The organism is Plantactinospora sp. WMMB334, from assembly GCF_049179095.1.
Taxonomy (GTDB): Bacteria; Actinomycetota; Actinomycetes; order Mycobacteriales; family Micromonosporaceae; genus Plantactinospora.
In genome coordinates, this window is record NZ_JBMHME010000002.1 from 7,302,587 (window position 1) to 7,358,471 (window position 55,885).

The 55,885-nt window shown below is 72.0% G+C and carries 55 protein-coding genes, 2 tRNA genes, 3 pseudogenes and 1 riboswitch (2 of these 61 cut by a window edge); of the genes and pseudogenes, 35 read left to right on the forward strand and 25 right to left on the reverse strand.

Annotation, left to right across the window (positions count from 1 at the left end; all coding sequences use genetic code 11):
- The 3 genes from ACN27G_RS31685 to ACN27G_RS31695 all read left to right on the forward strand — a co-directional run.
- Positions 1-411 carry the final stretch of a (Fe-S)-binding protein gene (locus ACN27G_RS31685; RefSeq protein ID WP_421496339.1) on the forward strand. 1,782 nt of this gene lie to the left of the window's left edge, so only the last 411 of its 2,193 coding nucleotides appear in the window; its start codon lies beyond the left edge, outside the window; it ends in the stop codon at positions 409-411.
- 225 nt (positions 412-636) lie between these two features.
- Positions 637-1,845 (forward strand): sensor histidine kinase, encoded by a 1,209-nt coding sequence (locus ACN27G_RS31690; protein ID WP_421496340.1) that lies wholly within the window; start codon positions 637-639, stop codon positions 1,843-1,845.
- Positions 1,836-2,480, forward strand: coding sequence for a response regulator (locus ACN27G_RS31695; RefSeq protein ID WP_421496341.1), 645 nt, complete (start codon positions 1,836-1,838; stop codon positions 2,478-2,480). The genes ACN27G_RS31690 and ACN27G_RS31695 overlap by 10 nt, the downstream gene beginning before the upstream one ends.
- Before the next feature lie 64 nt (positions 2,481-2,544).
- Here the strand turns inward: ACN27G_RS31695 and ACN27G_RS31700 are convergent, their stop codons facing one another.
- A complete protein-coding gene (locus ACN27G_RS31700) occupies positions 2,545-3,249 on the reverse strand; it encodes a DedA family protein (protein ID WP_421496342.1) in 705 nt (234 codons plus the stop codon).
- A gap of 201 nt (positions 3,250-3,450) precedes the next feature.
- On the opposite strand from ACN27G_RS31700, the gene ACN27G_RS31705 reads away from it, so the two are divergent.
- From ACN27G_RS31705 to ACN27G_RS31715, 3 genes and pseudogenes are all read left to right on the forward strand, one after another.
- Entirely contained in the window at positions 3,451-4,200 is a 750-nt protein-coding gene (locus ACN27G_RS31705; RefSeq protein WP_421496343.1) for a hypothetical protein, read from the forward strand.
- A gap of 387 nt (positions 4,201-4,587) precedes the next feature.
- Positions 4,588-6,003: a hemolysin family protein gene (locus ACN27G_RS31710; protein ID WP_421496344.1), complete on the forward strand. Its 1,416-nt coding sequence runs from the start codon at positions 4,588-4,590 to the stop codon at positions 6,001-6,003.
- A pseudogene (locus ACN27G_RS31715) lies at positions 6,000-7,022 on the forward strand (hemolysin family protein); the annotation flags it as partial. The gene ACN27G_RS31710 and the pseudogene ACN27G_RS31715, both read left to right, overlap by 4 nt.
- 224 nt (positions 7,023-7,246) lie before the next feature.
- Here ACN27G_RS31715 and ACN27G_RS31720 read toward each other — a convergent pair.
- Positions 7,247-9,256 carry an N-acetylmuramoyl-L-alanine amidase gene (locus tag ACN27G_RS31720; RefSeq protein ID WP_421496345.1) on the reverse strand — a complete coding sequence of 670 codons (2,010 nt, stop codon included), beginning with the start codon at positions 9,254-9,256 and terminating at the stop codon, positions 7,247-7,249.
- Between the two features lie 267 nt (positions 9,257-9,523).
- Positions 9,524-9,664: riboswitch (cyclic di-AMP (ydaO/yuaA leader) on the forward strand.
- Positions 9,665-9,787: 123 nt separating this feature from the next.
- On the opposite strand from ACN27G_RS31720, the gene ACN27G_RS31725 reads away from it, so the two are divergent.
- Positions 9,788-10,720, forward strand: coding sequence for an NlpC/P60 family protein (locus ACN27G_RS31725; RefSeq protein ID WP_421496346.1), 933 nt, complete (start codon positions 9,788-9,790; stop codon positions 10,718-10,720).
- 101 nt (positions 10,721-10,821) lie between these two features.
- Here the strand turns inward: ACN27G_RS31725 and dcd are convergent, their stop codons facing one another.
- Positions 10,822-11,400: a dCTP deaminase gene (gene dcd, locus ACN27G_RS31730; protein WP_421496347.1), complete on the reverse strand. Its 579-nt coding sequence runs from the start codon at positions 11,398-11,400 to the stop codon at positions 10,822-10,824.
- A gap of 133 nt (positions 11,401-11,533) precedes the next feature.
- On the opposite strand from dcd, the gene ACN27G_RS31735 reads away from it, so the two are divergent.
- A complete protein-coding gene (locus ACN27G_RS31735) occupies positions 11,534-12,106 on the forward strand; it encodes a pyridoxamine 5'-phosphate oxidase family protein (protein ID WP_421496348.1) in 573 nt (190 codons plus the stop codon).
- An 18-nt stretch (positions 12,107-12,124) separates the two neighbouring features.
- Here ACN27G_RS31735 and ACN27G_RS31740 read toward each other — a convergent pair whose 3' ends face one another.
- Complete coding sequence (locus ACN27G_RS31740) at positions 12,125-13,117, reverse strand: zinc metalloprotease (protein ID WP_421496349.1); 993 nt, start codon at positions 13,115-13,117, stop codon at positions 12,125-12,127.
- Positions 13,118-13,329: 212 nt separating this feature from the next.
- On the opposite strand from ACN27G_RS31740, the gene ACN27G_RS31745 reads away from it, so the two are divergent.
- From ACN27G_RS31745 to ACN27G_RS31755, 3 genes are all read left to right on the forward strand, one after another.
- Positions 13,330-13,403: transfer RNA gene (locus ACN27G_RS31745), tRNA-Gly, on the forward strand.
- A 213-nt stretch (positions 13,404-13,616) separates the two neighbouring features.
- Positions 13,617-13,844 carry a DUF433 domain-containing protein gene (locus tag ACN27G_RS31750; RefSeq protein ID WP_421496350.1) on the forward strand — a complete coding sequence of 76 codons (228 nt, stop codon included), beginning with the start codon at positions 13,617-13,619 and terminating at the stop codon, positions 13,842-13,844.
- Complete coding sequence (locus tag ACN27G_RS31755; RefSeq protein WP_421496351.1) at positions 13,841-14,206, forward strand: DUF5615 family PIN-like protein; 366 nt, start codon at positions 13,841-13,843, stop codon at positions 14,204-14,206. The genes ACN27G_RS31750 and ACN27G_RS31755 overlap by 4 nt, the downstream gene beginning before the upstream one ends.
- A gap of 302 nt (positions 14,207-14,508) precedes the next feature.
- Here ACN27G_RS31755 and ACN27G_RS31760 read toward each other — a convergent pair whose 3' ends face one another.
- The 4 genes from ACN27G_RS31760 to ACN27G_RS31775 form a co-directional block, all read right to left on the reverse strand.
- On the reverse strand, positions 14,509-15,105 hold the full coding sequence (locus ACN27G_RS31760; protein WP_421496352.1) for a hypothetical protein: 597 nt from the start codon (positions 15,103-15,105) through the stop codon (positions 14,509-14,511).
- Between the two features lie 85 nt (positions 15,106-15,190).
- Positions 15,191-15,331, reverse strand: a complete 141-nt coding sequence (locus tag ACN27G_RS31765; RefSeq protein WP_421496353.1) for a hypothetical protein — start codon at positions 15,329-15,331, stop codon at positions 15,191-15,193.
- 85 nt (positions 15,332-15,416) lie between these two features.
- Positions 15,417-16,127, reverse strand: coding sequence for a VOC family protein (locus tag ACN27G_RS31770; protein ID WP_421496354.1), 711 nt, complete (start codon positions 16,125-16,127; stop codon positions 15,417-15,419).
- A gap of 401 nt (positions 16,128-16,528) precedes the next feature.
- Positions 16,529-17,128 (reverse strand): TetR/AcrR family transcriptional regulator, encoded by a 600-nt coding sequence (locus ACN27G_RS31775; protein WP_421496355.1) that lies wholly within the window; start codon positions 17,126-17,128, stop codon positions 16,529-16,531.
- A gap of 65 nt (positions 17,129-17,193) precedes the next feature.
- Here ACN27G_RS31775 and ACN27G_RS31780 point away from each other — a divergent pair, with 65 nt between their 5' ends.
- From ACN27G_RS31780 to ACN27G_RS31795, 4 genes are all read left to right on the forward strand, one after another.
- Positions 17,194-18,090 carry an oxidoreductase gene (locus tag ACN27G_RS31780; protein WP_421496356.1) on the forward strand — a complete coding sequence of 299 codons (897 nt, stop codon included), beginning with the start codon at positions 17,194-17,196 and terminating at the stop codon, positions 18,088-18,090.
- Between the two features lie 312 nt (positions 18,091-18,402).
- Positions 18,403-20,331 (forward strand): ABC transporter ATP-binding protein, encoded by a 1,929-nt coding sequence (locus tag ACN27G_RS31785; protein ID WP_421497533.1) that lies wholly within the window; start codon positions 18,403-18,405, stop codon positions 20,329-20,331.
- A 64-nt stretch (positions 20,332-20,395) separates the two neighbouring features.
- The gene (locus ACN27G_RS31790; protein WP_421496357.1) at positions 20,396-20,800 is read left to right on the forward strand and encodes a helix-turn-helix domain-containing protein; all 405 of its coding nucleotides are present in this window, start codon (positions 20,396-20,398) and stop codon (positions 20,798-20,800) included.
- 74 nt (positions 20,801-20,874) lie between these two features.
- A complete protein-coding gene (locus ACN27G_RS31795; RefSeq protein ID WP_421496358.1) occupies positions 20,875-21,285 on the forward strand; it encodes a VOC family protein in 411 nt (136 codons plus the stop codon).
- A 23-nt stretch (positions 21,286-21,308) separates the two neighbouring features.
- On the opposite strand, the gene ACN27G_RS31800 is transcribed toward ACN27G_RS31795, so the two are convergent.
- From ACN27G_RS31800 to ACN27G_RS31815, 4 genes are all read right to left on the reverse strand, one after another.
- Positions 21,309-22,064: a LytR/AlgR family response regulator transcription factor gene (locus ACN27G_RS31800; RefSeq protein ID WP_421496359.1), complete on the reverse strand. Its 756-nt coding sequence runs from the start codon at positions 22,062-22,064 to the stop codon at positions 21,309-21,311.
- A 10-nt stretch (positions 22,065-22,074) separates the two neighbouring features.
- The gene (locus tag ACN27G_RS31805; RefSeq protein WP_421497534.1) at positions 22,075-23,253 is read right to left on the reverse strand and encodes a sensor histidine kinase; all 1,179 of its coding nucleotides are present in this window, start codon (positions 23,251-23,253) and stop codon (positions 22,075-22,077) included.
- Between the two features lie 131 nt (positions 23,254-23,384).
- Positions 23,385-24,953, reverse strand: coding sequence for a sugar transferase (locus tag ACN27G_RS31810; protein ID WP_421496360.1), 1,569 nt, complete (start codon positions 24,951-24,953; stop codon positions 23,385-23,387).
- A gap of 390 nt (positions 24,954-25,343) precedes the next feature.
- Positions 25,344-26,204, reverse strand: coding sequence for an Fpg/Nei family DNA glycosylase (locus ACN27G_RS31815; protein ID WP_421496361.1), 861 nt, complete (start codon positions 26,202-26,204; stop codon positions 25,344-25,346).
- A gap of 86 nt (positions 26,205-26,290) precedes the next feature.
- On the opposite strand from ACN27G_RS31815, the gene ACN27G_RS31820 reads away from it, so the two are divergent.
- Positions 26,291-27,499 (forward strand): glycosyltransferase family 4 protein, encoded by a 1,209-nt coding sequence (locus ACN27G_RS31820; protein ID WP_421496362.1) that lies wholly within the window; start codon positions 26,291-26,293, stop codon positions 27,497-27,499.
- Positions 27,500-27,520: 21 nt separating this feature from the next.
- Here ACN27G_RS31820 and ACN27G_RS31825 read toward each other — a convergent pair whose 3' ends face one another.
- The 4 genes from ACN27G_RS31825 to ACN27G_RS31840 form a co-directional block, all read right to left on the reverse strand.
- Positions 27,521-28,249 carry a CDP-alcohol phosphatidyltransferase family protein gene (locus tag ACN27G_RS31825; protein ID WP_421496363.1) on the reverse strand — a complete coding sequence of 243 codons (729 nt, stop codon included), beginning with the start codon at positions 28,247-28,249 and terminating at the stop codon, positions 27,521-27,523.
- Positions 28,224-29,291 (reverse strand): iron-containing alcohol dehydrogenase family protein, encoded by a 1,068-nt coding sequence (locus tag ACN27G_RS31830; RefSeq protein ID WP_421496364.1) that lies wholly within the window; start codon positions 29,289-29,291, stop codon positions 28,224-28,226. Before ACN27G_RS31830 ends, ACN27G_RS31825 begins: the two co-directional genes overlap by 26 nt.
- Positions 29,279-30,010, reverse strand: a complete 732-nt coding sequence (locus ACN27G_RS31835) for a sugar phosphate nucleotidyltransferase (protein ID WP_421496365.1) — start codon at positions 30,008-30,010, stop codon at positions 29,279-29,281. The genes ACN27G_RS31830 and ACN27G_RS31835 overlap by 13 nt, the downstream gene beginning before the upstream one ends.
- Before the next feature lie 191 nt (positions 30,011-30,201).
- Entirely contained in the window at positions 30,202-30,651 is a 450-nt protein-coding gene (locus ACN27G_RS31840; RefSeq protein WP_421496366.1) for an NUDIX hydrolase, read from the reverse strand.
- Between the two features lie 132 nt (positions 30,652-30,783).
- Here ACN27G_RS31840 and ACN27G_RS31845 point away from each other — a divergent pair, with 132 nt between their 5' ends.
- From ACN27G_RS31845 to corA, 3 genes are all read left to right on the forward strand, one after another.
- Positions 30,784-31,176: a cyclic nucleotide-binding/CBS domain-containing protein gene (locus ACN27G_RS31845; protein ID WP_421497535.1), complete on the forward strand. Its 393-nt coding sequence runs from the start codon at positions 30,784-30,786 to the stop codon at positions 31,174-31,176.
- Between the two features lie 164 nt (positions 31,177-31,340).
- Positions 31,341-32,435 (forward strand): PLP-dependent aminotransferase family protein, encoded by a 1,095-nt coding sequence (locus tag ACN27G_RS31850; RefSeq protein WP_421496367.1) that lies wholly within the window; start codon positions 31,341-31,343, stop codon positions 32,433-32,435.
- A 464-nt stretch (positions 32,436-32,899) separates the two neighbouring features.
- Positions 32,900-34,051: a magnesium/cobalt transporter CorA gene (corA, locus tag ACN27G_RS31855; protein ID WP_421496368.1), complete on the forward strand. Its 1,152-nt coding sequence runs from the start codon at positions 32,900-32,902 to the stop codon at positions 34,049-34,051.
- A 135-nt stretch (positions 34,052-34,186) separates the two neighbouring features.
- Here the strand turns inward: corA and ACN27G_RS31860 are convergent, their stop codons facing one another.
- A complete protein-coding gene (locus ACN27G_RS31860; protein WP_421496369.1) occupies positions 34,187-34,879 on the reverse strand; it encodes a hypothetical protein in 693 nt (230 codons plus the stop codon).
- 190 nt (positions 34,880-35,069) lie between these two features.
- Here ACN27G_RS31860 and ACN27G_RS31865 point away from each other — a divergent pair, with 190 nt between their 5' ends.
- Entirely contained in the window at positions 35,070-35,600 is a 531-nt protein-coding gene (locus tag ACN27G_RS31865) for a peptidylprolyl isomerase (RefSeq protein WP_421496370.1), read from the forward strand.
- A 79-nt stretch (positions 35,601-35,679) separates the two neighbouring features.
- Positions 35,680-36,591 carry a rhomboid family intramembrane serine protease gene (locus ACN27G_RS31870; RefSeq protein ID WP_421496371.1) on the forward strand — a complete coding sequence of 304 codons (912 nt, stop codon included), beginning with the start codon at positions 35,680-35,682 and terminating at the stop codon, positions 36,589-36,591.
- Between the two features lie 75 nt (positions 36,592-36,666).
- On the opposite strand, the gene ACN27G_RS31875 is transcribed toward ACN27G_RS31870, so the two are convergent.
- Entirely contained in the window at positions 36,667-37,131 is a 465-nt protein-coding gene (locus tag ACN27G_RS31875; protein ID WP_421496372.1) for a PH domain-containing protein, read from the reverse strand.
- A gap of 130 nt (positions 37,132-37,261) precedes the next feature.
- Here ACN27G_RS31875 and ACN27G_RS31880 point away from each other — a divergent pair, with 130 nt between their 5' ends.
- The 5 genes from ACN27G_RS31880 (at position 37,262) to ACN27G_RS31900 (ending at position 42,199) form a co-directional block, all read left to right on the forward strand.
- Entirely contained in the window at positions 37,262-38,461 is a 1,200-nt protein-coding gene (locus tag ACN27G_RS31880) for a thiolase family protein (RefSeq protein WP_421496373.1), read from the forward strand.
- A gap of 59 nt (positions 38,462-38,520) precedes the next feature.
- A complete protein-coding gene (locus tag ACN27G_RS31885; protein WP_421496374.1) occupies positions 38,521-39,108 on the forward strand; it encodes a hypothetical protein in 588 nt (195 codons plus the stop codon).
- Between the two features lie 154 nt (positions 39,109-39,262).
- Positions 39,263-39,976 (forward strand): response regulator, encoded by a 714-nt coding sequence (locus ACN27G_RS31890; RefSeq protein WP_421496375.1) that lies wholly within the window; start codon positions 39,263-39,265, stop codon positions 39,974-39,976.
- Entirely contained in the window at positions 39,945-41,402 is a 1,458-nt protein-coding gene (locus ACN27G_RS31895) for a histidine kinase dimerization/phospho-acceptor domain-containing protein (protein ID WP_421497536.1), read from the forward strand. The genes ACN27G_RS31890 and ACN27G_RS31895 overlap by 32 nt, the downstream gene beginning before the upstream one ends.
- Before the next feature lie 92 nt (positions 41,403-41,494).
- Entirely contained in the window at positions 41,495-42,199 is a 705-nt protein-coding gene (locus tag ACN27G_RS31900) for a glycosyltransferase family 2 protein (protein WP_421497537.1), read from the forward strand.
- Positions 42,200-42,219: 20 nt separating this feature from the next.
- Here the strand turns inward: ACN27G_RS31900 and ACN27G_RS31905 are convergent, their stop codons facing one another.
- Positions 42,220-43,806 (reverse strand): hypothetical protein, encoded by a 1,587-nt coding sequence (locus tag ACN27G_RS31905; RefSeq protein WP_421496376.1) that lies wholly within the window; start codon positions 43,804-43,806, stop codon positions 42,220-42,222.
- 386 nt (positions 43,807-44,192) lie between these two features.
- On the opposite strand from ACN27G_RS31905, the gene ACN27G_RS31910 reads away from it, so the two are divergent.
- Positions 44,193-44,366: a hypothetical protein gene (locus tag ACN27G_RS31910; RefSeq protein WP_421497631.1), complete on the forward strand. Its 174-nt coding sequence runs from the start codon at positions 44,193-44,195 to the stop codon at positions 44,364-44,366.
- Between the two features lie 38 nt (positions 44,367-44,404).
- Here the strand turns inward: ACN27G_RS31910 and ACN27G_RS31915 are convergent.
- Positions 44,405-44,500 (reverse strand): annotated as a pseudogene (locus tag ACN27G_RS31915) (transketolase); the annotation flags it as partial.
- 48 nt (positions 44,501-44,548) lie between these two features.
- On the opposite strand from ACN27G_RS31915, the pseudogene ACN27G_RS31920 reads away from it, so the two are divergent.
- Positions 44,549-44,824 (forward strand): annotated as a pseudogene (locus tag ACN27G_RS31920) (MerR family DNA-binding protein); the annotation flags it as partial.
- A 9-nt stretch (positions 44,825-44,833) separates the two neighbouring features.
- Here the strand turns inward: ACN27G_RS31920 and ACN27G_RS31925 are convergent.
- Positions 44,834-45,814: an NAD(P)H-quinone oxidoreductase gene (locus tag ACN27G_RS31925; protein ID WP_421496377.1), complete on the reverse strand. Its 981-nt coding sequence runs from the start codon at positions 45,812-45,814 to the stop codon at positions 44,834-44,836.
- 159 nt (positions 45,815-45,973) lie between these two features.
- Here ACN27G_RS31925 and ACN27G_RS31930 point away from each other — a divergent pair.
- Positions 45,974-46,062 (forward strand) — tRNA-Ser (locus tag ACN27G_RS31930).
- A gap of 120 nt (positions 46,063-46,182) precedes the next feature.
- Here ACN27G_RS31930 and ACN27G_RS31935 read toward each other — a convergent pair.
- Complete coding sequence (locus ACN27G_RS31935; protein WP_421496378.1) at positions 46,183-46,368, reverse strand: helix-turn-helix transcriptional regulator; 186 nt, start codon at positions 46,366-46,368, stop codon at positions 46,183-46,185.
- 188 nt (positions 46,369-46,556) lie between these two features.
- Here ACN27G_RS31935 and ACN27G_RS31940 point away from each other — a divergent pair, with 188 nt between their 5' ends.
- From ACN27G_RS31940 to ACN27G_RS31960, 5 genes are all read left to right on the forward strand, one after another.
- The gene (locus ACN27G_RS31940) at positions 46,557-46,739 is read left to right on the forward strand and encodes a hypothetical protein (RefSeq protein WP_421496379.1); all 183 of its coding nucleotides are present in this window, start codon (positions 46,557-46,559) and stop codon (positions 46,737-46,739) included.
- A 471-nt stretch (positions 46,740-47,210) separates the two neighbouring features.
- Positions 47,211-48,794 (forward strand): right-handed parallel beta-helix repeat-containing protein, encoded by a 1,584-nt coding sequence (locus tag ACN27G_RS31945; protein ID WP_421496380.1) that lies wholly within the window; start codon positions 47,211-47,213, stop codon positions 48,792-48,794.
- Between the two features lie 89 nt (positions 48,795-48,883).
- On the forward strand, positions 48,884-50,491 hold the full coding sequence (locus ACN27G_RS31950) for a carbohydrate-binding protein (RefSeq protein ID WP_421496381.1): 1,608 nt from the start codon (positions 48,884-48,886) through the stop codon (positions 50,489-50,491).
- Between the two features lie 285 nt (positions 50,492-50,776).
- On the forward strand, positions 50,777-51,037 hold the full coding sequence (locus tag ACN27G_RS31955) for a hypothetical protein (RefSeq protein ID WP_421496382.1): 261 nt from the start codon (positions 50,777-50,779) through the stop codon (positions 51,035-51,037).
- Between the two features lie 60 nt (positions 51,038-51,097).
- Positions 51,098-51,640 (forward strand): YbhB/YbcL family Raf kinase inhibitor-like protein, encoded by a 543-nt coding sequence (locus ACN27G_RS31960; RefSeq protein WP_421496383.1) that lies wholly within the window; start codon positions 51,098-51,100, stop codon positions 51,638-51,640.
- Between the two features lie 58 nt (positions 51,641-51,698).
- Here the strand turns inward: ACN27G_RS31960 and ACN27G_RS31965 are convergent, their stop codons facing one another.
- Both ACN27G_RS31965 and ACN27G_RS31970 read right to left on the reverse strand, forming a co-directional pair.
- On the reverse strand, positions 51,699-52,409 hold the full coding sequence (locus tag ACN27G_RS31965) for a class I SAM-dependent methyltransferase (protein WP_421496384.1): 711 nt from the start codon (positions 52,407-52,409) through the stop codon (positions 51,699-51,701).
- A 294-nt stretch (positions 52,410-52,703) separates the two neighbouring features.
- The gene (locus ACN27G_RS31970) at positions 52,704-53,495 is read right to left on the reverse strand and encodes an IucA/IucC family C-terminal-domain containing protein (protein WP_421497538.1); all 792 of its coding nucleotides are present in this window, start codon (positions 53,493-53,495) and stop codon (positions 52,704-52,706) included.
- Positions 53,496-53,905: 410 nt separating this feature from the next.
- Here ACN27G_RS31970 and ACN27G_RS31975 point away from each other — a divergent pair, with 410 nt between their 5' ends.
- Positions 53,906-55,429, forward strand: a complete 1,524-nt coding sequence (locus tag ACN27G_RS31975) for a peptide deformylase (RefSeq protein WP_421496385.1) — start codon at positions 53,906-53,908, stop codon at positions 55,427-55,429.
- Between the two features lie 183 nt (positions 55,430-55,612).
- Here ACN27G_RS31975 and ACN27G_RS31980 read toward each other — a convergent pair whose 3' ends face one another.
- Positions 55,613-55,885, reverse strand: partial view of a globin domain-containing protein gene (locus ACN27G_RS31980; protein WP_421496386.1) — the end only. Its footprint extends 843 nt past the window's final position; only the last 273 of its 1,116 coding nucleotides appear in the window; its start codon lies beyond the right edge, outside the window — the gene reads right to left on this strand; it ends in the stop codon at positions 55,613-55,615.

Consider the following 55,885-nt stretch of genomic DNA (forward strand, 5'->3'; position numbering starts at 1 on the left):
GTCCAGCCGGTGCAGGGCGACCTCACCTACCACGACCCGTGCTATCTCGGCCGGCACAACCGGGTCTTCACCCCGCCGCGCGAGGTGCTCGGCGCGGCGGCGGCCGGCGGGATCACCGAGATGCCGCGCAACCAGGAACGCTCGTTCTGCTGCGGCGCGGGCGGTGCCCGGATGTGGATGGAGGAGCGGATCGGCAAGCGGATCAACGTCGACCGGGTCGAGGAGGCGATGTCGACCGGGGCCGGGACGATCGCGGTCGGCTGCCCGTTCTGCTCGACGATGCTCAACGACGGGGTCAACGGCAAGGAGGCCGGCGACCAGGTCGAGGTCGTCGACGTGGCGACCGTACTGCTCCGCTCGGTCAGGCCGGCGGACCCGGCCGACCCGGAACCGGCCGCCACCGCAGGCTGACCCCGCCCGCCACGGGCCGACCTCCACCGCCACCCGCCGACGCGCTGCGCCACACCCGCCACGCCGACGCCCTGCCCCGCGCCACGCCCGCCACGCCGACGCCCTGCCCCGCGCCACGCCCGCCACGCCGACGCCCTGCCCCGCGCCACTCCCGGCACGCCGACGCCCTGCTGCGGCGCTCCCCAGCCCGCCTGCTGCGGAAAACCACACCGGTAGCCTCCAGAGGTGTCACCAGAGCCGGAAAAGATCCGTCGGGACGGCATGCCCGGCGCGCCCCGCCGGTGGCTCCGGCTCGGGGTCGGGCTGCTGGCCGGTGCGGTGACCGCAGCGGTGGAGCTGACCTACCTGCTCGGTCTCGGCTCGATCCTGCTGCTGCTTCGTACCCGGCCCAGACCCGGCCGGAGCGCGGCGGACGGGATCGTCGACAGCGCGGCGGACGGGATCGTCGACCGGATCGAGAGCGGAGCCCGCCAGTTGACCGAGGTCGAGCGGTGGCGGCTCGCCACCTTCCTGGGCAGCGAGAACGCGGCCGACTACAGCGGGCGACGAGCCGTACGCTATCTCGCGCTGCGCTGGGCGGTCGGGATGCTCGGCGGCTTCGTCCTGCTGCTCTTCGGCTGGGGTGTGCTCTCCGGCGGCGTCTGGGTCGCGGAGGCGCTGCACGGCGAGAGCGGCCCCGTGTCGCTGCTCGGCCAACTCGTCCTCGGAGTGGTCGGCCTCTTCCTGGTGGTGCGCGGCGCCACCGGTGTCGCCGCGCTGGACCGCCGGCTGGCCCGGCGGTTCCTCGGGCCGAGCGGGCGGGAGGTGCTCGAACGTCGGATCAGCGAGCTGGCCGCCAGCCGGGCCGGAGTGGTGGCGGCGGTCGACGCCGAGCGCAGGCGCATCGAACGGGATCTGCACGACGGCGTACAGCAGCGGTTGGTGGCCCTGGGCATGCTGGTCGGCCGCGCACGGCGGGCCGGCGACCCGGCATGGGCGGCCGAGTTGCTGCGCCAGGCACACGAGGAGTCCGGGCGGGTCCTCGACGACCTTCGCGAGGTGGCCTGGCGGGTCTATCCGACCGCGCTGGACAACCTCGGGCTCGCCGACGCGCTGGCCCGGGTCGCCGAGCACGCCGGAGTGCCGGTCCGGATCGACTACCGGCTGCCCGAGCGGCCGGTGGGAGCGGTCGAGACCGCCGCGTACTTCGTGGTCTCCGAGGCGGTCACGAACGCCGCCAAGCACGCCCGGGCCGGTCGGGTCGACGTGGAGGTCGCGCTCCGGGAGGACCGACTGGTGGTGACCGTCCACGACGACGGTGTCGGCGGCGCCGACCCGGCCGGCGGCGGCCTATCCGGGCTGGCCCGCCGGGTCGCCGCACTCGACGGCCGGCTCCGGGTGCGGAGCCCGGCCGGCGGCCCCACCACCGTCGTCGCGGAGCTGCCGTGCGGGTGATCCTGGCCGAGGACTCGACCCTGCTCCGGGAGGGGCTGGTCCGGCTGCTCGCCGAGGAGGGGCACGACGTGACCGACGCGGTCGGGAACGCCACCGCCCTGGTCGCGGCCGTCGCGGCGGATCCGCCGGACGCGGTGGTCGTCGACGTGCGGATGCCGCCGACCCACACCGACGAGGGGCTGCGCGCCGCCCTGGAGATCCGCCGCCGCTGGCCCGCCGTCGGGGTCCTGGTGCTCTCCCAGTACGTCGAGAAGCGTTACGCCGTCGAGCTGCTGACCAGCCAGAGCGGCGGCGTCGGGTATCTGCTCAAGGACCGGGTGGCCCAGGTCGGCGAGTTCCTCGACGCGCTGGTCCGGGTGGGCGGCGGCGGAGCCGCCTTCGACCCCGAGGTGGTACGCCAACTGCTGGCCCGGACCAGCCACGCCGACCCGCTGAACCGGCTGACCGTACGGGAACGTGCGGTGCTGGACCGCATGGCACAGGGGCACACCAACGCCGCCATCGCCGAGGCGTTGCACGTCTCGCAGAGCGCGGTCGAGAAGCACGTGAACGCCATCTTCGACAAGCTCGACCTGGTGCACGTCACCGGGTACAGCCGGCGGGTGCTCGCCGTGCTCCGCTACCTCGGCGGCTGAGGTGCAAGGAAGGGCCCCTTCTTATCGTTTTCTGTTGTAGAAGGGCCCCCTCCTTGCACCTTCGTCAGTGGCGGTGGCGGCTGCGGGGGCGGTGGTGCCGGACAAGGCGGGAGACGACGAACCAGCCGACGGCGATCACGACAGCCATGATCACCAGTTTCTGCACCAGACCGGCGTACTCCTCGACCCGGTGCCAGTTCTCGCCGAGCAGGTAGCCGGCCAGCACGAAGGCGGTGTTCCAGATCAGGCTGCCGAGGGCGGTACAGAGCAGGAAGGGAAGCATCCGCATCCGCTCGATTCCGGCCGGGATGGAGATCAGGCTGCGGAAGATCGGGATCATCCGGCCGGCGAAGACCGTCACGGCGCCGTGCCGGACGAACCAGGCCTCGGTGCGATCCACGTCGGCGAGCTTGACCAGCGGCAGCCGGGCGGCGATCGCCCGGGTACGCTCCCGGCCGAGCAGCGCGCCGACGTAGTAGAGCGCGAGCGCGCCGACCACCGAGCCGAGGGTGGTCCAGAAGATCGCCGACCAGAGGCCCATCTCGCCCCGGCTGGCGGCGAAGCCGGCGAGTGGCAGGATGATCTCACTCGGCAGTGGCGGGAAGAGGTTCTCCAGGGCGACCGCCAGCCCTGCTCCGGGCGCACCGAGCCGCTCCATCAGGTCGGTGGCCCACTCGGCGATCCCGGTCAGCGGCGGAGGTTCTGCGGCGAGTGCCGCTGGGCGGGTTGCCGGGTGTCCCGGATTGACCAGAACCGTAGTATCGATCATGAATTCGACGCTAGCCGCGGACGCCTGTACAGAACCTGGGGAGCGGCGCCCGACCGCCGGCCGGGGACCACAGTTTCGTCGCTGTGGTGAACCACATACTGTGTTCGCTCGTAAATGTCGATGTTGGATCGCTCCGGCAGGGTCCAACCGGATGACGGCGGGCCGGCGACGGCCCCACGACCGCGAGGAGGCGGGGGCCCCGTGGCGGAGAGCGCGGCAACCAGGACGGCGCCGGAGCCCAGCGGGCGACATCGGGCAGCCGGGGCGGCCGAGCGGCGGAGGCGGTCCAGCCGGCGGCTCCGGCTGGTCTCGACGGTGGGGCTCGGAGTCGGGCTGCTGCTGATCGCCATCCCGTTCGGGACGGACCTCCTCCGGACCGTGGGCCTGGACGGCGGGACCGGGCCGCAGGCCGGCGTGCCCACCGCGGTGACGGATCCGCCGGCGTCGCCACCGATCGCGACACCGCAGCCCGGACCGGCCGCCGACGGAACCGCACCGAGCGGTACGCCCGACCCGTCCCCCACGGCGCCGGACCCGAGCCCGACACCGCGGGCGACGACCCGCCCGACGCCGCCGACCGGTTCCCCGTCGCCGCAGCCACCGCTACAGGGCGCGGCGGTGCCGGCGCCGTCAGCGACCACCGGTACGCCCCCGGCCACCGACCCGGCCCCACCGGCCCCGCCGGCTGCCCCACCGCCTCCGCAGCCCGTCCTGCTCGGACCCGACGGCCGCAGCGATCTGGTGCGGATGATGGAAAGCTACTGCGACGAACACGTCGGCGGCCTGAGCTGGGCGGAGACCCGGGGCGACGGCTGGGAGTGCCGGCGGCTGCTGCTCTCGTCCCGAGCCGTCGACCTGGACCGGGCCTGCCGGGACACCTTCGGCGACGGCGCGTTCGCGGAGAACCCGCAGGGCCGGGACCCGTTCGGCTGGCGCTGCTTCCGCCGGTGAGGCCGACGACCCCAGCGGGCGGCTCAGCGGGCGGCTCGGCGGGCGGCTGACGCAGGCGACTGCGGGTGGCATGGGCGACCGCGGGTGGCATAAGGCGACCCACGCGCGGCATGGGCGACCGCGGGTGGCATGGGCGACCGCGGGTGGCATAAGGCGACCCACGCGCGGCATGGGCGACCGCGGGTGGCATGGGCGACCGCGGGTGGCATGGGCGGCTCAGCGGACGCTCCGTGCGCAAGGTGCCACGGTCGGCACCGGTTCCCCCGATCCGCCGTGGACGGGACCTCGCGGAACACCGGGGCCGCGTACTGTGCTCGATAGTCACGGGCGGGACGCAACCACGGTCGAGGTGAACGCATCATCGACGCCCTACTCCTCACCACCCTGTTGCCGCTGGCCGCCTTCGCCCTGCTGACCGCCGGCAACGCGTTCTTCGTCGCGGCCGAGTTCGCGCTGGTCACCGTCGACCGGGCGGAACTCGACCGGAGGGCGGCCGGCGGTGACCGGCGGGCCGGCACGGTCCGCAAGGCGCTGCGGGAGCTCTCCTTCCAGCTCTCCGGGGCGCAACTCGGCATCACCATCACCGCGCTGCTGACCGGCTATCTCGCCGAGCCGGCCCTGGCGAAACTCTTCGCTCCGGTGCTCCGGCCGCTCCTCGGCGACGCCACCGGCCGGGTCACCCCGTTGCTCGCCCTCGCCCTGGCCACCCTCCTCTCCATGCTCTTCGGCGAACTGGTGCCGAAGAACGCCGCGCTGGCCCGGCCGATGCCTGCCGCGCTGGCCACCGCCGCGCCGATGCGCGCCTTCTCCCGGATCTTCGGCTGGCTGATCCGGGCCTTGAACAACTCGGCGAACTGGCTGGTCCGGCGGCTCGGGGTCGAACCGCAGGAGGAACTGGCCAGCGCCCGGTCAGCCGAGGAACTCGGCCTGCTGGCGGCGATCTCGGCGCGGGCCGGTGCGCTGCCCCGGGAGACCGCGATGCTGCTGCGCCGGACGATCCGGTTCGCGGAGAAGCGGGCCGCCGAGGCGATGACCCCCCGGGTCGACGTGGTCGCGCTGCGGGCCACCGCCTCCGTCGCCGAGCTGCTGGCGCTGGCCCAGCAGACCGGCCGGACCCGGTTTCCGGTGTACGAGGAGACCGTCGACCTGGTCACCGGAGTGGCCGGGGTGCCGGACGCGTTGGGCGTACCGCCGGACCGCCGGGCCGTCACCACGGTGGCCGCGGTGGCGCGCGAGCCGGTCTACGTGCCGGAGAGCCTGGATCTGGACGGCGTCCTGGCGGCGCTGCGGGCGGCCGGCGCGGACCTGGCGATCGTGGTCGACGAGTACGGCGGCACCGACGGCGTGGTGACCGTGGAAGATCTGGTGGAGGAGCTGGTCGGGGAGATCGCCGACGAGTTCGACCCGGTCACCGGGGACGCGGCGGTGGACCCGGGCGACCCCGCCGGGCGGCAGGCGGGGCACGCGACGGCGGACGCCGGCGCAGGAGCGGACGTGCACGCCGACCACGGTGCCGGAGCGCCGGCCGGCGAACACCCGGTCGAGCCGACGGCGCCGGGCCGGGAGCGCGCCGTGCTGGTCGACGGGGTGCTGCGCGCCGACGAGCTGGTCGAGCAGGCCGGCTTCCGGCTGCCCGAGGGCCCGTACGAGACGCTTGCCGGGTTCCTGCTGGCCCGGCTCGGCCACATCCCGTCGGCCAGCGAGACCGTCGAGGAGCAGGGCTTCGAGTTCACCGTGGTCGAGGTGGTCCGGCACCGGATCGAGCAGGTCCGGATCGTCCGGCCCGAGGAGGCCGACGAATGATCAACGTACTGGTCACCCTCGGGCTGCTGCTCGGCAACGCCTTCTTCGTGGGCAGCGAGTTCGCGTTGATCGCCTCCCGGCGTACCGTGATCGAGCCGCTGGCCACCGGCGCCCAGTCCGGCTCCGGGGCCGGCTCCCGGCGGGCCCGCTGGGCGCTGTCGGCGATGAACCAGATCCCGCTGATGGTCGCCGGCGCCCAGCTCGGCATCACCATCTGCTCGCTCGGTCTCGGCGCCATCGCCGAGCCGGCTCTGGCCCACCTGCTGGAGGAGCCGTTCCACGCGCTGGGGCTGCCGGACCGGGTGCTGCACCCGGTCGCCTTCGTCACCGCGCTCGGCGTGGTCGTCTTCCTGCACACCGTGATCGGCGAGATGGTGCCGAAGAACATCACCCTGGCCGGCCCGGAGCCGGCGGCGCTCTGGCTCGGGCCGGCGATGCTGGCGTTCTGCGTGGCGACCAAGCCGTTGCTGCTGGCGATGAAGTGGACCTCCGCGCGGATCCTGCGGCTGTGGCGGGTCGAGGCCGCCGACGCGGTGAAGACGGTCTTCACCGCCGAGGAGCTGGCCGGGCTGGTCTCGCAGGCGCGTACCGAGGGGTTGCTCGGCTCGGAGGAGCACGCCCGGATCACCGGCGCGCTGGCGCTGCACCGCCGTACCGCCGGGGACGCGCTGCGGCCCTGGGCGGCGGTCACCACCGTCGCCGAGGACGTCTCGCCGGCCTCGCTGGAGGTGCTGGCGACCCGGACCGGCCGGTCCCGCTTCCCGGTGGTGCAGCGGGCGACCCGCCGGGTGCTGGGCTTCGTGCACGTCAAGGACATCATCGGGTACGAGGGAACGGCCCGCCGGGCGCCGGTGCCGCCGGAGCTGTTCCGGCCGCTGGCGGTGGTCCCGCCGGACCGCAGCCTGGCAGACCTGCTGCTGTCGATGCGCCGGGAACGCCGGCACATGATGCTCGTCAGCGACGGGCGGGTGCCGATCGGGGTGGTCACCCTGGACGACGTGCTCACCGCCGTCGTCGGCACGACCACCGATCGCGCCGGCACCGATCGCGCCGGCACCGGCCGCAGCGGCCCCGGGGGCGGTGGCGCCGACCGTGGTGGCGCCGACCGTGGTGGCGCCGACCGTGGTGGCGCCGACCGTGGTGGCGCCGACCTCAGTGGTACCGACCGCGCCGGAGCGCCGGCCTGAGCTGCGGCCCAGGCCGGCGCGGCCGGCTCAGCGCGCCCGGCGAGCGGCGCGGCCGGTCAGCGCGGTGCGCCGATCGGCGACGGGAGCAGCAGCACGTCGTCGGCGTTGACGAACATGATCCGGTGGCCGAACTGGATCTGGACATACCGCAGGTCGCCCCGGATCACCGTCCAGTCACCGGGTGACGAGCCGTCGAAGGTGCTGGCCCGGTAGTACTCGCTGGGCAGCACGTTGCCGACGGCGTAGCGCTGCCCGGCGGCGAGGGTGTACTGCAGTGGCGTGACCGCCTGCACCGGCACGCCGGCCGGATAGGCGTCCGCCTCCGGGTACGCCCTGCCGTACACCGGAATCGTCTCCCGGCCCGGCTTCGGCGTCGCGACCAGCCCGACCGACCACCTGGCCGTGGGGTTGCCCCTCGGGTTGTGGAACCAGGCCCTCTGTCCGAGATACCAGATCGCGGTCCAGTCGCCCTGCCGGCCGGCGAGCGCGTAGGTCTGCCCGGCGGAGGCCCGCGCCCCGTGGTCGGAGATGTGCATCGTGTTCGGGGTGCCGTCCGGGCGCAGCCCGAGGTCGTTGACGAGCGGTGCGTCGGCGGCTGGTGCGGCGCGCAGGATCACCGACGACGAGCCCCGGGCCGGGCACGGCACGCCGGTCGTCTCGCAGCCGGTGAAGGCCGGCCGGTTGGTGGCGAAGTCCGGGTCGATGGTGACCAGGCCGGCGGCGGGGATGCCGATGCCCCGGAACGGCGCCCGGAGCAGGTCGAAGTAGTGCGACCAGTCCCAGTACGGGCCCGGGTCCCAGTGCATGCCGCGCACGTTCGCCGGCAGGATGCCGGGGACGTTGTCGTGCCCGATGATGTGGTCGCGGTCGAGCGGGATGTCGTAGCGGTCGGCGAGGTAGCGGACCAGCTTGGCCGAGGTCCGGTACATCGCCTCGGTGTACCAGGTGCCCTGGGCGGCGAAGCCCTCGTGTTCGAGGCCGATCGCCTTCGCGTTGACGTACCAGTTGCCGGCGTGCCAGGCGACGTCGGCGCCCCTGACGTGCTGCGCGATGTGCCCGTCGGCGGAGCGGAGCGTGTAGTGCCAGCTCACGTAGGTGGGATCCTGGACGAGCCGCAGCGTGGTGTCGTAGCTGCCCTCGGTGTCGTGGATGACGATGTATTCGACCTTCTGCCGGGCCGGCCGGTCGGAGAGGTCGTGGTTGCCGTAGTCGCCGTCCCCGAACGCCTCGTAGGGGGCCGGGATCCACTCGCAGGAGATGCCGCGCGGGCACTCCAGCCCGTCCGGGCGGGGCCGGCCGGGCAGGCCGAGCCGGTCCAGCCAGGAGCGCTGCGGGACGGTCCCGGGCCGGGCGGGGAGGCTGATCCGGTGGCCGTCGTCGGTGGTCCGGGTGGCGCCGTCGGCGATGGTCCGGTACACCTCGTCGGCGAAGGCCGCCGCGGCGTCCGCGTGGTCGCTGCCGGCGTACCGGGCCACCGCGCCGTACCAGGCCGCCGGGTCGCTGGCCCGCCCCGTCGGCCCGGCCAGCGATGTCTGGTACGACGCCAGCAGCGCCGCCCCGCCCCGGATGTTCGCCTCCGGTTCGGCGCGCAGCCTCGCCCGGTCGACCTCGGTCAGCGCGGCGGCGGAGTCCAGGGTCTGCCCGCCGGGCGGCGCGGCACCGCTCCCGCCGACGCGCGGCCCGGTGGCCGTGCTGGCCGGCCGGGCCGGGGTGCTTGCCGGGCGGGCGGGGCGGGCCGGGTCGCCGCGCCGGTCCTCGCCGTGCTCGGGATGTTCCGCCGGTCCGCCGGCCAGCCCGGCGACGTCGGTGAGGTGCATCGGGCCGTACCCGCCGCTGGTGCTCGGCGTGCCGGCGTTCGTGTCCCAGCGGGACTCCAGATAGGAGACGCCGAGCAGCACGCTCTCCGGTACGCCGAACTCGGCGGCCGCGGCGGCGTACTCCCGTTGCCGGTCCTCCGGCGGTGCGGCGGTGGCGGGCGCGGTGCCGGCCGGCAGCAGCGCGGCGACGCCGGCCACGGCGGTGCTGAGCGCGATTTTCCTGCTCAGTGCTGTTGTGGTGCGACGCATGGAACCTCCCAGAGCCGGGGGTGGGCTTGATGATCACCCTCCACCCGACACCCGCCGGCGGTCAATACATGCCGAGCAAGGTCATCACTATGTAGAAAGTTTTCATCCATACCGAGAGTGTTCGGGAGGTTCCAGCGGTCCGCACCATCCGCGACCGGTCTGACACGAAACGAATCGATCCGGATCGTGGGTTGCGTTTGGATAACACCCTTCTCTAAGGTTGGGGACCGTCGAACCGACGGCAGGTCGCCCAGCCCGGGCGGCGACGGTTCGACACCGCCGAATCGTCACAGAGAGCGAGCCGGGGACCCGGGCACCATGGGGTGAATCCGCGTCGCACGCGGAAGGGCGACAATCTTCCCGCCCGAACCCGTCAGCTAACCCGGTAGGCGGGCTACGGAAGAAGGAGTACGGACCCCGGTGGCTCCCCCTGCCCCACCGCGGTCGCCATCCCTCCGGCCGGCATCTCGCGCCGGAGCCGGGACGGCGAAGCCGCACACTCGAAGGTCCATTCTCGCCATCGCACTCACCGTGCTCGCCAGCGCCGCCGTGCTCTTCACCGGCACGACGCCGGCGCTCGCCGAGCCGTCGGTGGCCGAGATCGAAGAGCAGATCGACGTCGCCTGGCGCAAGCTGGAGCCGGTCATCGAGAAGCACAACTCCACCCGCCAGGACCTGACCGCGAAGAAGAAGCAGGCCGCCGCCCTGCAGAAGAAGATCGCCCCGCTCCAGTCGCGGATCGACGCCGCGATGGACCGGGTCAGCGACTTCGCCGTGCAGGCGTACAAGGGCGACAAGGCCTCGACCTTCAACGCGCTGCTCAGCAACAAGTCCCCGGCCGCGCTCGTCGGCCAGCTCTCGGTGCTCGACCAGTTCGCCCGGCAGCAGCAGCGCGAGGTGCAGGCGGTCGTCGACCTCAAGAACAAGTTGGCCGCCCAGAAGGCTCCGCTGGACCGGCTCGTCAGCCAGCTCACCAAGACCGAGAAGGAGCTGGCGGCGAAGAAGAAGGAGATCGACGCCGAGATCGACAAGCTCCAGGAGCTGCGGATCAAGGCGTACGGGAACGGCTCCGCCGGTCCGCTGCGGCCCGCACCCTGCCCGTCGACCTACCCGGGTGGCGGGGCCGGCAAGGCGGTCAAGTTCGCCTGCGCCCAGATCGGCAAGCCGTACAGCTGGGGCGCGGCAGGCCCCGGGGCGTACGACTGCTCCGGCCTGACCCTCGCCGCCTGGCGGCAGGGCGGTGTGTCGCTGCCGCACAACGCCCGTGCGCAACGCGGGCAGACGTCCCGGATCAGCCGCTCCGCGCTGCGCCCCGGCGACCTGGTCTTCTACTACGCCGACCTCAGCCACGTCGGCATGTACGTCGGCGACGGCTGGATCGTGCACGCCTCCCGGGCCGGTGAACCGATCAAGATGAAGCGGATGGACGACGGCCAGATCCACAGCTTCGGCAGACCCGGCTGAGTCACCCGACCGTTCCTACGGCAGAGCCCCCGTCGCACCCGCGACGGGGGCTCTGCCGTGTCGTTCCCGTTCCGTTCGCGTCCAGCCGCGCCGGGCCGGCCTCAGCGGGTCGGCCAGGTGCGCCAGTTCTGCCAGGAGCGGCTCGGGGTGGGGCCGCGCTGCCCCTGGTAGCGGGAGCCGTAGACGGCGGACCCGTACGGATGGGCGGAGGGCGAGGAGAGCCGGAAGATGCAGAGTTGACCGATCTTCATCCCCGGCCAGAGCCGGATCGGCAGGTTCGCCACGTTCGACAGCTCCAGGGTCACGTGGCCGGAGAACCCGGGGTCGATGAAGCCCGCGGTCGAGTGGGTGAGCAGGCCGAGCCGGCCCAGGCTGGACTTGCCCTCCAGGCGCGCGGCGAGATGGTCGCCGACGGAGATCACCTCCAGGGTGGAGGCGAGCACGAACTCGCCCGGGTGCAGCACGAACGGTTCGCCGTCCGGCACCTCGACCAGCGAGGTCAGGTCGTCCTGCTGCGCGGCCGGGTCGATGTGCGTGTAGAGGTGGTTGTTGAAGACCCGGAAGAGCCGGTCCAGGCGTACGTCGATGCTGGACGGCTGCACCAGCGCGGGTTCGAACGGCTCCAGCCCGAGCCGTCCCGCCTTGATCTCGATCACCAGGTCGTGGTCGGAGAGCAGCACCGTGCCACCTTAGCGAGTGGCGGGAAGCTCACCGGCCGCGACCTCGCGCAAGGGTGGGATCAGGGTCGGGTCCGGTCCGGTTCGGGCCCGGTCCGGGGTAGGTGATCGAACATGTGTTCGATAGAATGTCCGCATGGCATCCTGGTCCGAATTCGCCTCCGACGAGCCCCGCCTCGCCGACGCGATCCGCGTCCTCATCCAGCAGTACGGGCCGGGTCTCGGCTACCTCGCGACCGTGCGCGCCGACGGTGGGCCGCGGGTGCACCCGGTCTCGCCGGTCATCACCGACGAGGGGCTCTTCTGCTTCGTCGTCGACTCCCCGAAGCGGCGCGACCTGGAGCGTGACGGGCGCTACGCCCTGCACTCGTTCCCGCCCGAAGACAGCGACGACGAGGCGTACGTCGCCGGCCGGGCCCGACCGGTGACCGACCGGGCCCGGGTGGAGCAGCTCGCCGGCAACCTGCGGGCCGCGCCCCAGGTCGACTGGCGGCTCTTCGAGTTCACCGTCGACGTGGCGATGGTGGCCCGGCACGGCAGCAACGGCGCCACCCCGCTCGCCGGTGAGCGCTCCGAACGACCCGCGGTGCAGGTCTGGCTCGACCCGGCCGGTGCCCTCACCGGCCCCGCTGCCGAAGGCACCGCCACCGCGGCACGGCGGCGCGGCCGTCGCCGCACCGCCGAATCCGAGCCGGTCCCGACCCCCTGACCCGTCCCGTCCCGCCGCCTACGGCTCCCGGAACGCCTTCCACGCCTTGAGCATCCGGAACACCTGGCCGTACGTGAACTCGTACATGCACGCGTCGACCGAATAGTCCATGAAATTGTGGATCGGGTCGAGGCCGGATCTGGCGGGGCAGGAGTCGCGCCGCTCCGGGCAGCCGAAGGCGGGCTCCGCCTCGGCGGCGGTGTCGACCACCTGGTCGCCCTGGCCGTCGCAGCCATCCTGGAAGGTGTGGTAGAGGTTCAGCCAGTGCCCCACCTCGTGCGTGGCGGTGTCCCCAGCGTTGTAGGGCGTGGCCGTCCCGCCCGGCAGCGACTCGCCGAGCACCACCACCCCGTCGTACGGGTCGAGGTCCTGCTTCGGAAAGGTGGCCCAGCCGAGCAGTTCCTCGTCCAGCAGTCCGGTGTAGACGTTCAGGGTGTGCTTGCCGCCGACCCGCAGCGCCCGCTTCATCTGCGCCTCGGCCGGGCTCTCCGGCACGATCGGATACCAGGCCGGATTGACGACCCGGTTGACCTGCCTGAGCTTGAACCGGAACGGTGTCCAGGCGCCGCCGGTGCGCCCGCCGAACGAGTCGTTCAGCACCTTGAGCTGTGCCTCGATCAGCGCCAGCGGGATGTCGCCGTCGGCCCGGGTGCGCCGCTCGGCGATGACGTGGAACACCACGTCGATGCTGATCCCGACCTTCCCGTGCGGTACGCCGAGCGGTGCGACACCGACCCGCCGGGCGTACGCCGAGTCGACCGCCCGGTCCTGCTCGGCCGCCTCGGCCGCGGTCAGCTCGTTCGGCTCGGCCGCGTGCGGGGCACCGGGCCTCGCCTTCGCGTGCGCGTTCGCGTGCGGATGACCGGCGGTGTTGCCGGCGCATCCCGGGTCCACGGCCCCGGCCGACCCGAGCGGCGCCGCCACCACCGGACCGGGTCCGAGCAGCAGGACGAGAAAGACACTCGCCACGCCGGTCGAACGCGACGACCATCGCAGTCCACGGAACGCCATTGCCTCACCCTTTGCCTTCACAGAGTGGCGCCGCGATAACGCAGAGCCATAGTTGCAGGTGGGGCGGACGTTACCTGTCGTTGTCCCTGTTGCAAACGAAGCGGCACGGCGTGGTCCCCGACCCGCTCCGACCGGGTGACAGGGCAGCCGTGGGCGTAGGCGGGGAGGGTGAGTGCATGATCGGATCCGACCAGGTACAGTGGGGTCCGCTCGCGGGTGTAGTTCAATGGCAGAACATCAGCTTCCCAAGCTGACAGTGCGGGTTCGATTCCCGTCACCCGCTCCACCGACAAGGGCTCAACTGTAAAGTCGATTCTCCGATACCGGGCCCTTGTCATTTTTGACCTTCAAGGCAGCCGTGCGCCTGCCTTGTTCCGACGGAATCCGGGAGCCGGGTCGGTGGAGGCACCTGGCGTCGGGCTCCGTCGATCCTCGCACTGCTGGCCTGTCGAGCGCCTGTTACTGGCGAGCGGCCCCGTGGACAGGACATCATGGGTGTATGAACGACAGGATCTCCATCGACCATCGGATCATGGGTGGCGTGCCGTGTGTCGCCGGGACCCGCATCCCCGTGGCGACAGTGATCGGGCTGCTGGGCCAGGGCTACAGCGTCAGTGAGGTGGTCGAGGAGCACCCCACCTTGACCAAGGACGACGTTCTGGCGGCTCTGCGCTTCGCCGCACGGGCGGTCGACGAGCGAGAACTGCCGTTGAAGCTGTCCGCATGAGGTTCCTGGTCGACGAGTGTCTGTCGATCAGGGTCGCTGCCCTCCTCGTGGCGGCCGGGCACGACGCCATTCATGTCGTTGACTGCGGTCTGGCCGGAGAGCCGGACGAGCGGGTGCTTGGCAAGGCGGTCGGTGACGGACGGATCCTGCTCTCCGCCGACACGGACTTCGGCGAGATCCTGGCCCGGTCCGGGGAGGGCACGCCCAGCGTGGTCCTGTTCCGGCGCTCCGATCGATCGGCGGCGTCCTTGGCGTCGATCCTCGTTGCGAACATCCCCGAGGTTGCGGACGATCTGGCGAAGGGTGCGTTCGTGGTTCTGACCGATGAGCGGCTCCGAATCCGTCCTCTACCGTTCAAGTAGGGGCGAGCGGACCCGGTCGTGCCATTCGGGCAGGACAATCAGGACCAGTCCAGGCCGCTGGGATCAGCCGTGACCAGGTGCCGAGGCCCTGCGACGGCGGATCTTCGGCGATTCCCGAGCTGACAGCGCGGGTTCGATTCCCGTCACCCGCTCCAGGAAAATCCCGGTCAGGTCAGGCGGGAGGCCGACCAGGGCTTTCCCTATCACTATCGCGCACGTGAGGCCGCCTGGCGGACCAATCAGCGGTTCCTCGACGGTGATGGCTGGGGCGCGCCGCCGGGTGGTGGCACGCCCCCAGCAGGTCAGGCGAGCTGCTTGGCCCGGGTGGTGGTCACCGTCGCGGTGCCGTCGGCGGACAGGCCGGAGATCAGGTACGCCCGGTAGGTGCCGTTCGGCAGCACGGTCCACAGGTCCGGCGTGCCGTCGGTGTTGATGTCGGCGGCCCACAGCGTGCTGATCGTGACGCCGGTGTTCCAGTTCGCTGCTACCCGGTACTGAATGTGTGTCAGCGTGCCGGTGCCGTCGCCGTTGTCGAGCATGGTGACCCCGGTCCACAGGTACAGGTCGCCGGTGGTGGCGTTGCGTAGGAAGAGCGCGAGGCCGGACGCGATCTCCGTGCTGGCGATGCTCCAGTCCTGCCAGTCGTAGCCGCCCGTCGGGGTGGGGTTGGTCAGCGTGGTGGTGCCGAAGTAACCGCCTGGGATGCCCCAGTTGGGGTGGTAGTCGAGGCGGTACCCGTTGGTGGCGTCACCGGAGATGCCAATCAGGTCTGGAAGGCCGTTGTCGAGTCCATCAGCGACGTATCCGTTGACCAGCGTCAGCGGCGAGTTGCCGTTGGCGTCCAGGAGCCGATCCCGGGAGATGACCGCCACGGTGCCGCTGCCGTATGGGTTGGGCATCGTGCCGTCGCCGGCGCCCCTGATGACCAGGCCGCCGCCGGCGTGGACCCCGCCCGGGTAGTAGACGAGAAAGTCCTCTTCGGTCTCACCGAAGAAGCGGCCGGTGATGGGAGGAGCGGGTCGTGGCAGTGGCCTGGGCGGGCAGGGCCGGGGCGAGCGCGGTCAGCGCGAGCGCCACGGGCGCGGTCCAGACGAGCATGCGATGGGAGTTGAAGGAAGCGTTCATGGATCTCCTCGTGCCGTGAGTCTCCGGTCGGAGACGACTGAATGGCGGCAATCGCCGCCTCGATCAGTCCGTGCGTGTGGGCAGGCTATCGGGGCGGCAGTACCCAGAACTCGTTGCCGTCGGGGTCGGCGAGCGCCACGGAGCCGGGTTCGCCGCGGGCGGTGTCGATGCGTGTCGCGCCGAGGGAGACCAGCCGCTCAACCTCTGCCTGCTGATCGGCGCCAACATCCGGTACGAGGTGGAAATGCACTCGATCTCTGCCGGTCTTCGGCATCAGCGGTGGACCACCCCACGCGATTTTCGGGCCGCCCTTCGGCGACTGGATCGCGGTCTCCTGGTCCTGGTCCCAGACCAGCGGCCACTGCAGCGCCCTGCTCCAGAAGTATCCGACCTCCTGCGTGCCGTCGCAGGAGAGTGCCCCGACGAACCCGCACCCGGCCAGGAACGTGTTTCCCGGCTCGATGACGCAGAACTCGTTGCCCTCGGGGTCGGCGAGCACCACGTGACCCTCCTCCGGGCGCTGCCCCACGTCGACGTGCGCTGCGCCGAGCTCCAGCGCCCTGGCCACCGTCCGCTGCTGGTCATCCAGGGAGGCGCTCGTCAGCTCGAAGTGCGCACGGTTCTGGCCGACCTTCGGCTCGTCGGTCGGCACGAAGCGGATCCGGAACCCGGTGTCGTTGTCGGGCAGCAGCGTGGCGCCGTCGGACTGCTCCCGGCCCAGCAGCCCGGACCAGAACCGTGCGAGTCGCAGCGGTTGGCGCGCGAGGAGACAGACCGCGAAGAGGTGAGAAGTCACTCGTGTGTTCTACGGCTGAGTAGGCGTCATCCGCATCCGAGTTTTGCGGCGGGCCTGACTCCGGGATGCACGACTGGTCTGGGCGTACCGCTGTCTGGCCGTTGGGCTCTTTTTCGGTCTGTTGTCCTTGCCTCGGCGCTTGTTCGTCTCCCGCCGCTGACTGTTGCGTTGCTCGCTGTCGCAGCCGTGGCGACGGCCGGGGGCGTGGCCCTCGGCTGGACGGGCATGATCAGGATGTGGGCCGACCAGTTGATGCCGCGTGGCGGGACCGCCCGACACCGGGCCCTGACACGAGGGCTGTGGCGGGACGTGCTCGGTCCCCTGTCCCGGATCGGCGTAGGTGGTCGCCGACGGCAACGGTGACGGCGAGGGCCGAGGAGGCCGGCGTCCCGTCTCTGCCGTCAGGCCGGGCGTGCTCCGCGTACGAACTGCTCGACTGCGGTCTCCACGAGGCCGTCGAGCAGCTCTGGTCTGACCATGTCGCCGTTCGTCAGCGTGGCGATGCCCTGCATCGTGGCGAAGAGCACGATCCCCACCCGTTCGGGGTCCCCCTCGACGAGTTCCCCGGCCGCCTGCCCCTGCTTGATCAGGTCGTACATCAGGTCGAACGCCGGGTCGGCCGCCGCCACCAGCCGGTCGGCGCCCGGTCGGTGCTTGCTGGTGAACATCAGTTCGAGCAGTGCCGCGTCCTCGGTGGCGAACCGGATGTACGCCGCCACGGTGGCCCGCAGGCGCGCCAGGAAGCCGTCCCCCGCCTCGGTGTACGCCGCGCGCAGTTGCGTGTGCAGCCGCTCGAAGCCCGCCTCGGCCAAGGCGTCCAGCAGGGCCTGCCGGTCCGGGAAGTGGCGCCGTGGCGCGGCGTGGCTGACGCCGATCTCCCGGGCCAGTTCGCGCAGGGAGAGTTGCTCCTCGCCGTGCGCGCGCAGGCTGCGTTCGGCGGCGGCGAGCAGGGCCGACCGGAGTTGTCCGTGGTGGTAGGGCCGCTGGTGGGCTTCGGGCACGACCGGATTCTACCGAACCTGTGTTGCCGTTGACGACATTGTTGTCGGCGCCTACATTGGTACTCATGGTTGCATTCTCCTTGGCGGACATACCCACCATGACGGGCCGCACCGTCGTCGTCACCGGTGCGAACAGCGGCATCGGCCGGGCCGCCGCCCGTGCGCTCGCCGTGCGGGGAGCACGCGTCGTGCTGGCGGTGCGGGACATCGACAAGGGCCGCGAGGCCGCCACGACGATGGCCGGGGACACCGAGGTGCGCCGGCTCGACCTCGCCGACCTCGCCTCGGTACGCGAGTTCGCCGACGGGCTGGACGAGCCCGTCGACGTGCTCGTCAACAACGCCGGCCTGATGATCCCGCCGCTGGGCCGCACCGCCGACGGCTTCGAGCTGCAGTTCGGCACCAACCACCTCGGGCACTTCGCGTTGACCAATCTGCTCCTGCCACGGATCAGGCAGCGGGTGGTGACCGTCTCCTCCGGCGCCCACGCGATGGGCTCGATCGACTTCGACGATCTCAACTGGGAGCGCCGGCCATACCGGGCGATGGCGGCGTACGGGCAGTCGAAGCTCGCCAACCTGCTGTTCACCGCCGAGCTGCAACGCCGGCTCACCGAGGTCGGCTCGCCCGTCCTCGCCACCGCCGCGCATCCCGGCCTGGCGTCCACCAACCTCCTGCGCCCGCCCGGCAGGCGGCCCCGGATCGAGGCCATCCAGCGGAGGATGGTGCGCCTGCTCGCCCAGAGCGACGACGACGGCGCGCTGCCGACCCTCTACGCGGCGGTGGCCGACATCCCGGGCAACAGCTACGCCGGCCCACGCGGCCTCCTGCAGACGCGCGGCACACCCACGCTCGTCGGCCGGTCGGCGAGCGCTCGCGACGGCGACCTCGCGCGCCGCCTGTGGACGGTTTCCGAGCGGCTCACCGGCGTCACCTTCCCACTGGCCGGCAGCGTCAGGTGACCCCCGCCGGGTGGCGGCAATACGGCGATCGATAGAGATAACGCGACAACCGGTCATATCGCCGCAATGACTGTCGGTGCCAGGGGTGATACTGAGCGCCATGCCTGGTGCGGTGCCCGCACGTGATCGGCCACCGTGACCACCAGGCTGGGCTGGGCTCGTGATCCCCCGGGAGGTACGTCGATGGCCGAGAGCATGCCCACGACCATGCGGGAGACCGGCAACCCCGGCGATGCGGATCCCGCCGGTGGTCGTACCGGCGAAGTGGAGCCGGACCGGCCCGCGGAGTCGGTCCTGCCGGAGCTGCGGGCGATGTGGTGGGAGACCGGGGTACGGGCCCGGGCCGAGGCCGGCCTCTTCGCCGTCTTCGTCGAGCTGCCCCGACTGGTCTGGGCCGCGTCCCGGCTCAGCTGGCGCGCCGACCGGGCCCGCACCTCGGTGGTGGCAGCGATGACGGTCGGCGCGGGCGTGATGTCGGCGTTCGGGCTTCTCGCGACGCAACGGGTGCTGGTGGAGCTCTTCGCCGGCGGACCCACCGCGGACAAGGTGGTCGCGGCGCTGCCGGCCCTGACGGTGCTGGCCGCGGTGACGGCGCTGCGGGCCGGGATGGCCAGCGCCATGGGGTACGCGCAGAACGGGCTGACCCCGAAGGTGGACCGGGAGGTGGAGCGGGGCCTCTTCGAGGTGACCACGGCGGTTCGGCTGGAGGCGTTCGACGCGGACGCGTTCGCCGACGACATGGAACGGGCCTCCCGGGGAGCGGAGGCCACGGCCGGGCTGGTGCAGTCGTCGATGAACCTGCTCGCCGGCCTGACCGGGCTGCTGGCGGTGGCGGTCGCCGTCGTCGTGATCCACCCGTTGCTGCTGCTCGCGCTGCTGGTGGCGACCGTGCCGAACGCCTGGGCCTCCCTCCGCGCCGGCCACCTGCGCTACCGGACCTATGCGGCCGGCTCGGTGCGGCGGCGACGGCTGTGGCTGCTGCACCGCCTGATGGCCGAACGGGACTCCGCCCCCGAGCTCCGCTCCTACGGGCTGCGCCGGTTCCTGCTCGACCAGTACGACCGGGTGATGGGGGTGGAGACCGACATCCAGCTGGCCCTGGCCCGGCGGGTCACCACGACCACCACCGTCGGGGCCATGATCGGCGGCGGGGCCACCGCCGTGGTCTACATCATGCTCGGGCTGCTGCTGATCAACGGGCAGATCCCGCTCGCCGCCGCCGCGACCTGTGTCGTCGCGGTCCAGGCTGCCCAGCGTTCCCTCGCCGTCGCCACCTTCCAGGTCGACCGGGTCTACACGGAGGGGCAGCACTTCCGGGACTACACCGGATTCATGACCCGCGCCGCTGCCTACCTGCCCGACGTGACCGGGTCGACTCGCCCGGCCGGCGACGAGACCGCCCCCGCCCCCGTCTCCACCCGCATCCCGGAGCGGTTGCGCGAGATCAGGATCGAGGAGGTCAGTCTCTGCTATCCCGACCGGGAGGATCGGGCCGTCGACCGGGTGAGCCTGACGATCCGCGCCGGGCAGACGGTGGCCTTCGTCGGCGAGAACGGCTCCGGCAAGTCGACGCTGGCCGCGATGATCGCCACCCTGCGTACGCCGACCGAGGGAGGCATCCGCTGGAACGACCGGGCGCTGGAGGAATGGGATCTCAACGGCCTGCGGACCCGGATGGCGGTCGTCACGCAGGAGTACCACAAGTGGCCGTTCACGGCCGCGACCAACATCGCCATCGGCGACATCGGGGCCGAGCCACGGCAGGACCGGATCGAGGCCGCCGCCGCCCGTGCAGCCGCCCACGACATGATCCGGGAGCTGCCGTACGGGTACGAAACGCTGCTGGACCGCACCTTCGCCAACGGCCAGGACCTCTCCGGCGGGCAGTGGCAGCGGATCACCGCCGCCCGTGGCTTCCTCCGCGACGCGGAGCTGCTGATCATGGACGAGCCCTCCTCCGCGCTCGACCCGCGCGCCGAGGACGCCCTCTTCCAGGCCATCCGGGACCGGCAGGGTCGGGCCACCACCATCCTGATAACCCACCGGCTCGCCAACGTCCGGCACGCCGACCGGATCTACGTACTGCACCACGGTCGTCTCGTCGAGGCCGGCAGCCACGACGACCTCATGGCCACCGGCGGGCGCTACGCCGAGCTCTTCACCCTGCAGGCCGCCGGCTACCGCAGCACGCCGGCCCCGGCCCCGTCCGTGCCGTTGCCCCGGCCGACGATGTCCGCCTGATCCTGAGACGACGGCCCATCCACCACCGGGCCGGCCACCGGGCAGGACGTGCTGTGATGGTGGCGTGAGTCGCGCCGTGGAGGAGACCAACCGCCGGATGCTGCGGGCGCGGGACGCGATGGACCGGGCCTACGCCCAGCCACTGGACGTGCCGTCCCTGGCCCGGATCGCCCACGTGTCGGAGGCGCACTTCACCCGCACCTTCCGGGCCACCTTCGGCGAGACGCCGCACCGCTACCTCCAGCGGCGCCGGGTCGAGCGGGCGATGTTCCTGCTGCGGGAGACCGACCGCAGCGTGACGGAGATCTGCTTCGCGGTCGGCTTCGGCAGCCTGGGGACCTTCAGCCGCACGTTCCGGGACGTCGTCGGCCGTTCGCCGAGGGCGTACCGCCGGGCGGCGGCGGCCGCCGCGAACGTACCGACGTGTTTCACGATGGCCTGGACGCGCCCGGCCGGGCCACCCCGCTGAGCTGCCGGTACGGTCCGCCGATCGAGCGGTTTTGGATAAGTTTCCCGCCGGGTCCGCCCCGTACCGTGACGCACATGCTGAACGCCATTACGCACTCGCAGATCTACGTCCTCGACCAGGACGAGGCCCTTGACTTCTATGTCGGCAAGCTCGGCCTGGAGGTCAACACCGACGCCGACCTCGGCTTCATGCGCTGGCTGACCGTCAACGTCCCCGGGCAGCCGGAGCGGCAGGTGCTGCTGGAGCGGCCGGGCCCGCCGGCGATGTCCGAGGAGACGGCCCAGCAGGTCCGCGAGCTGGTGACCAAGGGCGCCACCGGCGGCACCCTGATCTTCGCCACCGACGACTGTCGCAAGACGTACGAGACGCTGCTGGGCCGGGGCGTCGAGTTCACCGAGGAACCGACCGAGCGCTTCTACGGGATCGACTGCGCTCTGCGGGATCCGTTCGGCAACCACATCCGGATCACCCAGCCGAAGTCCTGACGTCGCGGGCCGGGCCAGGTCGGTCAGCGGTTCCAGTCCTGCTTCGCGGCCCGGACCAGCTTGTCCTTGAGTTCCCGGGTGTGCCGGCGGCTGACCGGCAGCTCCGCCTCGTCGATCACCACCACGTAGCCGGAGTTGGCGAGTCGCAGCTCGGCGATGAGCCGGAGCTGCACGAGATACGAGCGGTGGATGCGGACGAACCCGGCGTCCGCCCACCGCTCGGCGAGGGTGGCCAGCGGCACCCGGACCAGGTGTGAGCCGTCGGCGGTGTGCAGCCGGGCGTAGTCGCCCTGCGCCTCGACCCAGCGTACGGCCGAGCGGGGCAGCATCCGGGTGGTGCCGGCCAGCTCGACCGGGATCGTCGGGTCGGGTTCGGCCCTGGCCAGTGCCGCCGGATGGGTCGGCACCACCCGGGAGCCGACCACCCGGCGCAGCGACTCGGCGAGCCGCTCGGCCCGGACCGGCTTGCGCACGTAGTCGGTGGCGCCGAGGTCGAAGGCGTCCACCGCTCCGTCGTCGTAGGCGGTGACGAAGACGATCGCCGGTGGCCGGGCGAACCGCCGCAGCACCCGGGCCAGTTCCATGCCGTCCAGTCCCGGCATCCGGATGTCGAGGAAGACCACGTCGACGTCGGCGTCCCGGAGCACCCGCAGCGCCTCGGTGGCGTCCCCGGCGGTGTGCAGCCTGGACACCCGTGGATCGGCCCGCAGGTGGTACGCGAGCTCGTCGAGCGCCGGAGGCTCGTCGTCGACGGCCAGCACCCGCAGGAAGCCGGTCACGGGACAGCCCTCATGCGCTCGCCCGGACGTGTCGGTGGAACTTCGGTATCCGCATGCTCACCTTCGTACCCGATCCGAGGCCGGTCTCGACGACCAGGCCGAACTGGTCGCCGAAGACCGACCGGAGCCTTTCGTCCACGTTGGAGAGGCCGACGTGCTGGCCGGAGTCCTCGATCGGGTCGGCGGCGGCCTCGGCGATGCCGGCGGCCAGCACCGCCGGATCCATCCCGACGCCGTCGTCCTCGACCGTTATGTAGCATTCCGCGCCCGCGTCCTGGGCCTCGATACTGAGCATTCCCGGCCCCGGCTTGCGGGACAACCCGTGCCGGACGGCGTTCTCGACAAGCGGCTGGAGGCAGAGGAACGGCAGGCTGACCGGCAGCACCTCCGGGGCGATCTGGAGCTTCACCTGGAGCCGGTCGCCGAACCGGGCCCGCTCGATGGTCAGATAACGGTCGATCGACCGCAGCTCCTCGGCGAGGGTGGTGAACTCGCCGTGCGCCCGGAACGAGTAGCGGGTGAACTCGGCGAACTCCAGGATCAGTTCCCGGGCCCGCTCCGGGTCGGTCCGGACGAACGAGCCGATCGCGGTCAGCGCGTTGTAGATGAAGTGCGGGCTGATCTGGGCCCGCAGCGCGCGTACCTCGGCCCGGGCGAGCCGCTCCCGGGAGGAGTCGAGCTCGGCGAGGGCGAGCTGGGCGCCGGCCCAGTGCGCGGTCTCCAGGGCGGCCTGCACCAGACCGGGCGCCGGCTGGTCGTCGGCGATCGCCACCAGTGCCGCCGCCGCCCGGCCGTCGGGGCCGGTGAGCGGGGCGATCACCGCGCCCCGGACCGGGCAGTCGACCCGGTCGCAGCGCAGCTCCGACTCGCCGAGCACGGTCGAGCGGCGGGCCCTGATGGTGCCGGCAGCGGCGGCGACGAGCTGGTCGGCATGGTGGCCGCCCCGGCCGTCGATGGCGAGCAGCCGCTCCTGGTCGGCCAGCGCCAGCCCGGCGGAGCCGACCAGGGTACGCAGGTGGCGCACCGCCTTCGCCGCGCTCGCCGGGGTGAGCCCGGCGCGCAGCGGTTCGGCGGCCAGCCCGGCGGTGTGCAACACGTCGTAGGTGGCCCGCTGGGTGGCGGTGGCGATGCCCCGCCGGGCGCGCAGCCGGACGACGGCGAAGAGCGCGGCGCCCAGCGCACTGATCATCGCCACCACGGCGACCGCCGTGGAGAGGTTCGGCCACCCCACGCAGAGATCCTGCCGGTTGGCCGGCCGGTTCGCCAAGCCAGCGATCGGCCCGGGTACGCCCCGGACCGCTCGGTACGCGCCCTTACGGGTCAGTACGCGCCCTTGCGGGCCAGCACCACCCCGACGGTGCGCCAGAGGATGCTCAGGTCGTACGCCAGCGACCAGTTGTCGACGTAGTAGAGGTCCAGCCGGACGGCCTCGTCCCAGGAGAGGTCGGAGCGGCCGGAGACCTGCCAGAGCCCGGTGATGCCGGGGCGGACCAGCAGCCGGCGGCGCACGTCGCCGAGGAAGTCGCCGTCGTCGGCGGGGAGTGGGCGGGGACCGACCAGGGACATCTCGCCCCAGAGCACGTTGATCAGCTGGGGCAGCTCGTCGAGCGAGCTGGCCCGGAGGAACCGGCCGGCCGGGAAGACCCGGGGATCCTTCTTGATCTTGAACAGCATGCCGTCGGTCTCGTTCTGGTCGACCAGGCTGGCGAGCCGCTGCTCGGCGTCGACGTACATGGTCCGGAACTTCCAGACCCGGAACGTCCGGCCCTCGTGACCGACCCGGGGCTGCCGGAAGAAGACCGGCCCGGGGTCGGAGACCCGGATCGAGATCGCGATCACCACGAAGAGGGGGACCAGGAACAGCAGCCCCAGCCCGGCGGCGACCCGGTCCAGCAGGTTCTTGGCCAGCAGGGCCGGCCCGGAGAGCGTCGGCTCCTCGACGTGCAGCAGCGGCAGGCCCTCGATCGGCCGGATGTGCACCCGGGGGCCGGCGATGTCGGTGAGCTGCGGCGCCACGATCAGGTCGACCCCGGAGCCCTCCAGTTGCCAGGCGAGCCGGCGCAGCTCGCCGGGCTCGGTGCTGGCCGAGCCGCAGACCGCGATGGTGTCGCCGCCGACCTCGCGGACCAGGGAGAGGATGTCCCGGCCGGCGTAGACCGGAATCGGGGTCTCGATGCCCCGGGCGGCGGCGTAACCGTCGGTGAGGTGGATCGCCACCGGGGTGAGGCCGGCCGCCGGCACCCGGCTGACCGCCGTGTAGACCTCAAGGGCCTCCGGCAGGGTGCCGACCAGCACGATCCGCTGCGCGGCCTGGGTGCCCCGGCGCCGCACCGTGTGCAGGACCAGCCGGGCGGTGGAGCGGGCGACCAGGATCAGTAGCAGTGCACCGAGCAGCGCGGTGCCGACCGTGTATCGCGACAGGTCCGTCTTGGTGGCGAAGGCGAGGAAGGAGACGCTTGCCGCGACCGCCACCCCGGCCCGGGTGACCCGCTTGAACTCGTCGGTGCCGAGCCCCAGGTAGCGGCGGTCGTAGGCGCCGTTGCCCCAGAGCACGATCAGCCAGCCGAGCGGCAACAGCAGGTAGGAGACGGTGTGGAACCAGGTGGGGTCGGTGCCCGCATCGGTGAAGCCGGCCGCCGCCTGGTCGAACCACCAGATGGCGAGCCAGCTCGCCAGCACCGCCGCCCCGAAGTCCAGCAGCAGCAGGATCGCGATGTAGGGGCGGTGCCAGCGGGAGACCCTCCGCCGCGCCCGCGCCCACGCCGAGCGGGGTATCCCGTTCGGCTGCGGAGCGGTCGGTGGCTGGATCTCGAAGCTGTCGACGTGACGCAGAGTACTCGGTCGGCCGTTGCCTACCGGGCGCTGGAGGCTTGTCGTCACCTCACCCACGTCCTCCCGCGTGACACGTGCCGCCCATCTGCCGTAAGGGCTCGGGTCGCCCACCGTCTCAGTCTCTCCCATGCCGGCCCTACGGGGACGCCGACCCGAGGGACAGTGCGCCGCCCGCCCGCCCACAGAAGCCGGGCCGCCCACAGCGGAGTCGCAGACCGGGTCACTATACCGACGGAAGAGGTTGACGGTAGAGCCCGGTGGCGGCCGGTTTCTTGCCCACTGGGCGTTTTTGCCCTGGTGCAGGAGCCGGGATCACCCAACGTACAAGCACGATCGCTCAACATCCAAACACGACCGCGCAACAAGCGAAGCCGACCGCGCAGGACGGGAGGTCGACCGCGCAGGAAGGGGGAGGTCGACCCGCTGGGCCGGGACGGGCGTCGGTGCTCAGCGCACCAGCCGGGAGAGCCGGCGGTCGGCGAGCGGCTTGCCGCCGGTCTGACATTTCGGACAGTACTGCAGGCTGGAGTCGGCGAACGACACCTCACGGATCGTGTCGCCACAGACCGGACAGGGCAGCCCGGTCCGGGCGTGCACCCGCAACCCGGCCCGCTTCTCACCCTTCAGCTCCGCCGCCCGCTGGCCCAGCGACCGCTGCACGGCGTCGCCGAGCACCTGCCGGGTCGCCTCGTGCAGCGTCGCCACCTGCTCGTCGGTGAGCCGGTTGGTCAGCGCGAACGGCGACAGCCTCGCGGTGTGCAGGATCTCGTCGGAGTACGCGTTGCCGACCCCGGCCAGCACCTCCTGGTCGGTCAGCACCCCCTTGACCTGGCCACGCCGGCCGCGCAGCCGCGTGCCGAAGGTCGGCAGGTCGGCGGCGAGCGCGTCCGGCCCGAGCCGGGACACCCCCGGCACCAGCGCCGGATCGGTCACCAGGTACGCGGCGAGCTTCTTCTGCGTACCGGCCTCGGTCAGGTCGAAACCGGACCCGTCGTCGAGCCGTACCCGCAGCGCGATCGGGCCCTTGCCGGGCTTGAGCGGTGCGGCGGAGGGAAACGCCTCCCGGTAGTGCAGCCAGCCGGCCCGGGCCAGGTGCACCACCAGGTGCAGATCCCCGGCGAACTCCACGTCGAGGAACTTGCCGTGCCGGCCGGCGGCCACGACCTCCCGGCCGGCCGCCGCCGAGGGTGCCGGATCGTACGTCTTCAGGGCGCTGATCGCCGCCACCTCGACCCGGTCGACCCGCCGGCCGACCGCCCGCTCGCGCAGGTAACCGGCGAGCGCCTCCACCTCAGGTAACTCGGGCACGGAGTTAACGGTAGCGTTCAATCCCGCGGACGCGCCGGACGCGCCCGCCCGGAAGCGAACGACCGGGGTCGGAGGAGGAGACGGGCGTGCAGGTCATCGTCGCGCACAACCGCTACCGCGAGGCGCAGCCGTCCGGCGAGAACACCATCGTCGACCAGGAGATCGGCCAGCTTCGGGCGGCCGGGGTGACGGTACATCCCTTCCTGCGCAGTTCCGACGAGATCGCGGAGTTCTCCACGGCCGAGAAGGTGCTGCTGCCGATCTCGCCGATCTACGCGCCCCGCGCCCAGCAGGAGCTGAGCCGGCTGATCACCGAGCACCGGCCGGACGTACTGCACCTGCACAACCCGTACCCGCTGCTCTCGCCCTGGGTGGTCCGGACCGCGCACCGGCACGGGGTGCCGGTGGTGCAGACGGTGCACAACTACCGCCAGGTCTGCTCCTCCGGGCTCTACTTCCGGGACGGGCGGATCTGCCAGGACTGCCGGGGCCGGGCGCTCGGGGTGCCGGCGATCGTGCACCGCTGCTACCGGGGCTCCCGGGCGCAGAGCGCGCTGATGGCGACGACGCTGGCCGTACACCGGCCGACCTGGCGCTCGGTGGACCGCTACATCGCGCTCACCTCCGGCATCGCCGCGCACCTGCGCGACTACGGCATCCCCGCGGAGCGGATCGTGGTCAAGCCGAACGCGATCCCGGACCCGGGCCCGCCGCCACCGCTCGGCGAGGGCTTCCTCTTCTTCGGCCGGCTCTCCCCGGAGAAGGGGGTCGGGCTGCTCCTCGACGCCTGGCGCCGCCATCCGGTCGGCTCGCTCGGGCCGCTGCGGATCGCCGGGGACGGCGAGCTGCGCCCGCTGGCCGAGGAGGCCGCCGCGCACCGGACCGACATCGAGTTCCTCGGCCCGCTCGACCGGCCCGGGGTGGCGGCGGCGCTCCGCTCCACCGCCGTGGTGCTGGCCGTGCCGACCTGGCACGACGTGCTGCCGACGGTGGTGATCGAGGCGCTGGCCGCCGGCCGCCCGGTGCTGGGTACGGCGCTCGGCGGCATTCCGTACCTGGTCGGCGCCGACGACCCGGCCGGGCTGGCGGGCTGGCTCGTCGAGCCCGACCCCGCCGCCCTGGCCGCCGCCCTGCCGAGCGCCCGGGACACCGCGGCCGCGGTCGCGCCGCTCGCCCGCGCCCGCTACGAGCGCACCTTCCACCCCGACGTCGTCACCAAGCAGCTCCTCGACGTCTACGCCAGCTCTGAGGTGTTAGGTGTTAGGCGGGGGCCCTTCTACAACAGAAAACGATAAGCGGGGGCCCTTCCTTACACCTCAGCGGAGCGAGGCGCGGGCGGAGAACGCGATGCTGGCGAGCAGGAACCCGCCGTTGACGAGGGTGAACGCGGCGATCAGCCAGGTCGTCCACTCGGGCACGACCGTCAGCACCAGCCCGGCCAGGAAGATCACCGCGCCGTAGTCCCGGATCAGCTTGACCAGGCGGACCGGCAGTGAGGTCGAGGTGACCATGCTGGCCGCGTTCGGGCCGGCGGCCATCACCGAGGTGACCAGGTTGACCATCCAGGTGCCGGCGAACGCCGCGACCAGCCAGATCGGTGCCGAGGGCCGCTGCGCCACCGCCGTCGCCGAGAGGGCGGTGACAAGCGCGATCTGGGCGGCCACGTCGCAGAGCACGTCCACCCGGGCGCCGGCCGGGCTGCCCTGGCCGGTGACCCGGGCGAGCTGCCCGTCCGCGCAGTCCAGGGCGTACGCGAGTTGCCAGCCCAGCAGCGCGGTCAGCCCGACCACCCAGGCCGGTACGTCCCCGGCCGCCACCGGCCCGGCCAGGGTCACCACGGTCACCGAGACCGCCAGCCCGAGCACCAGGTTGGCCATGGTCAGCGCCGTGGGGGGCAGTCCCGTGCGGTGCGCGGCCATGGCGAGGGCGGCGCCGATCCGCTGGCTGACCGCCTCGCTGAACAGGCCGCCGCCCCGGTTGACCCGGTAGAAGTCGGCGGTGCTGGGCGGGGACACCAGATCAACCGAGATGTTCACGGATCGCATCGCTGTAGTTTGCCAGCCGTTCACCGATCTCGGCAGGAGACAGGTCGAGGTGTTCGAGAATCGTGTACCGGTCCGGCCGGGTACGCGGGGCGTGGTGCACGGCGGCGACGAAGTCGTCGTCGCCGAGTCCCAGCTCGGCCGGGGTGGTGGCCAGGCCGTGCCGGTGCAGGCAGGAGGCGAGCTGGCCGAACCGCTCCAGGTCGCCCCGGAGGTAGGTGCAGAAGAGCGCGCCGAGCCCGACCTGCTCGCCGTGCGAGGCGGTGCCCGGGTGGAGCTCGTCGAGGGCGTGCGAGATCTCGTGGCAGCCGCCGCTGGCCGGCCGGCTGGAGCCGCTGACCGACATGGCGAGCCCGCCGAGGATCAGCGCCTCGGCGAGCGCGGTGAGGAAGCCGTCGTCGGTGATCTTGCCGGGGTGGTTGACCAGCGCCTCCGCCCCGGTCCGGGCGAGGGTCACGGCGAGCCCGTCGATCGGCTCGGCGCGTACCCGGTGGGCCAGCTCCCAGTCCGCGACCGCGTTGAGGTTGCTCAGCGCGTCGCCGATCCCGGCCTGGGTCTGCCGGTCCGGACCGTTCTCCACGAAGTCCAGGTCGACCACGACGGCGATCGGGATCTGCACGCCGTAGGAGCCCTTGCCGCCGTCGTGGTCCAGGGAGGCGACCGGGGAGGCGATCCCGTCGTTGGCGAGGCTGGTCGCGACGCTCACCATCGGGATGGCGTACCGGGAGGCGGCGTACTTGGCGGTGTCGATGGTCCGGCCGCCGCCGATGCCGACCACCGCGTCGTAGGAGCGGCAGCGGAGCCGCTCGCCGAGCTCCAGGGCGGCGTCGATGCTGCCACCGGTGACGGTGAAGACGTCGGCGTTGCCGAGGCCGGGCCGGCAGAGCTCGGCGATCCGCTCGCCCTGCCCCGGGCCGACCACCACCGCCACCTCGCCGCCGCCGGAGATGCGCCGGTCGGCCAGGAGCGCGCCGAGGTCCGCGACCGCGCCCCGGCGCACGTCGATGGCGAGCGGGGTGTTGACGGTACGGGTCAGTAGTGGCACGCGATCTCCCGGGCTCGGATCAGGTCGTCGTGGTTGTCGACCTCCACCCAGGGCAGGTCACCGATCGGGGCCGCCCGCACCTCGCCGCCGCGATCCGCGAACTCCTGGTAGCCGTCCTCGTAGTAGAGGTGTGGATCGCGCCGCCAGGTCGCCTCCAGCGCGTCGGCCAGCCCGCCCGCGACCCCGGGTTCGATCAGGGTGGCGCCGATGTACTCCCCGTACGCCTGCGCCGGGTCCAGCTGCTTGTTGATCCGGGTGAGCCGGCCGGAGTCGTCGAAGACCGTCTTCATCTCCTCGTCGGCGAGCTTCTTGACGGTGTCGACCGCGAGCAGGATCCCGGGACCGCGCCGGGCGAGCAGGATGCGCTCCACGTCGACCGGGTGCACGGTGTCGCCGTTGACCAGCAGCGCTCCCTGGGCGAAGTGCTCCCGGGCCAGCCAGAGCGAGTACGCGTTGTTCCACTCCTCGGCCCGGTCGTTCTGCACCAGGTTGAGGGTCACGCCGTACCGGTCCTGGAGGGCGGACTGCCGGGCCCGCACCGCCCCGGCGGCGTAGCCGACCACCACGGTCACGTCGGTCAGCCCGACCTCGGCCAGGTTGCGCAGCGCGATGTCGAGGATCGTCGTCTCGCCGTCGACCGGAATGAGCGCCTTGGGCAGGGTGTCCGTGTACGGCCGCAGCCGGCGACCTGCCCCCGCGGCCAATACCACACCGATCATCCCGGGTCCTTCCTCGCGACACGTCCAACGCAGGGAGGATAGCGCCGGGTGTCCGGTAGGCGAATTCCCGGCGAACGGCGGGCCAACCCGGGCCGACGTGTCAACTCGTGAAGCGGAGGAAAGCGCCCGTCAGGGGCGGTAACGGACCCGGGAGTGGGTCGGCCTGGTGCGGGGCGAGCGGGACGGGTCGTTCAGAGGCCGATCAGGTGCAGGGCGCGGAAGCCGTCCTCCGCGATCCGCCGGATCAGGCCGTCGTTGACGTCGCGGTGCTCGTCGAGGAGTGCCACCTCGTCCTCGGCGAGCCAGCGGAACTCGGTGTGCTTGCCCGGCTCCAGCCGGGGACGGGCCAGGTCGCCGTCGACCCGGACCAGGAAGTCCGTCTCGATCCGCTCGATCCCGTCGTCGGGGGTGTAGCGGTATTCGCCGACGGTGCCGAGCACCAGCGAGACGGTCCAGCCGGTCTCCTCGGTGACCTCGCGGAGGAGCGCCTCCTCGACGGTCTCCCCCGGCTCGACGTGACCCCCGACGACGTCCCAGGTGTCGGGAAAGAGCTTCCGGTGGGGCGACCGTCGCTGGATGAAGATCCGGCCCTCGTCGTCGACGATCAGGGCTCCGGCGCAGCGTAGGGGCTCTGTGGACACGCGTCGAGACTAGCCATCCGGGCCGCGGCCCACATCGCCGCTCGTACTTCCCGCTAGAGCGTCTTGTACTCCGCGCGGGAAGCGTCCAGTCTGTCCCTGACCGGTCTCCTCGTCCCAAGGATGTGATGTGTGATGCTGGTACGTGAGGCGATGTCCGGCAATGTCCTGGTGGTCGGCCCCGAGCACACGCTGCGTCAGGCCGCCGCGATGATGTCCGGGCGGGGCGTCGGCTCCGCCGTCGTCGTCGATCCCGATTCCGAGGGCGTCGGCATCATGACCGAGCGCGACGTCCTCAAGGCGGTCGGCGCCGGCCTCGACGTCGACGCGGAGCGGGCCGCCGCGCACCTGACCTGGGACGTGGTCTACGCCGGGCCGGACTGGACGGTGCACGAGGCGGCCGAGGCGATGTCCCGGGGCGGCTTCCGGCACCTGGTGGTGATGGAGGACGGCGAGGTGGTCGGGATGATCTCGGTCCGGGACATCGTCCGGGTCTGGCTGGGCGCCCCGGCGGTCGCCGCGATCTGACCGGCGTCGCCCGATCCGACCGGCGGCCTCGTGGAGCTCTCTGCGGCCGGCGAGATCGGCACCAGCCGGGGCGAATCGCCCGCCGGTCGGTTTCGCCCGCCCAAGATACGGACATTGTCGTGCCTCCGCCCGGGACGCTGGCAGCGCCCGTACGCTGGGTAGTCATGACTGTCGAGCAGCTGATCTCCTTCGCCCGTGGGGCGCCGTCGCTGGACATCGTCGACATCGAGGGGCTGAAGGCCGCGGCCGGACGCGCCTTCGACGCCGACCCGGCCGGCATCACCGGGTACGGGACATCCGTCGGTTACCCGCCCCTGCGGAAGTGGATCGCCGACAAGCACGGGGTCGACGTCGACCAGGTCCTGGTCACCAACGGATCCCTCCAGGCGGATGCCTTCCTCTTCCAGCACCTCGTGCGCCCCGGCGATGCGGTCGTGGTGGAGCGGCCGACCTACGACCGCACCCTGCTGAACCTGCAGCGCTCCGGCGGTGAACTGCACCCCGTCACCATCCAGCCGGACGGTGTCGACGTCGACGAGCTGGGCAAGCTGCTCGAGTCGGGGGTACGCCCGAAGCTGGCGCACATCATCCCCAACTTCCAGAACCCGGCCGGGGTGACCCTGTCGCTGGAGAAGCGGCAGGCCCTGCTCGACCTCGCCACCGAGTACGACTTCACGATCTTCGAGGACGACCCGTACGCGGACATCCGGTTCCGGGGCGAGCCGCTGCCGTCGATGCTCTCCCTCGACCGGCGGGGCAGCGTGGTGCACGCCTCCAGCTTCACCAAGACGGTCTGCCCGGGAGTCCGGGTCGGCTACCTGGTCGGGCCGGCGCCGCTGATCGCCGACATCGCCAGGGAGGCGACGAACCTCTACATCTCGCCCGGGATGGTGGCCCAGGCGATCGTGTACCAGTTCTGCCTCAGCGGTGACCTCGATCGCTCCATCGCGACCGTCAGCAGCGCTCTCGGTGACCGGGCCGCAGCCCTGGCCACGGCGCTGCGCGCGCACATCCCCGACGCCCGCTTCACGGAGCCGAACGGCGGCTACTTCCTCTGGATCGAGCTGCCGCAGAACGTGCACGTGGACCGGCTGGCACCGGCGGCGGCCGAGCGGGGCGTCACCGTGGTGAAGGGCAGCGACTTCCTGGTGGAGGGTGGCCAGCACGCGCTGCGGCTGGCGTACTCCGGGGTGACGGTCGACCAGATCGACGAGGGCGTGCGCCGGCTGGCCGACGCGATCCAGGCGGTACGCCAGTAGGGGCGGTCCGGAGAAGCGCATGCGGGGGAGGCGCCCCGGTAGCCGACGACCAGGAACGGCTGCGCGATAGTGGCGCAGTCGTTCCTGGCAATATTCTGTCGGATATCTGACAAAAGTGGCCGACGGTCGATTCGGGGCTTCCTACGCGCCGGTAGCCGGCCCACAATGCTGCGAGCGCCACTCGCGGCTACGCCCCCGTCCCGCGCCCGGACGGCGGGCACGCATCGTGCTGCGGTTGGCGCGCCCGGAACCAAACCCCCGCCCCCAGGGTGCCGGGTGGGCCGTCCGCACCTCACCCCCCGACGTGGACGGTCCACCCGGCGCCACCCTCCGCGGCCGCCGCCGGACCCGTCCCGTCCACCCGCTCCCGCTGCCGGGCGTGACCTGCGACATGTCCGCGGTCGAGCGCGGGCGGCGTACGCTGCAACGCGCACCCGAACGCAGGCCGAAGGGGGGCGGTGGCGATGCCCGATCAGGTCGATTCCGATCGAGTGGCGGTCAGCGGGAACGGCCGGCCGAGACCCCGGGCCTGGGCGGCACCGGTGCGGGCGGCCGTGACCCGGATGTTGAACACCGAGGTCGGCCAGGGGCGGACCCCGGAGGACTCCCGGCCGGACGGGTTGGGCGTGGTCGACTGCGGTCTCTACGTCGACGGCGTCCGGCAGTCGGAGCAGGTGGGTTACGCCGAGGCGCTGGAAGCGGCCCGGAAGCGGCCCGGCGCCTTCGTCTGGCTGGGCGTGCACGAGCCGAGCCAGCCGGAGATGGCCGGCATCGCGGCGGCGTACGGGCTGCACGAACTTGCCGTCGAGGACGCCGTCAAGGCGGAGCAGCGGGCCAAGCTGGAGCGCTTCGGTGAGGTCAGCTTCCTGGTGCTGCGTACCGTCCGGTACGTCCGGCACGGCGAGCTGACCGAGACCTCCGAGGTGATCGAGACCGGCCAGATGATGCTCTTCATCGGGCCGAACTTCGTGGTCACGGTCCGGCACGGGGACGCCTGCCGGCTGGCGCCGGTCCGGTCCGAGCTGGAGGCCCGGCAGGAGATCCTCCGCCAGGGCCCCTGGGCGGTGGCGTACGCCGTGATGGACCGGGTGGTGGACATCTATCTGGAGGTCACCGACCAGGTCGGCGACGACCTGGACGTGCTGGAGGCGGAGGTCTTCGCCCGGCAGGCACACGGCCGGATCCAGCGGATCTACCAGATGAAGCGGGAGCTGGTCGAGTTCAAGCGGGCCGTCGTCCCGTTGCAGCGCCCGATGATGACGTTGACCGCGCAGGTCAACCGGGAGGTGCCGAAGGAGATCCGGAAGTACTTCCGCGACGTGCAGGACCACCTGGCCCGCACGGTCGAGCAGGTCAACTCCTACGACGACCTGCTCAACTCCATCCTCCAGGCCCGGCTGGCCCAGGTCACCGTCGACCAGAACAACGACATGCGCAAGATCGCCGCCTGGGCCGCCATCGCCGCGGTCTGGACCGCGATCGCCGGGATCTACGGGATGAACTTCGACTTCATGCCGGAGACCGGATGGAAGTACGGCTATCCGGTCGTACTCGCGCTGATGCTGGTGATCTCGCTCGGGCTCTACCGCTGGTTCCGGCGCAACCGCTGGCTCTGAGCTGACCGCCACCTGCGGCAGCACGGGCCGGCGTGGGGCGTGGCGGCACGGGCCGGCGTGGGGCCGTGGCAGACCCCACGCCGACCGGTCAGCTACCGCTGTGGCGTGACCCGGCCACCGGGCTGTGCGGGCGACTCAGCCGCCGCTGTTGCGCGATGCGGCCGTACCGAGCAGTCCGTCGGACTTCTCGCCACCGCTGGCGGCCACCACCTTCTTGGCGCCTTCGGCGATCGGCGCGGTCGAGATCTTCTCGCCGGCCGGAGCCGTCCGGTCCTTCGCCTTCACCGTCGGTGCGTTCTTCGGCGCGGTGGTCTCCCGGGTCGTCCCGCCCGCCGAGCTGTCCATGATCGTGGCGGCGTCGCCGCGCACGGCGTCCAGTGCGGCCGCCGGGTCGTACTCGTCCCACGGGCGCTGTCCGCGCCTGCGCATCGCCGCCGCGCCCACGGCGCCGGCCACCGCCCCGGCGACCAACAGCCCGGTCAGCACCGGCCAGCGGCGGCGCCCCGTCGAGTTTTTCTTCCGCATCGCCCTCATCTTCTTCGATCTCGCCTTGTGGGCGACCGAGCCGGCCTGGCGGGCGCCGTCCGCGGCGGCCGTGGCCAACGGCGCGAACCTGTGCAGCGCCGACTCCCAGCTCTCCGACGCCGTCGCCCGTACCCTGCCCGCCGTCGGCGCGAGATAGGTCCGGGCCGCGTACGCCCGTGGCCCCACCGTGGCCCCGACCCCCGACGCCGCGTGGGTGGCCGCCCGCATCAGGTGATCGAAACTCTCGCCGAGCTCGGCCTTGACAAGCCTCCTGCGGGATCTGCGCCCCCCGAATCCGAACACCGGTCCCCACCTCCTTGGGTGTTGTTCCCCCGTCATCCTGCACCTTCGGATGCGCCCGCACTGCCAGAACGGGCACATGGGAGGATCCGCATAGAACCACCTACCAGCGCCGGCCTGCGCTCCTGGCCGGCGGACGCGCCCGCCCGGCCGCCACGAAACGGCCGGGCGGCATGAGGATCGAGGAGTATTCGTGGCCGAGGCCGCCTACGCAATCCTGCACACCAACGCCGGCGCCATCCGGCTGGAGTTGTTTCCGAACCACGCCCCCAAGACGGTGCGGAACTTCGTGGAACTCGCCGAGGGGACCCGGCAGTACACCGACCCGCGCACCGGCCAGCCGGGCAGCGGGCCGTACTACGACGGCACCATCTCGCACCGGGTGATCAGCGGGTTCATGATCCAGATGGGTGACCCGACCGGCACCGGTCGCGGTGGCCCGGGTTACAACTTCGCCGACGAGTTCCACCCCGACCTGCGCTTCGACCGGCCGTACCTGCTCGCGATGGCGAACGCCGGGCCGGGCACCAACGGGTCGCAGTTCTTCATCACGGTCGGCCCGACCCCGCACCTGAACAACCGGCACACCATCTTCGGCCAGGTCGCGGACGAGCAGTCGGCGAAGGTCGTCGACGCGATCGCCAACACCCCGACCGGCGCACAGGACCGGCCGCTCCAGGATGTGGTCATCGAGCGCGTCGAGATCGAGCGCAAGGACGGCTGACGTCGATCCCGGGTACCTTTGCCTGCATGAGTCGTAGCGGGTGGAGGTCCGGCATGAACGGGCGCGGCGGTGGGCCGGCATGAGTGAGTCACCTCCCACGACACCGGTCTGCTACCGCCATCCGTCCCGGGAGACCTACGTCCGGTGTACGCGGTGCGACCGGCCGATCTGTCCCGACTGCATGCGGGAGGCCTCGGTCGGGCACCAGTGCCCGGAGTGCGTGGCGGAGGGTCGCCGCGGGCAGCGGCCGGCGCGTACCGCCTTCGGTGGCGGTGCCGCCGGCCGCCGGGGCTACGTCACCAAGACGCTCATCGCGATCAACGTCACGCTGCTCCTGATCTCCATCTCCACCGCCCGGGGTGCGGAGGCGGTGGCCGGTGCCGGCTTCGGCGGCCTGCTCGGCGGCTCGACCCCGCTGACCGAGTGGGGTGCGGTGCTCGGCCTGGACCGGGTCGGTCCGTTCGGCCTGGCGGAGGGCGTCGCGGCCGGTGAATACTATCGGCTCTTCACCGCGATGTTCCTGCACTACGGGCTGCTGCACCTGTTGATGAACTCGTGGGCGCTCTGGGTGCTGGGCCGGACCCTGGAGGCCACCCTCGGGCCGCTGCGGTTCCTGGCGCTCTACCTGGTCGCCGGCATCGGCGGCAACGTCGCGGCGTACCTGTTCAGCGCGCCGAACGCCCGGACGGTCGGCGCGTCGACGGCGATCTTCGGGCTCTTCGCCGCGCTCTTCGTGATTATGCGTCGGCTGGGCCGGGACACCTCGTCGGTGATCCCGATCCTCGTGATCAACCTGGTCTTCACCTTCGCCGTGCCCGGGATCTCCATCGCCGGCCACCTGGGCGGGATGACGGTCGGGGCGGCGATGGCGCTGGTGCTCGCCTACGCACCCCGCTCCCGGCGCACCCTCTTCCAGGTCGGCGGAGGCGCGGTCATCGGCCTGGTGCTGGCCGGGCTGACGGTGATGCAGACCGCCGTCCTGCTCGCCTGACCGTCCGCACAGGGGGCCCGGGCCGGCGTCGCACGGCCCGGGCCGCGGGCGTGCGGATCAGCGCGGGCGTGCGGATCAGCGCGGCGGGCCGCCGGGTGGGCCGGACGGCCGGCTCGCCCGCGCCGTACGCAGCACCTCGGCGACGTCGCGCGGTGCGGTCCCGAGGTCGTAGCGGCTGAACAGGTGCAGCGACCCGCCGCTGTCGATCTCCAGCGTCTCGGTGGCCAGCCCGAGGCGGGGACGGGTGTCGACCCTGATCTGCTCGATCTCCGTCCATGGCAGGTGCCGCCGACCGGCGAAGCCCCGGATCACGGTGATCCCCTCGGCGTCCACCGCCAGCCGGACCGGCGCCACCAGGTCGCGTACGCCCCAGCCGAGCAGGCCGGCGGCGACGAGCGCCCCGGCGCCGAGGCGTACCGGGTCGCCGTCGGCGAGGTAGACGCCGAGGGCGACGAAGAGGGCCGCTCCGCCGAGCTTGGCAACCGGCAGCGTGGTCTCGACCCGCCACTGCCGGTGCGGGATGTCCGGTCCGGGAAGCACGGCTCCAGGATGCCACCGCCGCTGTGCCGGGTGCCCGCCCGGCCACCGGCGGCAGCGGGTGGGGCGCCCTCCCGGTCGCCGCGCCTCGACGGCGTAGTATCGGGGGCAGCCAAGTTACTGGGGAGTAGACATGGCGGACGCGGTCATCGTCGGTGCGGTACGGACCCCGGTCGGGCGGCGCGGCGGTGCGCTCGCGGCCGTACATCCGGTCGATCTCTCGGCGCGGGTGCTGACGGCGCTCGCCGAACGCGCCGGGCTGGACCCGGCCGAGGTGGACGACGTGATCTGGGGCTGCGTCTCCCAGGTCGGCGAGCAGGCCTGGAACGTCGCCCGCAACGCCGTACTCGCGGCCGGCTGGCCGGAGTCGGTGCCCGGGACCACACTCGACCGGCAGTGCGGGTCGAGCCAGCAGGCGCTGCACTTCGCGGCGGCGGCGGTCGCCTCCGGCCAGGCCGACCTGGTGGTCGCCGGCGGCGTGGAGTCGATGACCCGGGTGCCGATGGGCAGCAGCATCGCGCTGGCTCCGGCCGCCACCGCGGCCGGCACCGGGTTGCCCTACGGCGACCAGGTGCGGGACCGCTATCGCGGTACGCCGGGCTTCGCGGCCGACGACCCGGTGCCGTTCAGCCAGGGTGTCGGTGCGGAGCTGATCGCGGAGCGCTGGGGGCTGACCCGGCGGCAGCTCGACGGGTACGCGCTGGCCAGCCACGGGAAGGCGGCGGCCGCCCAGGACGCCGGTGCCTTCGACCCGGAGATCGTCCCGGTGGTGCTGCCGGACGGGAGCAAGGTCGTCGCCGACGAGGGGATCCGCCTCGACACCAGCCTGGAGAAGCTGGCCGGGCTGAAGACCCCGTTCCGGGCCGACGGGGTGGTCACCGCCGGCTCCGCCTCGCAGATCTCCGACGGGGCCGCCGCACTCGCCGTGACCACCCCGGAGTGGGCCCGGCAGCGCGGCCTGCGACCGCTGGCCCGGATCAGCACCGCCGTCGTCACCGCCGACGATCCGGTGCTGATGCTCACCGCACCCATCCCGGCCACCGCCACGGTGCTGCGCCGGGCCGGGCTCGGCATCGACGAGATCGGGGTGTACGAGGTCAACGAGGCATTCGCCCCGGTGCCACTGGCCTGGCTGGCCGAGACCGGGGCCGACCCGTCCCGGCTCAATCCCCGGGGCGGCGCGATCGCGCTCGGTCATCCGCTCGGCGGTTCCGGGGCCCGGATCATGACCACGATGCTTCACCACATGCGCGACCACGGCGTCCGGTACGGCCTCCAGACGATGTGCGAGGGCGGCGGGATGGCCAACGCAACCATCGTGGAACTTCTATAAGTTCATTCTCATCCATGCCTCGGCCGCGTCATCCCCGGCGTGATCTCGTTGGGCAGGGCGTGGATGTGTTCTTCCGAACGTTCCTGCCAGCCGCCGCCGAGACCGGGGTGGCCGGCCCGACCGTGAGCCGGCACCTGCCGCTGCTGCGCAACTGCGTGCCGGCCGGCGAGGTCACCGTGCTGGTGACCCGGTGCGCCCGTCCCGCGGAGTCCGCGCAGGGCGGTTACCTGCTCCTGCTCACCACCCGTCGGCTGGTGGTGACCCAGCAGAGCCGGTTGCTGCACCGGCTGCGGCTGCACCTCAACACCGAACTGCGGCACCTCAGCAACGTCAGCTGGAACCCCGACCCCCGGGCCTCGATGGTCGAGCTGGCCGCGACCGCCGTCGACGGCGTACGCGAGCGGTTCCTGATCCGGGCCGGTCGGCCCAGCCAGCTCTGGCAGCTCGACGCCCTCTTCGGCCAGCTCTTCCGGCCGAAGATGGTGGCCCGGTCCCGGGTCGCCGGTGCGCCCGCCGCCGGCACCGCCGGTGGGCAGCACGGTCCGGAGCACGTCTCCCGTCCGGTCCCGGCGCTGGGGGTCACCCCACCGCCCCGGCACACCGCTCCGGCCCGGATGCCGCGACTCAGTCCCGCCGCCGCCCTCTGACGCGGGCCCGGCAGAGGGGCCGCTCGCCGTCGGGTCGCCGGTCGGCTCCGGGTCAGCGGTCGGTGGTGGCGTCGCCGTCGGGTCGGCGGATCCCGTACCGGATCCGAACGTTGCCGGCGAGGGCATCGCGCCGGCGATCGGAGATCATTGACCGGTGGCCGACGACACCGCGCAACCGGGCAACGTCCCGCATCGAGGTCTCGTCCTGCTGGTCGAGGATGAGCGGTCCATCGCCGACCTGGTCCGGCTCTACCTGACCCGGGACGGGTACGGCGTACACGTCGAACACGACGGCGACGCCGGGCTTGCCGCGGCCCAGCGGCTGCGGCCGGTCGTCTGCGTGCTGGACATCGCCCTGCCCGGCCTCTCCGGCACCGAGGTCTGCCGGCGGATGCGCGCCGGGGGCGACTGGACGCCGGTGATCTTCCTGACCGCCCGGGACGACGAGGTGGACCGGGTCGTCGGGCTGGAGCTCGGCGCGGACGACTACGTGACCAAGCCGTTCAGTCCACGGGAGCTGGTCGCCCGGATCCGGGCGGTGCTGCGCCGGACCGGCGGCCCGCCCGACGGCGCCGAGCGGCCCCGGGTCGTCGGCCCGGTCACGCTCGACCCGGTACGCCGCCAGGTCACCGTCGCCGGTGATCCGGTGCAGCTCACCTCGACCGAGTTCGACCTGCTGGCGCACCTGATGGGGCGGCCGGGCCGGGTCTTCACCCGGGAGGAGTTGCTGGCCAGCGTCTGGGGTTACGCCGCGCACTCCGGCACCCGCACCGTCGACGTGCACGTGGCGCAGGTACGCGGCAAGCTCGGCCCGGCGGCCGACGTGATCCGCACCCATCGCGGCGTCGGGTACGCCTGTGTCGGGTGAGCGGCCCGCGCGGTGGCACCGGCTCGGGCGTACGCTGACCGCTCGCGCGGTCGGGGTGAGTTGCGCGGTCGCCCTGGTGTCCGTCCTGGTGACCGCGCTGGTCGCGATCCCGCTCGCGACCCGCTCGGCGGAGCGGCAGGCCCGGGAGGCGCTCGTCGCCCAGGCCCGGCTCGCCGCCGAGGCACTGCGACCACGTATCGACCGGGGACGAACCGCCGACGAGGAACGGATCATCCGGCAACTGCGCAACCAGGGCATCGACGCGTACCTGGTCCGGGCCGGTCGCGCCGACCGGGAGGGGCTGCCGCCCGAGGTGGTCGACCGGATCGCCGCCGGGCGGAACTTCTCCGGCCGGCGGGCGGTCGCCGGTGAGCCGGCGATGATCGAGGCCCGCTGGCTGCCCGACGGCAACGGCGTGGCGCTGACCCGGCCGGCCACCACCGGAATCTGGCAGGACGTCGTCGGCCGGCTCTGGCTGCCGCTGCTCGCCGGGCTCGTCGCCGGGTCGGTGGCCGGGGCGCTGCTGGCCCGCCGGCTCTCCCGGCCGATCCGCAACGCGGCGACGGCGGCGGCCCGGCTCCGGGCGGGGGACCGGGCGGTCCGGGTGCCGGTGGAGCCGCCGGAGGAGGCGGCCGACCTGGCCCAGGCGCTCAACGACCTCGCCGCCGCGCTGGCGCTGAGCGAGGGGCGGCAGCGGGAGTTCCTGCTCTCCGTCTCGCACGAGTTGCGTACTCCGCTGACCGCCATCCGGGGCTACGCGGAGGCGCTGGCCGACGGGGTGGTGGGCCCGGCGGGAGGGCAGCGGGCCGGACAGGTCATGCTGACCGAGGCGGACCACCTCGACCGGCTCGTGACCGACCTGCTGTCGCTGGCCCGGCTGGAGGCGGCCGACTTCGTCCTGGAACCGGTGCCGGTCGACCTCACCCAACTCGTCTCGGACGCCGCCCAGACCTGGAGCGCCCGCTGTGCCGCCGCCGGCGTCGTGCCCCGCACCGAGATCCCGGACGCACCGGTGCCGGTCCACACCGACCCGGGGCGGATCCGGCAGGTCGTCGACGGCCTGCTGGAGAACGCGTTGCGGGTCGTGCCGCCGGGGGCGCCGATCGTACTGGCGGTACGCGGGACCGGCCCGGCTGAGCTGCCCGGCGGGGTGCTCGAGGTCCGGGACGGCGGGCCGGGGCTGACCGACGACGACCTGACCGTCGTCTTCGAGCGCGGCGCGCTGCGCCAGCGCTATCAGGGAGTACGCAAGGTCGGCAGCGGCCTGGGCCTGGCACTCGCCGCCGGGCTGGTCCGCCGGCTCGGCGGGATGATCGTCGCCGGACATGCCCCCGAGGGTGGCGCCCGGTTCACCGTCTGGTTGCCGGCCGGCGGTGGTGCGTACCCCGCCGGTGACGCCGGCCGGGGCGATGTGGGCGGTGGTTGAGAAGTGGGCAGGCGAGCACATGCCAGGCTCTCAGGATGGGCCCAAGCAGGCTAGGCTATGGCCGATCCATCGTCGGCTCCGTGGAGAACCCTGTGAAGCTCTCGATCCTAATGCCGGTCTACAACGAGGAAGAACGCATCGCGGATGCCCTCAAACAGGCACTCGCGGTCGACTACCCGTGCGAGATCGAGCTCGTCGTGGTCAACGACGGCAGCCGTGATGCTACCGGAGAGATCCTCGGTCGGGCCGACGACACGCGCCTTAGAGTGATCACCCATCCGCGCAACGCCGGCAAGGGTGCGGCCATCAAGACCGCAGTCGACGCGGCCGAGGGCGAATACATGGTGATCCTCGACGCCGACCTGGAGTACGACCCGCAGGACATTCCGAAGCTGCTGGCGCCGGTGCTGGACGGCCGGGCGACGGTGGTCTACGGAAATCGGACGTTCGGCAGCCACAGCGCCTACAGCTTCTGGTACGTGATGGGCAACAAGGCCGTGACCACGGCCGCCAACGTGCTGTTCAACTCCTACATCGGTGACCTGGAGACCTGCTTCAAGCTGATGCCGGTCGCGCTCTACCGCTCGCTCGACATTCGCTCCCGGGGCTTCGGCATGGAGGCGGAGGTGACCGGCAAGCTGCTGCGCCGCCGGATCCGCCCGTACGAGGTGCCGATCAGCTACCGCGCCCGGGGCAGGGAAGAGGGCAAAAAGATCACCTGGAGGGACGGCGTGGAGGCGCTCTTCATCCTCGGCCGGGAACGCAGCCGCCGCCGGGGCCTGCCGGACGGGCGCTGACCTGACCGTCCCGCCGGCCGTCAGGCCGGCGCCAGGTAGACGTGCCAGCGGCCCGGCTGCCCGCCACCGGTGGCCAGCCGCCAGCGGTCCAGGAAGGTCCCGGCCGGCGCGGGCCGGCGCAGCACGACCGCGACCGACAACCCCCGGCCACGGGCCGACGTCACCGCCGCCGGTTCCCCGATACCGGGCTGGCGGAACCGCTCGGCCGTCTCGCACTTCATCTGGTAGGCCACGTTGAACGGGGCCTCGCCGAAGAGCGCACACGGCTGCGGGACGCCGGCCTGCCGCAGCGCCCGGATGAGCTCCGTCGCGGAGGCATCCGCGCGTTCCACCGTCTCGCGGTACGGTCCGGTCGCGGCCACCTGCACACCGATCAGCGCCAGCGCCAGGATCGCGGCGACGGCGGGGCCGAGCACCCGCAGCGGTGCCCGGCGCAGCCTCGCGATCTGGAGCACGCCCGCGGCGACGGGGACGGCGAGCAGCCCGATCGCCGGCAGCAGGAAGCGGAGCTGGCCGTACCGCATCATGAAGAGGTACGGGAAGGCGACGCTGACGCCGACGGCCAGCGGCACCAGCACCACCGCGAGTCCGTCCCGCGCGGTCCGGCGGGTCAGCGCGGCACCGGCGACCGCCGCCACGAGCGCACAGGCCAGCGCGATCCACCAGATCACCGCGAGAGCACCGCTCGGGGCCAGCTGCACGTTCGCCAGGGTGGCCGCCCCGCCCCGGAACTCCGGCGGCACGTTCAGGCTGACCGCCTGCGGGTTGCCGGTGTTCCACAGCCGCAGGTAGAGGCGGAGCATGGCGGCGTCGGGATAGAGGTGGGTGCCGCCGAGCGAGGCGGACGAGAGGTGCAGGCGGTTGAACGGGTCGCCGAACCGGACGAAGGACTCGACGAGCCACGGTGCCCAGCCCACGATCTGGCCCACCGCGAGCGCCGCGAAGACCTCCCACCGCCGCCAGGCGGAGAGCCCGAGCCAGACCAGGAAGAGCGGTAGCACGAGCCACACGCTGTCGCTGGGGCGCACCAGGGCCGCGAAGGCGACCGCGACGGCGAGACCCAGCAGGGAACGGCGGTAGTTGTCGCCACCGCGCCGGCAGTTCATGAAATAGCCGGTCGCCGCGACAGCCGCGAGCGCGGAGTAGAGGTTCGGCAGGGCCAGCGAACCGTTGTAGGCGGCCGCCGAGGTGCCGCCGAACAGCGCGGCGGCGACCGGCGCCACGGGGTGCCGGGAGACCGTCAGCCAGGGCTGGAAAGCCAGGAAGATGCCGGCGCTCGCCACGACCACGAGATAGAACCGCACCCCGGTGAGCGAGAGGTCGAGCAGCGCGGCCGGTGCGACGACCAGCGGCACGCCCCACGCCCGCCACGCCACCCAGGTGTAGTCGGGAACCTGCGGGTTGACCTGGCTGAAATAGATCGCCTCGTCCGTCGTGTACGGGTAACGCAGCCCGACGGCGACCAGCACGTAGCCGGCGAAGCAGACCGCGACGCCGACGAGCAGCCAGTGGTTACGCCGGGCGGCCGGCCACGAGGCGAATCCCGACAGCCGCCGGGAGCGCGCCTCCGTGGGCTGCTCCTCGGCCGGCGAGGCGATGCTCGTCACCGGCGGACGGCGGTGTCGTGTCCGCGAGGACGGACCGCCCGGCGCGCCGGACGGCGCCTCCTCGTCGTGTTGCCACTGAGCACTGTTCCGCCCGCCCCCTGAAGCCCGTGTCGGCCGCCCTCGGTCGCCTGAGGACGTCCCCATCCGTCGTCGCAAGGGCGGAGAGTAGAGCAGGACGCCGCCCACCACAAGATGCGTTTCGTCGCGGCCGACTCCGCCGGATGCCACTCCGTTGGTCGCCGGCCCCGTTGGTCGCCGGCCTCGTCCGGGTCAGCCCAGGAAGGCGGTGATCGAGCGGCGCAGCCCCGCGGGATCGAGGCCGTGCGCCGGTCGCGGCGGCCGGACCGGGCGGCTCCCGCAGCCCGTCGACGTCGAAGGGGCGCGGCGTGTGGGTGTACGCGACCGTCACGTCCAGCCCGGCGACGGCCGCCAGCACCGGGCGCAGCATCGGACCGACCGCCACCACCAGCGGGGCGGCCGGCGTGCCCCGGCGCAGCACCGCCAGCCGTCCGGCTCCGGGCAGCGGGACCTCGTTGACCTGGGTGGAGAGCCGCAGATAGACCCGCTCGTCGTGGTTGGCGGCGGCACGGAGCAGGCCGGGCACCTCGGCCGGGTGCCCGGACACCCTCACCGTCCAGCCGGTGAGGGTGTCCAGCAGTGCCACGTCGCCCGGGGACATGTGCGTGCGGCCCATGCGCGACCCGTCGTACGAGACGCCGACGCTGACCACGACGGCGCCCCCCGGATCGCCCAGCAACCCGGGGTCTCGCTGGCCGACATCCGGGAGGCGCTGGCGACGCTGCCGGAGGGGCGTACCCCGACCAAGGCGGACTGGGCGCGGCTCTCGGCGGGCTGGCGGCGCCGGCTGGACGAGCGGATCGACCTGCTCATCCGGCTCCGGGACGACCTGACCGGCTGCATCGGCTGCGGCTGGCTGTCACTGCGCGGCCGTGCCCTCTACAACCCCGACGACGAGCTGGCCGCGGGGAGGGCGGGCCCGCGCCGCCCGGTCGGCCGGGCGGGCGGGTCACCGGTCGACGGTGAGCAGCACCTTGCCGACGTGGTCGCTGGAGTCCACGATCCGGTGCGCCTCGGCCGCCTCCGACATCGGCAGCCGCCGGTACACCACCGGGCGGATCGCGCCCGACTCGATCAGCGGCCAGACCTCCTCGCGTACGCCCCGGACGATCGCGGCCTTCTCGGCGGTGGGCCGGGAACGCAGCGCGGTCGCGGCCACCGAACCCCGCTTGGCCAGCAGCGCGGCCAGATCCAGCTCCCCCTTGCGGCCGCCCTGGAGCCCGATGACCACGATCCGGCCGCCGGTGGCCAGCGCCTTGACGTTCCGGCCCAGGTAGGACGCGCCCATGATGTCGAGGATGACGTCGGCGCCCCGGCCGTCGGTGAGCCGTTTGACCGCCTCGACGAAGTCCTCCTCCGCGTAGTCGATCGCCCCGGCGGCGCCGAGTTCGCGGAGCCGGTCGTGTTTGTTCGCCCGCGCGGTGGTCAGCACGGTGGCGCCGAGCGCCGCACCGAGCTGGATCGCGAAGGTTCCGATGCCGCTGCCGCCGCCGTGCACCAGCAGGGTCTCGCCGATGCCGAGCCGGGCCAACTGGACCACGTTGGACCAGACGGTGCAGGCGACCTCGGGCAGCGCCGCCGCGTCGACCAGGTCGACCCCCTCCGGTACCGGCAGGAGCTGCCCGGCCGGCACCGCCACCCGCTCGGCGTAGCCGCCGCCGCTGAGCAGCGCGCAGGCGGCGTCGCCGACGCGCCAGCCGGTCACCCCGGCGCCGACCGCGCTGACCACTCCGGCGCACTCCAGACCCGGGTACGGCGGCGCGCCCGGCGGCGGTGGATAGTGGCCCTGCCGTTGCAGCAGGTCGGCCCGGTTGACCGCACTGGCCCGGACGTCGAGCGTCACCTCGTCCGCGCCGGGCGTCGGATCGGGAACGTCGGACCAGACCAACGCGTCGGGCCCACCCGGCTCGGGAATCGTGATCGCCTTCATCCGTCCAGTCTTACCCGATCTCCGGTACGCCCCGAACGGCAACCCGCGCGAGGGGTCCGAACGGCAACCCGCGCGACGGTTCGGCGGGACGCGCGCCGGGTGGAGCGGTCGTGGCAGACTAGGCACGGCCGTGGCCTGCGTGTCGAGGACCACGGGCCGGGAGGGCTCGCCTAGTGGCCGATGGCGCTGGTCTTGAAAACCGGTAAGGGGAGTGATCCTCTTCGTGGGTTCGAATCCCACGCCCTCCGCTCCCCGAGCAGCGAAGATGCTCCTGACCAGTGCGGATGTCGGTCAGGGGCATGTCTGTCAGACGTGCGGTCTCACTTCGTCTCGTCGTAGCTGGTCCTGGCGAACCCGGGAGGGGCCTTCTACTCGACTGCCTGCCGGTTCTTGATCCACTCTTCAACGTCGCGCTTCAACCACACGTGCCCCATTTTCAACTTCTGGACCGGGGCCGGGAAGTCGCGGTGGCTGGTGATCACATGCACCCGCTGTCGGGACAGGTTGCCGCCCAACATGTCGCGGATCTCGGCGACCCCAACCAACTCCTCCACATGATCGACGCTATGCAACGACGCTTGCCGTTGACGTCGACAACTGCGACGTCAACACTCAAGGGATGAGCCTCCCGAATGAACCCACGGTCTTCGACCGGCCGACCCCGTTCCGACTCAGACCGCACCGGCCCCGTCGCCCGCTCTGGCACTGCTCCGGCTGCCCGGGGCAGCCGTGGCCGTGTGGCATGGCGCGCCTGCTCCTCAAGGCCGAGTTTCAGGACGCGCCGGTCGGCCTGGCTCTGTACATGGCTGCCCAGTTGATACGGGCGTTGGAAGATCTCTACAAGCTGAGCCCGCAACCCGAGCCAGACTCAAGGGCACTGTTTCAGCGTTTCGTAGCCTGGACCGCGCGGCGCCCGCTCGCCTAGTTCCGTCGGTGGGGCAGCGGCCGGGAAATCGCAAGCCTCATGCCCTCTTGGTCGCTGCCCCACGCGGGTCGTCGTGTCGGTGGGTCGCATCTGTGTCGTCGTGCCCGCTCCTGGGCAACCCGACGCGCCCTCCGGCCCCGTTCGGCCCTGCGCCCGCCCGAACTCGGGGAGTCCGCCCGAAGAGCCTTGCGTTCATCGATATGGTCTGACATCCTTCGAGAGCCGGAAAGCGCTTTCCGGTGCCAGCCCGGCAGTGCCGGTGACGTGCGGCGCGTTCGAGGCCGTCAACCACGACGGGCTCGTGCCGGACCGATGCCGGCCCCGGTAGGTACCCGCCTGTCACACCATCCGCCCCGTCCCGCGGAGACCTGTATGCGTGTCAAGGAAGAACCGTCTGTCGGTACGTGCGCCCACCATCCACGCCGTCGACGATCCGGCGGTCGTCCTGCCCGGCGGCGCCCCTCCGGGCGGATGGCGTTGAAACCCTTCGTCGCCTGTCTCGGCCTGCTGGCCGGCGTGCTGGTCGTCGTGTCCCCGTCCGCCGCCCAGGCAGCGCCGACCCGGTACGAGGCGGAGACCGCACCAGCGGTCTGCTCCGGCACTATCGATTCCAACTGGCCCGGGTACTCCGGCAGCGGGTTCTGCAACGGCGCGAACTCGACGTCCGGCCACCTCCAGTTCACCGCGAGCGCCGCCACGGCGGGGAGCGCGACGCTGAGCGTGCGGTTCGCCAATGGCGGCAGCACTGCCCGGGCGGCGGATCTGGTGGTCAACGGGTCGACGGTGCGGACGCTGTCGTTCGAGGGCACGGGCGCCTGGTCCAGTTGGGCCACCAGGACCCTGACCGTCACCCTGAACTCCGGCGGCAACACCATCCGGCTCCACCCGACCACCTCCGGTGGGCTCCCCAACGTCGACTACCTCGAGGTCGAGGCGGGCGGAGGCACCGAGCCGCAGCCGACCAACGCGCTGTACGTGGCGACCGACGGCGACGACAGCGACGCGGGCACCCTGAACGCGCCGCTGAAGACCATCCAACGGGCGGTCGACCTGGCCCAGCCCGGAGACACGATCTTCATTCGTGGCGGGACGTACGCGCCGAGCACGAACATCCAGATCCTCCGGGACGGCACGTCGAGCCAACCGATCACGATGCGCAACCACAACGGCGAGCGCGTCGTCATCGACGGGGAGAACATGCCGTACACGCCGGGCGCGGTGGACTCCAGCATTCCCCGGCCCGAGCGCGGTGCCATCCACATCGAAGGTGACTGGTGGCGGCTGATCGGCCTGGAGATCATCCACGGTCCGTACGGCATCTTCGGCCTGGACTCCAGCAACAACCACTACGAGCGCCTGGTCACCAGGGACAACTACGAGTCCGGCTTCCACCTGGTCCTGAACTCCGGCAACAACCAGATCATCAACCTGGACAGCTACGGCAACCGGGATCCCCGCAAGAACGGCGAGAGCGCCGACGGGCTGGCGATCAAGGAAGGATCCGGCACCGGCAACGTCGTGCGCGGTGCCCGGTTGTGGAACAACTCCGACGACGGCCTGGACTGGTGGATGTTCGAATCCCCCATCCTGGTGGAAGACAGTCTGGCCTGGGGGAACGGCGTCAACCGCTGGAACCTGCCCGACTACGTCGGCGACGGCAACGGGTTCAAGCTCGGCGGCAACGGCGTGGCCGCCAGCCACACCGTTCGCAACAGCATGGCCTGGGACAACGCCCGCAGCGGCTTCATCGACAACAACAACCCCGGTCGACACCGCGTCGAACGCTGCACGGCCTGGGACCACCCGTCCGGCGGGTTCCTCTTCGACCGCTCCGACGGCACCCTGACCGCGAACCTCGCGGTGGCCAACGGCACCGACGTCAACCTCGGGTCCGACTCGAGCGGTTCGGGCAACTCGTGGAACATCGGCGGCAGCTGGGCCCTGGTCAACACCAACCCGAGCACGATCACCGGACCACGCGACGACGACGGCTCCGTCCCGTCCTCCGACTTCCTGCGCCCGAGCAACGGCGCGGACGTGGGGGCCCGGTTCTAGGCGTACCCCGACGCATCGCGTCCCCGGTGCGTGAGATCCGTCCGCGGCCTCGGGGCTTTCCCGTGCCGCGCCCAGAGTTTGGAGAACTGATGATGAGACTCAAGATCCTCGTCGCGGGCATCGCCACCGCCGCCGTGGCGGTGGGCGCGGTCGGGGTGTGGACCACCGGATCGGCGTTCGCCGCGACCACCCGGTACGAGGCCGAGAACTCCCCGGCGGTGTGCACCGGTGCCATCGAGACCGAGTGGCCCGGGTACTCCGGCTCCGGCTTCTGCAACGGCACCAACTCCACCGGCGGCTACGTCCAGTTCACGGTGAACGCCTCGGCCGGTGCGGCCACGGTGGCCGTACGCTTCGCCAACGGCACCACCGGTGCCCGTCCGGCCAATCTGCTCGTCAACGGCGGCACCATCGGGTCGCCCTCGTTCGAGGGCACCGGCGCCTGGTCCACCTGGGCCACCAGGACCCTGACCGTCACCCTGAACTCCGGCAGCAACACCATCCGGCTCCACCCGACCAGTTCCGCCGGCCTGCCGAACGTCGACTACCTCGAGGTCACCACGGACGGCACGGCACCGCCGACCACGCCACCGGGGCCGACGACCCCTCCGCCGTCGGGCAACGAGCTGTACGTGGCACCCAACGGCAGCGCCAGCGCACCGGGTACGCAGTCGAATCCGACCACACTCACCTCCGCGATCACCCGCATCGGTGCCGGTGGAACGATCCAGGTGCGTGGCGGTACCTACAACTTCTCGCAGACGGTCACCATCGAGTCGGGCAACAACGGCACCTCCAGCGCGCGCAAGAGGCTGGTCGCCTACCAGGGTGAGCGGCCGGTGCTGAACTTCTCCGCGCAGAGCGAGGACTCGGCCAACCGTGGACTCGCGGTGAACGGGAACTTCTGGCACATATACGGCATCATCGTCGAGCGGGCCGGCGACAACGGAATCTTCGTCGGTGGCAGCAACAACATCATCGAGCGGACGATCACCCGGTTCAACCGCGACTCGGGGCTGCAACTGTCGCGGGCGCTCTCCAGTACCCCGAAGGACCAGTGGCCGGCCAACAACCTCATCCTGAGCGCGGAGTCGCACGACAACGCCGACTCCGACGGCGAGGACGCAGACGGCTTCGCGCCGAAGCTCACCGTCGGACCCGGCAACGTCTTCCGCTACACCGTGGCGCACAACAACATCGACGACGGCTACGACCTCTACACCAAGTCGGACACCGGCGCGATCGGCGCGGTGACCATCGAGGACTCCCTGGCCTACGACAACGGCACCCTCAGCAACGGTGGGCAGGCCGGCGACGGTGACCGCAACGGCTACAAGCTGGGTGGCGAGGACATCGCGGTCAACCACACCGTCCGGCGCAGCATCGCCGCGGACAACGGCAAGCACGGCTTCACCTTCAACCGCAACCCCGGTGCGATGACGATCTCGAACAACCTCAGCATCGGCAACGAGGAGCGCAACTTCAACTTCGACGCCGGAAGCTCGGTGTTCCGGAACAACACCTCGTGCAACAGCGGGTCGAACGACCGGATCGTGGGTAACACGGACAGCTCGAACCAGTTCTGGTCCGGCTCGAACGGGTCCCGCTGCGCCAACTACAGCGGTTCCCTGGCGTGGTCCTTCGCCTCGGACGGCCGGCTCGTCGTCACCATCGGCGGCCGGCAGGTGAACCTGTAGCCGACCCCGCCCCCGACCCCGACCCCCGATCCCCGGCCCATCCGGTTCGTCCGGATGGGCCGGCCACGCTGTCGCGGCTCCGCCCGGCGCTGGCTCCGGCAGGGGCGGCGCGGAACTGGGAGATGCCCGACACTCGGTTGACGGCTCCGCCCTCCGCACTCCTAATCTCTACCGTTGGTAATCACATGGTGATGATGAGTAGGTGACGCATGTTCTCGTCGGCGGAGCGGGGCCGCCCGGGATGGCGGACGCCCGGCGGGGCGTACGGAGTGAAGCGAGGGTGCCATGGAACCGCGGCTCACCCCGGTGCAGGTGCGTAACCGACTGATCCTCGTGGCCCGGCGGATAGTCGCCGACCACGGCCCGGACGTCGAGGGGGTCTGCCGCGCCTGCGGTGTGCTGCACTGCGAGGCGCTGAGCGCGGCGCTCGGCTATCTGGCCCGGGTCGAGGAGCCGCGGCGACCGCTCGTGGTCGAGCTCCACCGCTGCGCCGCCGGATGGGGAGGCGGCGAGGTCCGCGCGGGTGGCTATCCGTCGAACGGGTAGAAAGGGGCACGGCGCCGGCCATCCGGCGCCGGCCACCCGCTGTGTGGAAAGGACTTCGCGATGACTCTCGACCGACCGGTCGCACCGGACCCGTACGAACTGCTGCCGACCGTTCCGGCATTCACGCTGACCAGCAACGACGTGCGGAACGGCGAGCCGATGGCCGCCGAGTTCGCCCACCCGAGCGTCGGCGGTGCCAACCGCTCGCCGCAGCTCGCCTGGACGGGCTTCCCGGCCGAGGCCAGAAGCTTCGTTGTCACCTGCTACGACCCGGACGCGCCCACCGGCAGCGGATTCTGGCACTGGGTGCTGGTCAACGTGCCTGCCGACGTGACCGAGCTGCCGCAGGGCGCCGGCGGTGCGTCGTCGGCCGGGACCGAGGGGGCGTTCAGCGTCCGCAACGACTACGGCGAACAGTCGTACGGTGGTGCCGCGCCGCCGGCCGGAGACCGCCCGCACCGGTACGTCTTCGCGGTGCACGCCCTGGACGTGGAGAAGCTCGATCTCACGCCCGAGGCGAGTCCGGCGTACGTCGGGTTCAACCTGGCGTTCCACACCCTGGCGCGGGCCGTGATCCGGCCGACCTACCAGGTCAAGGGCTGAGGGTCGGTGGTGGGCTGGCACCGGGAGCGTGCCGGTGCCGGCCCGTGCCCCGCTGATCTCAGGCGGGCACCCGGGCGACCGCGAAGACGGACTGGCCGAACGGCGGGCGGACAACTCGTTCGGCGGCCTTGGTCACCGGCAGTACGAGGGTGTCGTACACCTTGACCATGGGCCCTTCCTTGGGCATCAGCCGGAAGACGCTGGTCGCCATGTAGTAGCCCAGCAGGCCCAGTGCGTTCGCGTAGTGCAGTGTCTCGATCTCCAGGCCGGCCCCTTCGAGCGCGGCCCGCATGGTCTTCTTGGTGTAGCGGCGGACGTGCCCGGTGGCGATGTCGGCCGGGCTCATCGCGAACTCGAAGGCCGGCACGATCAGCACGATCGCCCCACCCGGCCGGACCAGGTCGCGCATGCTCCGGAGCGCGCCGACATGGTCCTCGATGTGCTCCAGCACGTTGTAGGAGACGGCGGCGCTGTAGTCGGCCTGCTCGGTGCAGGGCAGCAGCATCTGCCGCACCTCGATGCTGGGGTCGCCGGCGAGTCGCTCCTTCAGCGCCACCAGCCGGTCCGGGTCCGCCTCGGTCGCGGTGAACCGCTCGAGGAAGGGTGCCCACTCGATGGCGTAGTCGCCCAGACCGCTGCCGATCTCGATCGGGTTGTCGCCGAGGTAGGGCAGGGCCAGCTCGACAAACCAGCGCCGGTGGTTGACCGCCGTGGCCAGGCCCTCGAGCACCTCTTCCTGAATGCGCTGATCTCCAGTTATTTCTGCCATGCGTAGATCCTCACGCTCTGACTCGACCTGCACTGGACCGACAGAGTGAACCATCTACGACGACCGTAGGGAAATTGGGGCACTCCTGCGAGCCGAACTCACGAGTTGGGGTGTCGGTTGTGACCAGTTCGGGGGCGTTTCGTTCCAGACCACCCGAAGATAGCTCGACCACGTTCGGCGGTCGTGTCACCGTGATAACGGTCCAGCGTCGATCTCTCGGCCGGTCCGCCGCTGCTCGGGCCGGTTGCCTCGGGCGCTGCCGGGCCGGTCCGCCGGCAGGCCGGCGGACCGGCGTCAGGGAGTGCGGATGCAGCAGCCGGTGCAGACCTTCGGCTGCGGGAGGGTGAAGGCCAGGCAGCACGTCCTGCGCTGCACGGTCAGCTCGCCGCCCGGGCCGGGCACCAGCTCCACCAGGTCGGCCACGCCCAGCGTGTCGAGCAGGGCACCGATGGTCTCGGCGGAGCCGCCGGGCAGCGCGTCGGCGGCCCGCAGGATGCCCTGCGCCACGCCCGAGGCGACCGAGCCGAGCAGCGTGCGCGCGCCGACCCGGACGTGGCGGTGCAGCGCGTCGAGCATCGGGGTCAGGTGCGAGTCGAGCAGGGACGTGCGCAGGGCGGTGAGGAGTTCGGCCTCGCCCAGCACCACCCTGACCTCGGGCAGGCCGGAGAGGGCCAGCGGGTCCGAGGGGAGTACCGCGATCGCGGTCGAGCGGCGCATGCCCAGCGTGAGCAGCGGCCGCCCCTCCTCGAAGCGGACCAGGACGTCGGCCGGGCCCAGCAGCGGCACCCGGCGCGCGGACGCCCAGCCGAGCACCACCGGCAGCAGCAGCCAGTAGGTGTAGGACTTCCAGGCCAGTGCGGCGGCGGCGTGCGGGGCGGCCCCCCACCGCTGCCGGGTCACCGCCAACAGCTCGGGCCACCGGGTGCCGTCCACGAGTTCGGTGGCCGGGGCCCAGCCGGTCTCGTCGGAGACCAGCAGGCCGGTCGCCAGCCCCGGCAGCTCGTCGGTGCCGAAGGCGGCACGCAGCGTGGCGGTCACCGGAGCCAGCGGTGCGGCGGCCCGGTCGCCGATCAGAACGGTCACTATGCGTCGCCGATCCGCTGCGTCGCGGCGTACGGGGAGGTGTCCGGCGCGGCCGGCGCAACCGGACTGGTCTGCCTTGTTGTCACCAGGATCAACCCCCCACGTCTGACGACCGATCGTTACCTTAGCCTACTAAGGCAAGGCTAACCAGAGTTGGGTGCCCGTGCGGGATGTTCCCCGGATGTTTCTCTCGAAACGCAAGGGAACCGGCGTCGCGGACGGCACATCGGGCGACGCGACCGGCAGGATGGAGTTCGTCGTCGCCGCCTCGTGGCCGCGACCCGGATGCGGAGACGAAGGGCAGGATGATCGGCAGTTGAGGCCGGAATGTCAAGCCATTGTCGTTAACGCGCCAGTTCTGCCAGACTGGCCGGCTCGGCCGGGAGACTGAGATTCCCGGCCAGAGGAACCTGATGACCACGCCTATCGAGCGGGCTGCCGACTCGTTCGCGGCCGAGCTTTCCCGCCGGCGGGTCGAGCGGGGCATGACCAAGAAACAGCTCGCGGCCCGGATGGGCTTCGACCCGTCGTACGTCAGCCATGTCGAGGGTCGCCGGCACCGGCCGACCGAGGACTTCGCCCGCCGTGCGGAGGCCGTGCTCGGCGCCGCCGGAGCGATCTGGCAGCGTTTCCAGGAGTACGACGAACTCCGGCAGGCCCGGTCGAGCGCGGTCGCGCACCGCGATCCACCCGTACCCGAGCAGTGGATGCCGCCCGGCACGGGTCTGATCGTGGAGCAGGAGACAGCCACGCTGGCGTACGAGGACGGTGCGTACCGCTGCGTGATCCGCCGGGCCCTCTACAACGCCGGCACCGAACCGGTGACCCGCTACCTGGTCCGGATCGCCGTCGATCGCTATCCCAACGACCCGGCCCGGTCCAACCGGCACCACCGGGAAAATCCGCTCACCTTCGCCGAACTGGACCTCCAGGCATTCTGCGACGACCAGGGCAGCCGCGAGCCGATGGAGTGGCGCAAGAAGCACGACCGGGACGCGTTCAAGGAGGTCTGGCTGCTCTTCGAGAACAGCGACGGGCGGTTCCCGCTGTATCCGGGAGAGCGGGTCACCACCGAATACTCCTACCGGGTCAACCAGGACAAGTGGGGCCAGTGGTTCCAGCGGGCCGTCCGGCTCCCCACCCGCCGGCTCGTGCTCCGGCTCGACCTGCCGCTCGACCTGGACCCGCAGGTCTGGGGCGTCGAGACCTCGCTGTCGGCGGAGGAGGGGCCGCTGCGTACGCCACTGGTCCGGCGCGACGAGGACGGCCGGACGCTCTTCGAATGGTCGACCGACGATCCGCCGTTGAACGCCCGGTACCGCCTGGAGTGGCGCTACCGTGCCCGGCCGGCGGTCTCCGTTGCCGCGCCGGCACAGGCGGAGGGCCGGGCCAGCGACCGGATGCGCGCCGCCGGCATCGTGCAGCTCGGCGCGGATCTGCTCCGCCAGCCCGCCCGGCACTTCGACCTGCCCCGGGACGACGCCAACGCCCGGGACGTGGTGGCCCGGCTCCGGGCCGCGCTGGAACGCCTCGACGAACTGCACCCGTTCAGCAAGGGCGTCGGCCTCGCCGCCCCACAGATCGGGCTGCCCTGGGCCGCCGCCGTGGTACGCCCGCCGGACCGCGACGCCGAGCCCGTCGTACTCCTCAACCCCCGGGTGGTCGACGCCTCCATCGAGACCGACGAGCAGTACGAGGGCTGCCTCTCGTTGTTCGACCTGCGCGGCCTGGTCGCCCGGCCGCTGCGGCTCGACATCGAGCACGCCCGCTGGGACGGCGGGCGGGTGATCACCTCGTTCGAGCTCGCCATGGCCCGGCTCGTCGCCCACGAGATCGACCACCTGGAGGGCCGGCTCTACGTCGACCGGATGGACCCGGACGTCCCGCTGGTGCCGATCGAGGAATACCGGGACACGGGCAACCCCTGGCGCTACTGACCCTCCGCCGCCGGTCCCCGTAACCCCTCTCCGCCGCCCTCTGGACAGCACTCCCGCCCCCGGTCCGCTCTCTGAGACGGGGGGCCGGGTCTCCGTGCCCTGCACGGCGAGGGCACGGAGACCCGGCCTGGGGGAGAGGAAGGATCCTCGGGTGGAAAGGGAGTGCTATCGGGGCGGAAGGGTCTAGAGATCGCCGAAGGCGTCGTACCGGATGTGCTGCGGGGGCACGTCGTCGGCCGCGAGCGTGCGTAGTGCGGACCGGACCAGTGCCGCCGATCCGGAGATGTAGCAGTCGTGGGCGCGCCACGGGCCGTACCGGGCAAAGACGTCCGTGATCTCACCGCGTTCCCCGGGATAGTCCGGATCCGCGCTACAGGCGGGGACTATCGACAGCCAGGGGTGCTCGGCGGCGAGCTTGCAGAGTTCGGCCAGCCCGTACAGGTCGTCGCGGCGCTC

Bases quoted from the DNA above. Each gene is read 5' to 3' on its own strand.
- ACN27G_RS31845 (WP_421497535.1), top strand. From the start codon at position 30,784: ATGCTGGTACGTGAGGCGATGTCCGGCAATGTCCTGGTGGTCGGCCCC.
- ACN27G_RS31795 (WP_421496358.1), top strand. From the start codon at position 20,875: ATGCTGAACGCCATTACGCACTCGCAGATCTACGTCCTCGACCAGGAC.
- ACN27G_RS31965 (WP_421496384.1), bottom strand. From the start codon at position 52,409: ATGGCAGAAATAACTGGAGATCAGCGCATTCAGGAAGAGGTGCTCGAG.
- ACN27G_RS31740 (WP_421496349.1), bottom strand. From the start codon at position 13,117: ATGGCGTTCCGTGGACTGCGATGGTCGTCGCGTTCGACCGGCGTGGCG.
- ACN27G_RS31825 (WP_421496363.1), bottom strand. From the start codon at position 28,249: ATGCGATCCGTGAACATCTCGGTTGATCTGGTGTCCCCGCCCAGCACC.
- ACN27G_RS31700 (WP_421496342.1), bottom strand. From the start codon at position 3,249: ATGATCGATACTACGGTTCTGGTCAATCCGGGACACCCGGCAACCCGC.
- ACN27G_RS31945 (WP_421496380.1), top strand. From the start codon at position 47,211: ATGGCGTTGAAACCCTTCGTCGCCTGTCTCGGCCTGCTGGCCGGCGTG.
- ACN27G_RS31780 (WP_421496356.1), top strand. From the start codon at position 17,194: ATGGTTGCATTCTCCTTGGCGGACATACCCACCATGACGGGCCGCACC.
- ACN27G_RS31880 (WP_421496373.1), top strand. From the start codon at position 37,262: ATGGCGGACGCGGTCATCGTCGGTGCGGTACGGACCCCGGTCGGGCGG.
- ACN27G_RS31925 (WP_421496377.1), bottom strand. From the start codon at position 45,814: ATGAAGGCGATCACGATTCCCGAGCCGGGTGGGCCCGACGCGTTGGTC.
- ACN27G_RS31940 (WP_421496379.1), top strand. From the start codon at position 46,557: ATGGCGCGCCTGCTCCTCAAGGCCGAGTTTCAGGACGCGCCGGTCGGC.
- ACN27G_RS31785 (WP_421497533.1), top strand. From the start codon at position 18,403: ATGTGGTGGGAGACCGGGGTACGGGCCCGGGCCGAGGCCGGCCTCTTC.
- ACN27G_RS31720 (WP_421496345.1), bottom strand. From the start codon at position 9,256: ATGCGTCGCACCACAACAGCACTGAGCAGGAAAATCGCGCTCAGCACC.
- ACN27G_RS31870 (WP_421496371.1), top strand. From the start codon at position 35,680: ATGAGTGAGTCACCTCCCACGACACCGGTCTGCTACCGCCATCCGTCC.
- ACN27G_RS31975 (WP_421496385.1), top strand. From the start codon at position 53,906: ATGACCACGCCTATCGAGCGGGCTGCCGACTCGTTCGCGGCCGAGCTT.
- ACN27G_RS31735 (WP_421496348.1), top strand. From the start codon at position 11,534: ATGGCATCCTGGTCCGAATTCGCCTCCGACGAGCCCCGCCTCGCCGAC.
- ACN27G_RS31850 (WP_421496367.1), top strand. From the start codon at position 31,341: ATGACTGTCGAGCAGCTGATCTCCTTCGCCCGTGGGGCGCCGTCGCTG.
- ACN27G_RS31960 (WP_421496383.1), top strand. From the start codon at position 51,098: ATGACTCTCGACCGACCGGTCGCACCGGACCCGTACGAACTGCTGCCG.
- ACN27G_RS31955 (WP_421496382.1), top strand. From the start codon at position 50,777: ATGGAACCGCGGCTCACCCCGGTGCAGGTGCGTAACCGACTGATCCTC.
- ACN27G_RS31765 (WP_421496353.1), bottom strand. From the start codon at position 15,331: ATGAACGCTTCCTTCAACTCCCATCGCATGCTCGTCTGGACCGCGCCC.
- ACN27G_RS31750 (WP_421496350.1), top strand. From the start codon at position 13,617: ATGAACGACAGGATCTCCATCGACCATCGGATCATGGGTGGCGTGCCG.
- ACN27G_RS31950 (WP_421496381.1), top strand. From the start codon at position 48,884: ATGATGAGACTCAAGATCCTCGTCGCGGGCATCGCCACCGCCGCCGTG.
- ACN27G_RS31755 (WP_421496351.1), top strand. From the start codon at position 13,841: ATGAGGTTCCTGGTCGACGAGTGTCTGTCGATCAGGGTCGCTGCCCTC.
- ACN27G_RS31805 (WP_421497534.1), bottom strand. From the start codon at position 23,253: ATGATCAGTGCGCTGGGCGCCGCGCTCTTCGCCGTCGTCCGGCTGCGC.
- ACN27G_RS31760 (WP_421496352.1), bottom strand. From the start codon at position 15,105: ATGCCCAACCCATACGGCAGCGGCACCGTGGCGGTCATCTCCCGGGAT.
- corA (WP_421496368.1), top strand. From the start codon at position 32,900: ATGCCCGATCAGGTCGATTCCGATCGAGTGGCGGTCAGCGGGAACGGC.
- ACN27G_RS31835 (WP_421496365.1), bottom strand. From the start codon at position 30,010: ATGATCGGTGTGGTATTGGCCGCGGGGGCAGGTCGCCGGCTGCGGCCG.